General features: G+C 71.9%; 50 protein-coding genes and 2 pseudogenes (1 of these 52 running past the window's edge). 26 read left to right on the top strand and 26 right to left on the bottom strand.

Translation table 11 applies throughout. From position 1 onward, the window contains the following. The 4 genes in view from CcI49_RS36130 to CcI49_RS36115 are tightly spaced (at most 38 nt apart) and all read right to left on the bottom strand, a layout consistent with a single transcriptional unit that may run on beyond the window. Window positions 1–834 carry the 5' portion of an NAD-dependent epimerase/dehydratase family protein gene (locus CcI49_RS36130; protein ID WP_076834038.1) on the bottom strand. 216 nt of this gene lie to the left of the window's left edge, so only the first 834 of its 1,050 coding nucleotides appear in the window; its start codon is at window positions 832–834; its stop codon lies off the left edge, out of view. Between the two features lie 38 nt (window positions 835–872). Continuing rightward, window positions 873–1,589: a methyltransferase domain-containing protein gene (locus CcI49_RS36125; RefSeq protein WP_054569944.1), complete on the bottom strand. Its 717-nt coding sequence runs from the start codon at window positions 1,587–1,589 to the stop codon at window positions 873–875. Next, complete coding sequence (locus tag CcI49_RS36120) at window positions 1,586–2,251, bottom strand: DUF2064 domain-containing protein (protein WP_241840454.1); 666 nt, start codon at window positions 2,249–2,251, stop codon at window positions 1,586–1,588. The genes CcI49_RS36125 and CcI49_RS36120 overlap by 4 nt, the downstream gene beginning before the upstream one ends. Beyond that, complete coding sequence (locus CcI49_RS36115; RefSeq protein ID WP_076834036.1) at window positions 2,248–2,946, bottom strand: glycosyltransferase family 2 protein; 699 nt, start codon at window positions 2,944–2,946, stop codon at window positions 2,248–2,250. Before CcI49_RS36115 ends, CcI49_RS36120 begins: the two co-directional genes overlap by 4 nt. 141 nt (window positions 2,947–3,087) lie before the next feature. Here CcI49_RS36115 and CcI49_RS36110 point away from each other — a divergent pair, with 141 nt between their 5' ends. After that, window positions 3,088–3,852, top strand: coding sequence for a response regulator transcription factor (locus tag CcI49_RS36110; protein ID WP_054569946.1), 765 nt, complete (start codon window positions 3,088–3,090; stop codon window positions 3,850–3,852). Then, a complete protein-coding gene (locus tag CcI49_RS36105) occupies window positions 3,849–5,018 on the top strand; it encodes a HAMP domain-containing sensor histidine kinase (RefSeq protein ID WP_076834034.1) in 1,170 nt (389 codons plus the stop codon). The genes CcI49_RS36110 and CcI49_RS36105 overlap by 4 nt, the downstream gene beginning before the upstream one ends. Before the next feature lie 61 nt (window positions 5,019–5,079). Here CcI49_RS36105 and CcI49_RS36100 read toward each other — a convergent pair whose 3' ends face one another. Both CcI49_RS36100 and CcI49_RS36095 read right to left on the bottom strand, forming a co-directional pair. Then, window positions 5,080–5,532, bottom strand: a complete 453-nt coding sequence (locus tag CcI49_RS36100) for a hypothetical protein (protein WP_076834066.1) — start codon at window positions 5,530–5,532, stop codon at window positions 5,080–5,082. Beyond that, window positions 5,529–6,728 carry a molybdopterin-dependent oxidoreductase gene (locus CcI49_RS36095; protein WP_076834032.1) on the bottom strand — a complete coding sequence of 400 codons (1,200 nt, stop codon included), beginning with the start codon at window positions 6,726–6,728 and terminating at the stop codon, window positions 5,529–5,531. Before CcI49_RS36095 ends, CcI49_RS36100 begins: the two co-directional genes overlap by 4 nt. Window positions 6,729–6,843: 115 nt before the next feature. On the opposite strand from CcI49_RS36095, the gene CcI49_RS36090 reads away from it, so the two are divergent. Next, window positions 6,844–8,520 (top strand): glycosyltransferase 87 family protein, encoded by a 1,677-nt coding sequence (locus CcI49_RS36090; RefSeq protein WP_076834030.1) that lies wholly within the window; start codon window positions 6,844–6,846, stop codon window positions 8,518–8,520. Here CcI49_RS36090 and CcI49_RS36085 read toward each other — a convergent pair. The 3 genes from CcI49_RS36085 to CcI49_RS36075 form a co-directional block, all read right to left on the bottom strand. Beyond that, window positions 8,464–9,276, bottom strand: a complete 813-nt coding sequence (locus CcI49_RS36085; RefSeq protein WP_076834028.1) for an S-methyl-5'-thioadenosine phosphorylase — start codon at window positions 9,274–9,276, stop codon at window positions 8,464–8,466. The genes CcI49_RS36090 and CcI49_RS36085 overlap by 57 nt on opposite strands. A 193-nt stretch (window positions 9,277–9,469) precedes the next feature. Next, a complete protein-coding gene (locus CcI49_RS36080; RefSeq protein WP_054569951.1) occupies window positions 9,470–10,153 on the bottom strand; it encodes a TrkA family potassium uptake protein in 684 nt (227 codons plus the stop codon). Next, window positions 10,146–11,492: a potassium transporter TrkG gene (locus tag CcI49_RS36075; protein WP_054570020.1), complete on the bottom strand. Its 1,347-nt coding sequence runs from the start codon at window positions 11,490–11,492 to the stop codon at window positions 10,146–10,148. The genes CcI49_RS36080 and CcI49_RS36075 overlap by 8 nt, the downstream gene beginning before the upstream one ends. A gap of 325 nt (window positions 11,493–11,817) precedes the next feature. On the opposite strand from CcI49_RS36075, the gene CcI49_RS36070 reads away from it, so the two are divergent. Next, entirely contained in the window at window positions 11,818–13,062 is a 1,245-nt protein-coding gene (locus CcI49_RS36070) for a cytochrome P450 (RefSeq protein WP_076834025.1), read from the top strand. Between the two features lie 24 nt (window positions 13,063–13,086). Here the strand turns inward: CcI49_RS36070 and CcI49_RS36065 are convergent, their stop codons facing one another. The 4 genes from CcI49_RS36065 to CcI49_RS36050 all read right to left on the bottom strand — a co-directional run bounded on the left by CcI49_RS36065 (window position 13,087) and on the right by CcI49_RS36050 (window position 17,556). Then, complete coding sequence (locus CcI49_RS36065; RefSeq protein ID WP_347280169.1) at window positions 13,087–14,292, bottom strand: ABC transporter substrate-binding protein; 1,206 nt, start codon at window positions 14,290–14,292, stop codon at window positions 13,087–13,089. A gap of 191 nt (window positions 14,293–14,483) precedes the next feature. After that, window positions 14,484–15,053 carry an NAD(P)H-dependent oxidoreductase gene (locus CcI49_RS36060; protein WP_054569954.1) on the bottom strand — a complete coding sequence of 190 codons (570 nt, stop codon included), beginning with the start codon at window positions 15,051–15,053 and terminating at the stop codon, window positions 14,484–14,486. Next, window positions 15,050–16,300, bottom strand: coding sequence for an LLM class flavin-dependent oxidoreductase (locus CcI49_RS36055; protein ID WP_083749926.1), 1,251 nt, complete (start codon window positions 16,298–16,300; stop codon window positions 15,050–15,052). Before CcI49_RS36055 ends, CcI49_RS36060 begins: the two co-directional genes overlap by 4 nt. A gap of 107 nt (window positions 16,301–16,407) precedes the next feature. Further along, entirely contained in the window at window positions 16,408–17,556 is a 1,149-nt protein-coding gene (locus CcI49_RS36050; protein ID WP_076834023.1) for a helix-turn-helix domain-containing protein, read from the bottom strand. 56 nt (window positions 17,557–17,612) lie between these two features. Between CcI49_RS36050 and CcI49_RS36045 the strand changes: the two genes are divergently transcribed. From CcI49_RS36045 to CcI49_RS36010, 6 genes are all read left to right on the top strand, one after another. After that, the gene (locus CcI49_RS36045; protein ID WP_235498319.1) at window positions 17,613–18,485 is read left to right on the top strand and encodes an SDR family NAD(P)-dependent oxidoreductase; all 873 of its coding nucleotides are present in this window, start codon (window positions 17,613–17,615) and stop codon (window positions 18,483–18,485) included. Window positions 18,486–18,571: 86 nt separating this feature from the next. Further along, window positions 18,572–19,627, top strand: a complete 1,056-nt coding sequence (locus CcI49_RS36040) for an alcohol dehydrogenase catalytic domain-containing protein (RefSeq protein WP_076834021.1) — start codon at window positions 18,572–18,574, stop codon at window positions 19,625–19,627. A 741-nt stretch (window positions 19,628–20,368) separates the two neighbouring features. Continuing rightward, complete coding sequence (locus CcI49_RS36025; RefSeq protein WP_131831276.1) at window positions 20,369–20,593, top strand: hypothetical protein; 225 nt, start codon at window positions 20,369–20,371, stop codon at window positions 20,591–20,593. Then, window positions 20,590–22,086 (top strand): PrsW family glutamic-type intramembrane protease, encoded by a 1,497-nt coding sequence (locus CcI49_RS36020; RefSeq protein ID WP_054569958.1) that lies wholly within the window; start codon window positions 20,590–20,592, stop codon window positions 22,084–22,086. Before CcI49_RS36025 ends, CcI49_RS36020 begins: the two co-directional genes overlap by 4 nt. Beyond that, entirely contained in the window at window positions 22,083–22,436 is a 354-nt protein-coding gene (locus CcI49_RS36015; RefSeq protein ID WP_054569959.1) for a hypothetical protein, read from the top strand. Before CcI49_RS36020 ends, CcI49_RS36015 begins: the two co-directional genes overlap by 4 nt. Then, window positions 22,414–24,606 (top strand): hypothetical protein, encoded by a 2,193-nt coding sequence (locus tag CcI49_RS36010; RefSeq protein WP_076834019.1) that lies wholly within the window; start codon window positions 22,414–22,416, stop codon window positions 24,604–24,606. Before CcI49_RS36015 ends, CcI49_RS36010 begins: the two co-directional genes overlap by 23 nt. A 188-nt stretch (window positions 24,607–24,794) precedes the next feature. Here CcI49_RS36010 and CcI49_RS36005 read toward each other — a convergent pair whose 3' ends face one another. Continuing rightward, window positions 24,795–26,657 (bottom strand): alpha/beta hydrolase domain-containing protein, encoded by a 1,863-nt coding sequence (locus tag CcI49_RS36005; protein WP_076834017.1) that lies wholly within the window; start codon window positions 26,655–26,657, stop codon window positions 24,795–24,797. 164 nt (window positions 26,658–26,821) lie between these two features. On the opposite strand from CcI49_RS36005, the gene CcI49_RS36000 reads away from it, so the two are divergent. Then, window positions 26,822–27,454 carry a biliverdin-producing heme oxygenase gene (locus CcI49_RS36000; RefSeq protein ID WP_054570023.1) on the top strand — a complete coding sequence of 211 codons (633 nt, stop codon included), beginning with the start codon at window positions 26,822–26,824 and terminating at the stop codon, window positions 27,452–27,454. Between the two features lie 55 nt (window positions 27,455–27,509). Here the strand turns inward: CcI49_RS36000 and CcI49_RS35995 are convergent, their stop codons facing one another. The 3 genes from CcI49_RS35995 to CcI49_RS35985 form a co-directional block, all read right to left on the bottom strand. Next, the gene (locus CcI49_RS35995; protein WP_131831275.1) at window positions 27,510–28,406 is read right to left on the bottom strand and encodes a pyridoxamine 5'-phosphate oxidase family protein; all 897 of its coding nucleotides are present in this window, start codon (window positions 28,404–28,406) and stop codon (window positions 27,510–27,512) included. 9 nt (window positions 28,407–28,415) lie between these two features. Then, window positions 28,416–29,492: a type I glyceraldehyde-3-phosphate dehydrogenase gene (gene gap, locus CcI49_RS35990; protein WP_083749925.1), complete on the bottom strand. Its 1,077-nt coding sequence runs from the start codon at window positions 29,490–29,492 to the stop codon at window positions 28,416–28,418. Window positions 29,493–29,602: 110 nt separating this feature from the next. Next, a complete protein-coding gene (locus CcI49_RS35985) occupies window positions 29,603–30,580 on the bottom strand; it encodes a helix-turn-helix domain-containing protein (RefSeq protein WP_076834014.1) in 978 nt (325 codons plus the stop codon). A gap of 735 nt (window positions 30,581–31,315) precedes the next feature. On the opposite strand from CcI49_RS35985, the gene CcI49_RS35980 reads away from it, so the two are divergent. From CcI49_RS35980 to CcI49_RS35950, 7 genes are all read left to right on the top strand, one after another. Next, a complete protein-coding gene (locus CcI49_RS35980; protein ID WP_054570024.1) occupies window positions 31,316–32,827 on the top strand; it encodes a 4-hydroxyphenylacetate 3-hydroxylase family protein in 1,512 nt (503 codons plus the stop codon). Next, window positions 32,827–33,360: a flavin reductase family protein gene (locus CcI49_RS35975; protein ID WP_054570025.1), complete on the top strand. Its 534-nt coding sequence runs from the start codon at window positions 32,827–32,829 to the stop codon at window positions 33,358–33,360. Before CcI49_RS35980 ends, CcI49_RS35975 begins: the two co-directional genes overlap by 1 nt. Before the next feature lie 214 nt (window positions 33,361–33,574). Further along, on the top strand, window positions 33,575–35,314 hold the full coding sequence (locus CcI49_RS35970; protein WP_131831274.1) for an AMP-binding protein: 1,740 nt from the start codon (window positions 33,575–33,577) through the stop codon (window positions 35,312–35,314). Window positions 35,315–35,325: 11 nt separating this feature from the next. Further along, entirely contained in the window at window positions 35,326–36,894 is a 1,569-nt protein-coding gene (locus tag CcI49_RS35965) for an FAD/NAD(P)-binding protein (RefSeq protein WP_158230869.1), read from the top strand. A gap of 43 nt (window positions 36,895–36,937) precedes the next feature. Then, window positions 36,938–37,798, top strand: coding sequence for a class II aldolase/adducin family protein (locus tag CcI49_RS35960; RefSeq protein WP_083473755.1), 861 nt, complete (start codon window positions 36,938–36,940; stop codon window positions 37,796–37,798). 120 nt (window positions 37,799–37,918) lie between these two features. Continuing rightward, a complete protein-coding gene (locus tag CcI49_RS35955; RefSeq protein WP_054569966.1) occupies window positions 37,919–38,686 on the top strand; it encodes a class I SAM-dependent methyltransferase in 768 nt (255 codons plus the stop codon). A 245-nt stretch (window positions 38,687–38,931) separates the two neighbouring features. Then, entirely contained in the window at window positions 38,932–40,203 is a 1,272-nt protein-coding gene (locus CcI49_RS35950) for a prephenate dehydrogenase (RefSeq protein ID WP_083473756.1), read from the top strand. A 143-nt stretch (window positions 40,204–40,346) separates the two neighbouring features. On the opposite strand, the gene CcI49_RS35945 is transcribed toward CcI49_RS35950, so the two are convergent. The 3 genes from CcI49_RS35945 to CcI49_RS35935 form a co-directional block, all read right to left on the bottom strand. Further along, entirely contained in the window at window positions 40,347–40,763 is a 417-nt protein-coding gene (locus CcI49_RS35945) for a chorismate mutase (RefSeq protein WP_076834010.1), read from the bottom strand. Between the two features lie 101 nt (window positions 40,764–40,864). Further along, window positions 40,865–42,142, bottom strand: a complete 1,278-nt coding sequence (locus CcI49_RS35940; protein WP_063793266.1) for a multidrug effflux MFS transporter — start codon at window positions 42,140–42,142, stop codon at window positions 40,865–40,867. A 54-nt stretch (window positions 42,143–42,196) separates the two neighbouring features. Continuing rightward, on the bottom strand, window positions 42,197–42,841 hold the full coding sequence (locus tag CcI49_RS35935; protein WP_054569968.1) for an NAD(P)H-binding protein: 645 nt from the start codon (window positions 42,839–42,841) through the stop codon (window positions 42,197–42,199). 173 nt (window positions 42,842–43,014) lie between these two features. Between CcI49_RS35935 and CcI49_RS35930 the strand changes: the two genes are divergently transcribed. Next, window positions 43,015–43,650 carry a TetR/AcrR family transcriptional regulator gene (locus CcI49_RS35930; protein ID WP_054569969.1) on the top strand — a complete coding sequence of 212 codons (636 nt, stop codon included), beginning with the start codon at window positions 43,015–43,017 and terminating at the stop codon, window positions 43,648–43,650. Window positions 43,651–43,771: 121 nt separating this feature from the next. Here the strand turns inward: CcI49_RS35930 and CcI49_RS35925 are convergent, their stop codons facing one another. The 3 genes and pseudogenes from CcI49_RS35925 to CcI49_RS44630 all read right to left on the bottom strand — a co-directional run bounded on the left by CcI49_RS35925 (window position 43,772) and on the right by CcI49_RS44630 (window position 45,880). Beyond that, window positions 43,772–44,161: a PPOX class F420-dependent oxidoreductase gene (locus CcI49_RS35925; RefSeq protein ID WP_054569970.1), complete on the bottom strand. Its 390-nt coding sequence runs from the start codon at window positions 44,159–44,161 to the stop codon at window positions 43,772–43,774. A 269-nt stretch (window positions 44,162–44,430) separates the two neighbouring features. Then, window positions 44,431–45,171, bottom strand: coding sequence for an enoyl-CoA hydratase/isomerase family protein (locus tag CcI49_RS35920; protein ID WP_076834062.1), 741 nt, complete (start codon window positions 45,169–45,171; stop codon window positions 44,431–44,433). Window positions 45,172–45,329: 158 nt separating this feature from the next. Beyond that, window positions 45,330–45,880, bottom strand: a pseudogene (locus CcI49_RS44630) (acyl-CoA dehydrogenase family protein). A gap of 327 nt (window positions 45,881–46,207) precedes the next feature. Between CcI49_RS44630 and CcI49_RS35905 the strand changes: the two are divergent. From CcI49_RS35905 to CcI49_RS35885, 5 genes are all read left to right on the top strand, one after another. Continuing rightward, window positions 46,208–47,161 carry a TIGR03619 family F420-dependent LLM class oxidoreductase gene (locus CcI49_RS35905; RefSeq protein WP_076834061.1) on the top strand — a complete coding sequence of 318 codons (954 nt, stop codon included), beginning with the start codon at window positions 46,208–46,210 and terminating at the stop codon, window positions 47,159–47,161. A gap of 124 nt (window positions 47,162–47,285) precedes the next feature. Then, on the top strand, window positions 47,286–48,299 hold the full coding sequence (locus CcI49_RS35900; RefSeq protein ID WP_076834008.1) for an acyl-CoA dehydrogenase family protein: 1,014 nt from the start codon (window positions 47,286–47,288) through the stop codon (window positions 48,297–48,299). A gap of 91 nt (window positions 48,300–48,390) precedes the next feature. Next, on the top strand, window positions 48,391–49,884 hold the full coding sequence (locus tag CcI49_RS35895; protein WP_076834006.1) for a fatty acid--CoA ligase family protein: 1,494 nt from the start codon (window positions 48,391–48,393) through the stop codon (window positions 49,882–49,884). Between the two features lie 4 nt (window positions 49,885–49,888). Then, window positions 49,889–51,079: an acyl-CoA dehydrogenase family protein gene (locus CcI49_RS35890; RefSeq protein ID WP_076834004.1), complete on the top strand. Its 1,191-nt coding sequence runs from the start codon at window positions 49,889–49,891 to the stop codon at window positions 51,077–51,079. Window positions 51,080–51,196: 117 nt separating this feature from the next. Beyond that, a complete protein-coding gene (locus CcI49_RS35885) occupies window positions 51,197–51,988 on the top strand; it encodes an SDR family oxidoreductase (RefSeq protein WP_076834002.1) in 792 nt (263 codons plus the stop codon). Window positions 51,989–52,042: 54 nt separating this feature from the next. On the opposite strand, the gene CcI49_RS35880 is transcribed toward CcI49_RS35885, so the two are convergent. Further along, the gene (locus tag CcI49_RS35880) at window positions 52,043–52,849 is read right to left on the bottom strand and encodes an enoyl-CoA hydratase (protein ID WP_076834059.1); all 807 of its coding nucleotides are present in this window, start codon (window positions 52,847–52,849) and stop codon (window positions 52,043–52,045) included. Window positions 52,850–53,823: 974 nt separating this feature from the next. On the opposite strand from CcI49_RS35880, the gene CcI49_RS35870 reads away from it, so the two are divergent. Further along, on the top strand, window positions 53,824–55,224 hold the full coding sequence (locus CcI49_RS35870; protein ID WP_083749920.1) for an ABC transporter substrate-binding protein: 1,401 nt from the start codon (window positions 53,824–53,826) through the stop codon (window positions 55,222–55,224). A gap of 69 nt (window positions 55,225–55,293) precedes the next feature. Here the strand turns inward: CcI49_RS35870 and CcI49_RS35865 are convergent, their stop codons facing one another. Continuing rightward, window positions 55,294–56,331, bottom strand: a complete 1,038-nt coding sequence (locus CcI49_RS35865; protein ID WP_076833999.1) for a hypothetical protein — start codon at window positions 56,329–56,331, stop codon at window positions 55,294–55,296. A 347-nt stretch (window positions 56,332–56,678) separates the two neighbouring features. Further along, window positions 56,679–57,173, bottom strand: a complete 495-nt coding sequence (locus tag CcI49_RS35860; RefSeq protein WP_083749919.1) for a nuclear transport factor 2 family protein — start codon at window positions 57,171–57,173, stop codon at window positions 56,679–56,681. A gap of 405 nt (window positions 57,174–57,578) precedes the next feature. On the opposite strand from CcI49_RS35860, the pseudogene CcI49_RS44625 reads away from it, so the two are divergent. Then, window positions 57,579–57,671, top strand: a pseudogene (locus tag CcI49_RS44625) (enoyl-CoA hydratase/isomerase family protein); the annotation flags it as partial.

Below are 57,671 nucleotides of genomic sequence, written 5' to 3'. Positions count from 1 at the left end.
GATGTTGAGCGCCCGCAGCCGCCCGGGCTCGCCGGCCCGCGGGGCCAGCGCCAGGGCGGTGGCCCGGGCGACGTCCCGTACGTGGACGAAGTCGCGAAGCTGGGCTCCGTCCTCGTAGACCCGCGGGGCCTCTCCCCGTTCCAGGGCGCTGCGGAAGATCGAGGCGACCCCCGCGTAGGGGGTGTCCCTCGGCATCCGCGGGCCGTAGACGTTGTGGTAGCGCAGAGCGACCACCGATCCGCCGCTGGCGGCCGCCCAGACCGCGGCGAGATGTTCCTGCGCGACCTTGGTCGCGGCGTAGACGCTGCGCGGGTCCAGCGGCGCGTCCTCGTGCACAAGCGTCGGCTCCAGCGGCAGCCCGCAGCCGGGGCAGGCCGGCTCGTAGCGCCCGGCCCGCAGGTCGGCGTCGTCGCGGGGCTCCGGTCTGACCGGGCCATGGGCCTCACATCGGTACGCACCCTCGCCGTAGACGACCATCGAGCTCGCCAGCACCAGCCGGCGCACACCGCGGCGGGCCATCGCGGCGAGCAGCACGGCCGTGCCGAGATCGTTGTGACCGGTGTAGGCGGGCAGGTCATCGAGGTCGACACCGTGCCCGACCATCGCGGCGAGATGGCACACCGCGTCCACACCGTCGAGAGCGGACTCGACGGTGGCCGCGCTGCGGACATCCCCGACGACGAGGTCGGGCGGCAGGTCCTCCCGGCTGGGCCGGGCCCGGTGGACGGCGGGATCCAGCGCGTCCAGCACCCGGACCTGCTCCCCTGCCGCCACCAGCGCCTCGACGAGATGGGACCCGATGAAACCGGCACCGCCGGTGACGAGGATTCGCACGGTGGCGACGCTAGGCGCCCGTGAGGTGCCGCGGCACCTCACGGCTCCTTACAGGACGAGGAAAGACGAGTCGAGGAGAGGAGACGGGCGAAGTGCCGGCCAGCACTCTGCCAGGTCTCCGCCACCTCGAACCCGCTGACGGCGGCGAGGCCGGCGATCCCGTCGACTCCGACGCCGGCCCAGCGCAGCGGGGCGCTCACCAGGCCCGCCACCGCGAGGCGTGTCCAGTAGGAGCCGGTCGGCGCTCCGGGCGGGTCGAGTTCGACCAGCACGGTTCCGTCCGGGGCGAGCAGCAGGGCGATCCGGCGCAGCAGCCGGCCGGGATCGCCGCCGATCCCGATGTTGCCGTCGACGAGCAGCGTCTCGCGCCACCGCCCGGCACCCGGCAGCGGGCCGAAGACGTCGCGGCACAGAGCCGAGGCACCCGACTGCCGCGCCAGCACGACGGCGAAGGGGGCGATGTCGATGCCGAGGACGGTTATCCCGCGGGCGGCGAGGGCGGCCGCGAGGCGTCCGGGACCGCAGCCCACGTCGAGGGCCGGGCCGCGGCAGCGGGAGAGGAGAGACTCGTCGGCGTCCGAGGCCGGGCCCAGCCACCGGTCGACGCGAAGAGCCCGCCACTGCCCGTTCCGCCTTGCCAGCAGCGGGCTGCCCGGCGTGCGCAGCGCGGCGTCGTAGACGGCGCGCGGCGACGGGACGCCCACCGCCGCGGCCCGGGCGGCCCCGGTGCCCGGGCTGTCGGTGTCAGGCCTCATCGCGGCTGCGTCAGACGCGTCTCGCCCACGCCCCGGAAGGAGCGGGCCAGGGCGGCAAACCTTCCGCCCGGTGCCTGGTCCGCGACCGGCTCGACGTCGGCGGCCGTGTCGACGTCCCGCAGTATGGGCAGGTCCGCCACCCTCAGATCGGCCGCCTCGAGCCGGGCGTGCTGCACGGCGCCGGTGTCGGGGCGTGAGGTCTCGACCCCGCGAACCAGGGCGCCGTCGGCCGAGCGCAGGCCGAGCGCCCACCAGCCGCCGTCGAGCGCCGCGCCGAGAACCGCGTCCGTCCGTCGCAGCGCCCGGCAGGCCTCGACCAGGGTGTGGACGCCTACCTGGGGGGTGTCCATCCCGATCAGCAGGGCCGGTTCGCCGCGGACGGCGTCGAAGGCGGCGGCGAGCCGCTCGTCGAACGGCCCGCTCGCCTGGGCGACGACCGGCACACCCGCAGGCAGCCAGGTACCGGGTGCTCCGTCGAGCACCACCAGGGGCCGCACGGGCCAGGCGAGGTCGCGGCTCGCGCAGGCGGACACGACGGTGTCCAGGGTGTCGGCAAGCGCGGCCGCCGCCAATGCCGATGCCTGTTCGGGCCGGTACGGCGGCGTCAGCCGGGTCTTCACCCGGCCCGGCCGCGGCTGCTTGGCGATGACGATCAGTCTCACGGCATGCTCCGCAGCACGGCCGACATGTCCCGCACCGCGCGGGCGGTGCCCAGGGCGGTCCCGGTGACCTTCGACCGGCCCCGGCGGGGCAGGTAGGCGACGTCGACCTCCTCGATGCGCCAGTCGGCCGCCGCGGCGCGGGCGAGCAGTTCCAGTGGATAGCCGAAGCGGCGGTCGACCACGCCCAGCGCCAGCAGTGCCTCCCGGCGGGCGGCGCGCATCGGGCCGATGTCGCGGACCGGTACTCCGCCGCGCCGGCGGAGCTGGTGGGCGACGATCGCGTTGCCGGTTCGTGCGTGCAGCGGCCATACCTCGCGCCGCACCGCCCGGCGCCGGCCGACGACGAGATCCGCCTCGCCGGCGGCGACCGGCGCGACCAGCCGCGGTAGTTCTGTCGGGTCGAGCGAGGCGTCCGCGTCGCAGACGCAGACGACGGGGGCGCGGGCGGCGAGCAGGCCGGCGTGCACGGCCGCCCCGTAGCCCCGCACCGGCACGTCCACGACCTGCGCGCCCAACGCCCGCGCCAGCTCGGCGGAGCCGTCGGTGGAGCCGTTGTCCGCGACGATCGCCCGGTAGCCGACCGGGATCCGCTCCAGCACCCAGGGCAGGGCGGCGGCCTCGTCCAGGCATGGCAGCACGACGTCCACCGGGTGGACGGCGCCGGAAATCGTCGGCGACTGACGTTCAGTGACCATGCTCGGCAGGCTAGTAACGGAACGCGACGCTGATTCTTACAGAACGCAGAAGGCGCCGACGGCGACGCCTGGTTGTTACGAAGCACGGAAGACGCTCCGTCGGCACGCGGCAGAAGCCACCCGGCCGTCTACTGTTGGCCGATGGCCCGGGTGCTGCTCGTCGATGATGACCCGACCGTGGCGGACGTCGTCGACCGCTACCTCTCCCACGCCGGTTTCCAGGTGGACAGGGCCGGTGACGGCAACGCGGCGTTGGCGCTCGCCGCCGAGCGCCGTCCCGATCTCGTCGTCCTGGACCTGATGCTGCCTGGCGTGGGCGGGCTGCAGGTGTGCCGCCAGTTGCGGGAACGAAGCTCCGTGCCGATCGTGATGCTGACGGCCCTCGGTGAGGAGTCCGACCGGGTCACCGGGCTGGAGACGGGTGCCGACGACTACATCACCAAGCCCTTCTCCCCTCGTGAGCTGGTCCTGCGGGTCCAGTCGGTGCTGCGCCGGACGCTGGCGCCACCGCCGGCCGGCCGCGGCGTGCTGAGAGCCGGCTCCCTGGTCGTCGACGTCGCCGCCCGGGTGGCGACCCGCGACGGCGGGTCCCTCGCGCTGACCGTGCGCGAGTTCGACCTGCTCGCGTTCCTGATGGCGCATCCGGGTGAGGCGTTCTCCCGCGTGACGCTGCTGGAGCGGGTGTGGGGCTGGACCTACGGCGACGCCTCGACCGTGACCGTCCACATCCGCCGGCTGCGCGAGAAGGTCGAGGCCGACCCGACGAGCCCGGCGCTGCTGCTGACGGTCTGGGGCATCGGGTACCGGTTCGACGCCGGCGTCGAGACCGGGGCCGGTTTCGGGGCCGAGACCGGGGCTGGAGCCCGGGCTGGTCTCGGTCTCGGCACGGGCGTGGCCCCGTCATGACGGACCTGCTGCACATCGTCGGGATCGCGCTGGCCTGCTCGCTGATCGCCCCGCTGCTCGTCGCTCCGTTGCTGCGCTGGCTGCGGCGCGCCTCGATCCGCGTCTGGGGCGCGGTGCTCGTCCTCGCCGGGGTCGTCGCCATGGCGGCCGGCGTCGCCGGAACGGCCCAGGCGATGTTCCTGTCCGACCACGACCTCGATGTGGTTCTCGTCGTGCTGGCGGTGTCCGCCGTGGCCGCGACCGTGACGACGCTCTGGCTCGGCCGCCCGCTCGCCCGGGCGTCCATCATGGTCACCCAGGCGGCCGGGCACCTGGGCGAACCCACCTACGATCCGGTCCGCCGGCCGCCGCCGACAGCCGAGCTGGCGGCGATCACCCGGGCTCTCGACGAGTCGCACCGGCGGCTGGTGGCCGCCCGGGAACGGGAGCGGGCGCTGGAAGCGAGCCGCCGGGAACTGGTCTCCTGGGTCAGCCACGACCTGCGGACGCCGATCGCCGGCATCCGTGCGACCGCCGAGGCTCTCGACGACGGGGTGGTCACCGACGCCGCCACCGTCGCCCGCTACCACCGGGCCATGGTGCGCAGCTCGGAACGGCTGTCCAGCCTCGTCGACGACCTGTTCGAGCTGTCGAGGCTGCATGCCGGCTCGTTGGAGCTCACGTTGGAGACGGTGGCGCTGCGCGACGTCGTGTCGGACGCGGTGGCCGCGGCGGACCCGCTCGCCCGGGCGAAGGGCGTGCTCCTGCGCGGCGAGGCCGACGACACCGCGAAGGTCGACGTCGACGTCGCCGAGGTCGGCCGGGTGCTGGGCAACCTGCTGGCCAACGCGATCCGGCACACCCCCAGCGACGGAACGGTCGCGGTGACGGCGAACGTGTCGGCGGCACATGCCGTGGTGTCCGTCGCGGACACCTGCGGCGGTATTCCCGAGGCGGACATCGACCGGATCTTCGAGACCGGTTTCCGCGGCGAGCCCGCGCGCACACCCAGCACAGCTGGCTCGGGCGACGACAGCCCGCCCGCGGCCACCGCCCCCGAGGGAAGCCAGTCGGGACTCGGCCTGGCGATCGTGCGCGGCATCGTCGAGGCCCACGGTGGCGGTGTGACGGTCCACAACGTCGACGGTGGCTGCCGGTTCGTCGTCGAGCTCCCGCTCGCCGCCTGAGATCCGCACCGCGCGCCGGACGGCGACCACCAGCCGCCTCCCACCGACCGCCCGCTACCCGCTACCCGTCAACCTCCCGCTGCCTGCGCGGGGTGCGACGTCGCGCTGCCCGGGTGGCCATGATGACGACGGCGCCGGCCCACACCGCCCCGAGCACGAGGGCGAGGTTGCGCCGGTAGGGCAGCGGATTCGTGGTCGGGTTCCCGGGCGTGCCCCCGTAGCCGAGCCACAGCGGCAGGCACATCAGCGCCACCGAGGCCGAGATGATCAGAGCACCCTGCACCACGGCCCGGTACGGCGCCGGGACGAACCGGCTGAGGGCGAACCCGACAAGCGCGGTCGCCGGCACCAGCACGAGATCGTGCACGATGACCCCACCCGCCAGCCACGACAGCGAGTTCGGCGGGTTGGTCGGTCGCGGATGGGTGAACAGGCCGGCGAGCCCGTAGCCGAGCGCCGCGAGGCCGGCGGCGACGAGCACGGCCCGCACGACCCGCGGATGGTTGCCGGTCACACCATCACCACCCGGTGCACCCACTTGGTCTGCAGGACACCCGGCCGGTTCGGCGCGATCAGCCGGGCCGGGTAGCCGTGCTCGATGTCGAGGAGAGCCCCGTCCAGCCGGGTCGCGAGCAGGGTCAGCGGATCGCGGGCGTGCGGCGGGGCGACCTCGCTTGTGCGGTAACCGCCACGGGCCTCCAGCGACTCCGCCCGGACGGTCGCCTCGGCCGGGWTGCCGGCCCGGTCCAACAGATCGCGCAGCCGCACCCCGGTCCAGGTGGCGTCGGCCGACCAGCCCTCGACACAGGTGATCGGCAGCCGGGACGTCGCGCGGCCCAGGTCGTGCAGCTCGGTCAGGGTCAGGGTGAACGGGCGCGGGCCGACGACCTCGAGTCGGTAGCCGGCGTCCCGGGCCACCCGCAGGACCCCGGCCGCGGCGGCGGTGCGGTTCACCGGCAGTCCCTGCGGCCCGAGGTTCGGCTGGCGCGGCGTGAGCAGCGCGGTGTCGGCGAGTCCGGGCACGAACTGGCCCGCCGTCGACACCGTGATCACACCGGCGGCGGTGCCGACCGCGATGCCGAAGCCGCGCCGGGACAGTCCGCCGCCCGGCGGCTCGGGCACGCTGACCCGCTCGGTCAGCTGCGACCGGTCGGCCCTGCGACGTCCCACGTTCGCCCGGACGACGGCCAGCTTGGCGGCCACGTGCACCACCAGCGCGCCGATGGTGACCCAGGCGACCCAGTAGTGGGTGACCGTGAAGAAGAACCGGAACCGGTACCACTGGGCGATGTTGGCGATCCCGGTCGCGAGCTGGAACAGCGCCCCGGCGATCAGCGGGAGGATCGAGATCCGCTCCAGTGCGTGCCCGACCGTCCGCACCGGCGGCCACTCCCACAGCCGGGGGTAGACCGTCCACAGCTTCGCCAGCAGCAGCGGCACGCAGGCGAGCCCGGTCGCCACGTGAACGCCCTGGGTGAGCCGGTAGAACCACACCGGCCTGGACGGCCAGGCCCACCAGCCCGGCGGATGCTGCATGAAATGCGACACGAGTCCGGTCAGGAACGCCGTGGCGAAGGCGGCTCCCAGCCAGAGCCCCAGCAGCGACGCGACCCGTGGGTCGTGCAGGCGGCTGGAGAAGGCGTCAGCACGCAGCGGACCGCGCCGCAGCCGACCGGGTGGCGGCGCGACGATGCGGTCGAGCAGTTTCATGCCCGCAACGTAGGCAGCGCGGGGCCCGTGATGGCCGGCCCGGCGCATTACGGTCCGCGGAAGCGTCCGCCTGGCAGGGTGCCATTCCCGGCGGGCGCCGTCAGGCTGTCGCGTCATGGTGATCCGTCCGCCTTCCGGGGCGCCCACGCCGACGAGCCCCGCCCGACCGGCCGCCGATCGGCGGACCGCGTCGGGAGCCAGCGGTCGTCGACGGGCTCTCGCCGCCGCCGCCGGGGCCCTCGCCGGGGTCCTCGGTCTGGAGTTCGCGGTCATCGCGCAGCCGGGCCCGCTGCCCGGCCCGCCGGCGGTGCTCTACCTGGTGCTCGGCTGGTGGGCGGTGGCCGCGCTCGGGACGTGGCTGTTGATCCGCGCGGGCTCGCGGCGGGCCACGGTCTGGCTGCTGCTGACGGGAGCCGTCGCGGTGCACGTGCTCGCGATCGGCACGGGCCCCCGGATGAGCGACGACCTCTACCGCTACCTCTGGGATGGCCGCGTCCAGGCAGCCGGCATCGACCCGTACCGCTACCCGACCAGCTCCCCCGAGCTGGCACAGCTGCGCGACGGCTGGCTCTGGCCGGACGACGCCGGCTGCGCCGCACGTGACCGCGGCCCGGGCTGCACGAGGATCAACTATTCGCAGGCGCACACGATCTACCCGCCCGTCGCGCAGGCGTACTTCACCGCCGTGCACTTCCTGCCGGGGCCGCCGCGGGAGAACAAGGTCCAGCTCTACGCGGCGCTGACCTCGTTGGCGCTGACCGGCCTGCTGGCCTCGGTCCTCGCCGCGCGCGGGCAGCCGATCGGGTACGCCGCCGCCTACGCGTGGGCGCCCGCCGCCGGCCTCGACGCGGGCATGGACGCCCATGTCGACGTGCTGGCGGCGCTGTTCACCGTCGGGGCCTGCGCGTTGCTGACCCGACGTGAGCCCGCGCCAGGCCGCGACGAACCCGGACCCGACCGGCGCGGCCGGGGGTGCCGGTCGGGTCGGTGGGGCCGGTGGGACTGGTCGGGCCGGGGCGGCCGGCCAGCCGGGCCGGGCGGGCTGCGGTCGCGCCCGTCCACCAGGGTCGCGGTCGCGGCCGGTGCCCTGCTCGGGGCCGCCGTCGCGGTGAAGCTCTATCCGGCGTTGCTGCTGGTCGCCGCCGCCCGCCGCCGGGTCCTGGCGGTCGTGGGCACCGCCGCGGCCGTCGTCGCGCTGTCGTACCTGCCGCACGTGGCCGCCGTCGGCCCGGACGTGGTCGGCTTCCTGCCGAAGTATCTCTCCGTCGAGGGCTACCAGGACGGCCACCGGTTCCTGCTGCTCGGGCTGCTGGGCTTTTCCGGGACGTCCGCCAAGCTCGCCGCAGGTGTCGTCCTGGCCGGGGTCGCGGTGGCGGTCTGGCGCGCCGATCCGGCCAGGATCAGCACGGAGCTCGGCGCGCTCCGGCTGCTGGGGGCGGCATTCCTGCTCGCCACTCCGGCCCAGCCCTGGTACGGGATACCGCTGGTGGCGCTCGCCGTGCTCGCTCGGCGCCCCGAGTGGCTGGCCGTCGCCGCGGCGCCCTACGTCCTGTACATGGCGCTGTTCACCGAGCATCTCGCGTTCGATGATCGGATCACCCGCCCCGGCGGTTACGCCGTCGGTGCCGTCATCGTCATCGTCGCCGCCGTGGTCCGGGTCGCGGTTGGTTCCGGGAACGCGGCCAGGAGCAGCTCCGCCTGGGCCACGGAGGACCAGAGCGGGCAGGGGCGCGGATCAGGGAAGGTCGAAGGGGAGCGTCATCCCGTCCAGCGCGGCCGGGCAGGGGCATGACCGTGCGGACGGCACCGGCAGGGTCGGAACGACCCGGCACACCAGGTCACGCAGCGATTCGATGTTGCGCGCGAACACCTCGAAGACCTCGGCCTGGCTGACGGCCGAGGCCGCGTCCACGCCTGCGTCATAGTCCGTCACCAGCGCAAGCGCCGTGTAGCAGATCGCGAGCTCCCGGGCCAGGACAGCCTCCGGATGACCGGTCATGTTGACCAGCGACCAGCCCTGCCCGGCGAACCAGCGGGATTCGGCCCGGGTGGAGAAGCGCGGCCCCTGCACCACGACCATCGTCGCGCCGTCGACCGGTGCCTGGCCGGCCTCGGCCCCGGCCTTCAGCACCGCCGCACGCCCGGCCGGGCAGTACGGGTCGGCGAACTGAACATGCGCCGCACCGGAGTCGTAGTAGGTCTGCGCACGCCCCGACGTCCGGTCCACCAGCTGGTCCGGCACGACGACCGCGCCGGGCCCGAGCTCGGGGCGCAGGCTCCCCACCGCGACCGGGGCGATCACCTGCCGGACTCCGAGGCTGCGCAGCGCCCACATGTTCGCCCGGTAGTTGACCTCGTGCGCCGGCAGGCGATGACCCCGGCCGTGCCGGGGCAGGAACGCCACGGCCCGACCACCGATCTCACCGACCGCGACCGCGTCGCTGGGATCTCCGTACGGTGTGGTCACGGCGACGTCCGTCATCCCGTCGAGCAGCGAGTAGAAGCCGCTCCCGCCGATCACACCGATCTCCGCCCCGGTCACGCCCATCTCCCGTCGTCCGCAGACCGCGATCCGCAAACCGCGATCCGCAATCGGAACACCCGCTCCGGGCGGAAGCTACCGACGGAACGCGGCTCTCTCCCACGCGACGGGCCATCCGTCCCCGGTTCGTAATCGACGCCCGGACGCGGAGCCGGTAGCCGGAGCCGGAATCAGCGGCCGGATACCGTCACGTTCGGATTCACGGAGGGTTCGCGGTGCCGACCGCGGTCGCGAACTCCTCGACCCGGTCGGTGCCGCCGGCGATCATGATCAGGTCGCCGGGCCCGAGGACGGTGCCGGCCTCGGCGTGGGTGAACTGGCCGCCGGGATGCTTCACACCGACGATGGTGATCCCGAACCGGCTGCGCAGGGCGGTCTTCTCCAGCGCGCGGCCGCAGATCTCGCGGGGGGCGCGCAGCTTCGCGATCGCGTAGTTGTCGTCGAACTCCAGGAAGTCGATGAGCCGGCCGGTCATCAGGTGGGCGACCCGCTCACCGGCGTCGCGTTCGGGGTAGACGACATGGTTGGCGCCGATGCGCTCCAGGATGCGGCCGTGCTCGCGGGTGATCGCCTTCGACCACACCTCGGGGACGGCCAGGTCGAGCAGCACGCCGGTGGCGAGCACGCTGGCCTCGATCTCGGTGCCGATCGCGACGACGGCCCGGCGGAACTCGTGCGCGCCGAGCTGGCGCATCACCACCTCGCTGGTGGCATCCGCCTCGATCACATGGGTGATCTGGCCGGACCACTGCTGGACCAGGTCGTGGTTGCGGTCGACGGCGACCACCCGGTGGCCGAGCTCCTGGAGGGTCTGGGCCAGCGTCCCGCCGAACCTGCCGAGACCGATGACGAGGACGGCGTCCTCGCGGTTCCTGCTAGCCAACGATCGGCCTCTCCTCCGGTAGGCGGTACAGCTTGCGCCGTTCGCGCAGCGCCAGGGCGGAGGCCACGGCGATCGGCCCGGTCCGTCCGACGAACATCAGCACGATGAGTACACACTGCCCGAACGCGGGGAGCTCACCGGTGATCCCCGTCGACAGGCCGACCGCGCCGAAGGCGGACATGACCTCGAACAGGACCACGTCGAGGGTGTGCTCGGTCGCCAGGAGCAGGCACAGCGTGGCGGTGACGACCAGCGCGACGCCGAGCAGTGCGACCGCGAGTGCCTGGCGCAGCGCGGCCGAGGGGATCTGGCGGCCGAACGCGTCCGCCGTCTCGTCGCCGCGGGCCTCGGCCAGGATCGCGAACAGGAGAATCATGAAGGTTGTGATCTTGATGCCACCGGCGGTGCTCGCGCTGCCACCGCCGATGAACATCAGCACGTCGGTGATGAGCAGCGTGGCCGGATCCGCCTGGGCGTAGTCGATCGAGTTGAAGCCGGCGGTGCGGGCGGTGACGCTGGCGAAGAACGCCGTGAGCAGTCGGCCACCGACACCGTGCTCGCCGAGCGTCGCGCTGTTGCGCCATTCCACCGCCGCGATGGCSGCCAGTCCGACGACGGTCAGCATCGCGTAGCCGAGCAGCGTCACCCGGGTGTGCAGCGACCAGGCCCGCGGTCTGCGCAGCTCGTGCCGCAGCTCGAACAGCACCGGAAAGCCCAGCCCGCCCAGAATCGCTCCGCCGGCGATCGCCAGGATGATGACGGGGTCGCTCGCGAAGCCCATCAGGTTGTCGGAGTACAGCGAGAAACCGGCGTTGTTGAACGCGGTGACCGCGTGGAACACGCTCTCGTAGGCGGCCCGGGCCGGGGACCGGTCGTAGCTCAGCCACAGCCGTGGGAACAGCACCGCGGCGACCACGGCCTCGACCGTGAACGTCACCAGTGCCACCGCGCGCACCAGCCGGCGCACGTCACCGAGACCGAACGACCCGGTCTCGACCGCCGCCAGCAGCCGGATGCGCACGCCCAGCCGGCGCGACACGAGCAGCCCCAGCAGCGACGCCGAGGTCATGAACCCAAGCCCGCCCATCTGGACGGATCCCATCACCACCAGCTCGCCGAACGTCGACCAGTGGGTGCCGGTGTCGACGACCGAGAGCGCCCCGCTCGCGGCCCCGGTCGCCGTGAACAGCGCCGTCAGCACGGACGTCGTCCGGCCGGGTTCGGTGGCGGCCGGGACGAGCAGGAGCATCGTGGTCACCGCCACCGTGACGGAGAACCCCAGCACCACGAGCCGGACCGGATGGGCCGCGAGCGCCACCCAGGGGCCGCGCCTCCTCATCCGCCGGGCAAAGCGACCACTCTCCGGGCGCAGGATGCTCGAGAACCCGTCGTCACCAGCCGGCACGGCTCGCCGCAGCGCCACCACACCTCCCTGTGCCCGGATCTCTCGACGGCCATCATCCCGGCCCGGCCACCGCGGCCAGAGCTGGGCACGTGCCATGGATCTCGATCGGGCGATTCGACTTCGCCGCGTCAGGGCCGGTGCCTGCATGGTTCGCGTGCGCGGCCGGGCCGGGCGGGCTTTCCTGGATCGTGCCGCGGCGCCGGCCGGTCGCCGTGGGCGCTGCGGTTCTGCTGTGACGTCGTCCGGGAGGAGAAGGTCTGTGACCACGGTGGGCGTCGCGGGGACATCCGAGGAGGGCACCGCGGCGATCATGGAAGCGGTGACGGCGACACGGCTTCCCGACCCGTATCCGCGGTACCGGCAGATCCGGGAGCGCGGGGCCTTCATCACCGGGGAGATCGGTGGCCGCAGTGCCACGCTGGTGACCCGGCTCGCGGAGGCGTCCGCCGTGCTCAGCCATTCCGCCGCCGGGCACGGCTTCAGTGACGGCATCAACTACCGGGCCGGGATGCGCGACGGTCTGGGGTCGCTGCTGCGGGCCGACCCGCCCGATCACACCCGGCTGCGGCGGCTGGTGGGCCGGGCGTTCACCCCCGCGGTCATCGAGTCGCTGGCCGCGGAGGTCACCTCGCTGGCGAACGAGCTGCTCGACGAGGCGCTCGAGCGGGCCGAGATCGACGCGGTCACGGCGTTCGCCCGGCCGCTGCCGTTGCGGACGATCTGCCGGCTGCTCGGGGTGCCGGCGGCGGACGAGGAGGAGTTCGGTGGGTGGGCCGACGCGCTGACCCGCGGGCTGGACCCCTACTACCTCCTGACCGAGGAGGAACAGGCCACCTGCCATCGGGCGGGGAAGGCGTTCGACGCCTACTTCGTCGATCTGATCGCCCGCCGCCGCGCGGCGCCCCAGGATGATCTGCTCAGCCGGCTCGTCGCCCTGCACGACGACGGCGACGTGCTCTCCGAGCGGGAGCTGCTGGAGCTGTGCGCCCTGCTGCTGGTGGCGGGCTATGAGACGACCGCGAACCTCATCGCCAGCGGAGTTCTCGCCCTGGTGCGCAATCCCGACCAGCTCGCGGCTCTGCGTGCCGATCCCGGCCTGGTCGGTTCCGCGGTGGAGGAGATGATCCGGTACGAGGCGCCGGTGCAGTTCGTCGCGCGGACGTTCCTCACCGACGCCGAGATCGCCGGGCGGTCGTTCGCCCGTGGTGACGGCGCGATCCTGATGCTCGGCGCCGCCAACCGGGACCCGGAGGCCTTCGAAGATCCGGACCGGTTCCTCGCGGCGCGCTACACGGGGTCGGCCCGGACCCGGCGCCATCTCGGGCTCGGCGTGGGCATCCACTACTGTCTCGGCGCGCCGCTCGCCCGGATGGAGGCGGAGATCGCCTTCCGGGTGCTGCTGAGCCGCACCCGGTCGTTCGTGCTGGCCGCGGAGACTCTCGCCTACCGGCCCCAGATCGTCGTCCGCGGGCTGAGCGAGCTTCCGCTGCGTCTTTCGGCCTGAGCCGGCCACGGCCACCGGACCGGCTCAGGTGCCGGAGCCGTCCGCGCAGAGGCTTTCCCGGACCACCTGGAACGCGGTGCCGGCCGGGTTGATCTGGACGAAGGCATTGCAGGTGGTGGGTTTTCCGACGTTGTCGCGGAAACTGACCGGAGCGATGAGCCCACCCGCGTCGTAGCGGGTGACGTCACGTAGTGCGTCGATGAAGCCTTCGCGGGTGGGGCAGGGACCGGCGAGTTCCAGGCCGCGCAGGAACATGTCCGTGTAGAGGTAGGCGAACATCGCGAACTGCTGTTCCGGTTGACCCGCCGCGGGAGCGAAGGTGTTCATGGCCCGGCGATAGCGGTCCATGGCCGGGCCGCCGGCTTCGAAGGGGCGGAAGTACACGGGGAACGACACCCCGGCGAGGCGCGGTCCCATGGCAGTCAGCAGACGCTGGTCGTATCCGCTCAACGCGACGCTCGCGGTGATGTCGAGGTGGGCGGCCTGCACGGCCTGCATGATGGCGGCGAGGTCGTCCGGCGTCGAAAGCGCGAGAATCGCGTCGGCGTCCATGCCCGCGATCTGCTGCGCCGCCCAGGCGGCGCTCTCGGTGGCCGCGTTGAAGGGAACGGACCCGGCGACCGTGAGCCCGATCGATCGCATGGCGTTCACGTACTGGCCGGCGTTGTCCAGGGTGGCCTGTCCCGTGCCGGTGGTGAAGATCGCGACTCTGGTGCCGCCGACGGCCTGGATGTAACGGCTGACGGTCTGGGGGGAGGCTCCGTAGCTGTCGGAGAACATGTTCGGGTGTTCGGCCCAACCGGACTCGACTGCCAGCCCGATCACGGGCACCTGTTGCTTGTCCAGCTGGTCCATCGCGTCGTTGAGGGCGACCGTGACCGTGATGAGACCGAAGACGGCCTCATCCTGAACGAGAGCCTGGGTGACGCTGACACCCTGCGAGAGCGAGCCCCCGTCGTCGGCTAACTCGTAGGTGACCCGCCGGCCGTGGACGCCGCCCTCGTCGTTGGCCAGGCCGATCCGCGCGTCCACGCCGAAGCGAGCGGAGGCCAGCGCGTCGGCGCCGATACCCGAGTCGGACACGACGAAGCCGAGGTTCACCTGGTTCGCGGTGACCCCGGGGCTGTGACAGTCCGCCGACGCCTCGGACCTGGAATCCGCTGCCGAGCAGCCAGCCACACCGGCCACACCGACCGCCACAACCGCGGTGATGGCGGCCAACCGCCTCACCGAACCACCTGCACGCATGGCGCCCCCACGAACCGGCAGGCTGGGCGAACGGCCACCAGCGGGCAAAGCAGGCCGCTCCGACTCCTACCAAAATGGATAAAATATCTCACTTGGACCCGATGGGGAATATAACGTGCTCGGCGGTAGCACGGATAGCCCCTCCGGCCATCGGGTCGGCACGGTCGGCGGCTCTACCGGGGCCAGACCCGGGCGAAGGTGAGGAGCTGGTCGACCATCAGGTCCAGCCGCTCCCCCAGCGACGGCTCGCCGGGCGGGCCTGGGGCGTCGAGCTCCACCGGCACGGCCGAGTTGACCGTGAGACCCAGCGGGGTCGGCCAGCCCCGCAGCGCGTGGACGATCGAGCGCAGCGAGGTCAGGGTCGTCCCGCCGGCCTGTGCGCCGTGGGCGCACACGATGAGGCCGACGGCCCGGCCGTCCAGGTAGGAGCGGGTGTCGCCGCGCAGGTCCTCCAGGTAGTCCAGGGCGTTCTTGACCAGGCCGGACACCCCGCCGTGGTAGCCCGGCGAGGCCACCACGACGGCGTCGCACGCGGCGACCGCGGCGATCAGCCGCTGGGCCGCGGGTGCCCGCTCCGGCCGCTCCGGCGCGTAGATCGGCAGGTCGAGGTCGGCGGAGGCGAAAAGGGTCGTCTCCGCCCCGGCCGCAGCAGCCCGGTCGAGCGCGGCGGCGACCAGGCGTTCGGTCGTGGAGCCCGCCCGGCCGGTGCCACCGATGCCGACCACGCGCAACGGCCGGCTCACGGGCGCGGTTCCTGGGAGGTCTGGGAAGTCTGGGAAGTCTGGGAAGTCTGGGAGGTCTGGGAGGCGGCGTGGTCCTCGATGGCCTTGCCGATCGCGGTCGCGGTCTGGTCCTTCCAGGTCTGGGAGAGGCTGACCTGCCAGTCCTGGGAGCCGAGCGGCCCGGCGGACGCACCGGTGAAGTGCGGGACGACCTCGCGGGCGAACAGCTCGTAGCTGCGCCTGGTCGCCTCCTGGTCGGCGAGGTCGGCGGCCAGGATCAGGTAGGTGCCGAACCCGCCGGACTGCTGCCACAGCCGCTCGATCTGTTCGATCGCCATCTCCGGGGTGCCGCAGATGAACGAGCCGGTCTCGTTGCCCCGCCTGATCCGGTCGGCCAGCGGGGTGTTCGGGTCACCGGGGATCGGCAGCACCTTCGACTGGTAGGTCTGCACGTCGACGAGGCCGTACTCGACGTCCTTCGCGGCCTGTTCCACGGTCTCGGCGAGGTGCATCTGACCCATCAGCCGCCAGGATCGCCGGTCGACGGTCTGCCCGTGCTTCTCGGCGACCTCGTTCGCCACCGACCAGTGCGAGCCGAGCACGTCGAAGCCGCCGGCCTGGCTGGCGGCGATCGACAGCATGCCGGCGCCGAACCGCCCGGCGGTGCGCGGGCCCGCCGGGGAGAAGGTGGCCGCCACGGCGATCTCGGGCCGGGGCCGGGTGTAGGGCGCGAGCTGCAGCACCGCGTCCTGCAGGGTGAACCAGTCCGTCTTGCGGGTGACCGGTTCCCGGCCGTCGAACAGCGCGGTGATCGCCTCGAGCGACTCCTCCATCATGGCCCGCTGGCGGTTGGTGTCGATGCCGAGCATGTGCGCGTCGGAGGCGAGCTGCCCGGGGCCGACGCCGAACATGATCCGCCCGCGGGTCAGGTGGTCGAGCAGCACGATCCGGTCGGCCACGTTCAGCGGGTGGTGGTACGGAAGCGAGACCACGCCGGTACCGAGCCGCAGGTGGCGGGTGCGGGCGGCGGCGTGGGCGATGAACACCTCCGGCGAGGCGATGATCTCCCAGCCGCCGGAGTGGTGCTCGCCGATCCAGGCCTCGTCGAAACCGAGCCGGTCCAGGTGCTCGAGCAGCGAGACGTCCTGCTCGAGCAGGAGGGTGGGGTTGCGCCCGGCGCGGTGGAACGGCGCCATGAAGACACCGAACTTCAACGGCCACCGCTCGCCCGCGGCCACCTTGGAGGAGATCTCCCGAGCTAACGACATGTGGTCCTCCTGTGCTCGCTTCGACTGGCCGGCAGGCTCTCAGTTCGCAGGAAGTGAATCAAGAGTCGCATTATGCGAACGCTGGGCGGCGGCGCCGCCGGGACGCCTCACCCGTCCCGGCGGCGGCCGTGCGTGGCAGCGGTGACGGCGTCCGCCGCGGCTCTCACCTGTTCACCGAGCTCGATGACCCTGGCGCCGGACAGACGTCCGGTCGTCCCGTTCCCCCGCCCCTCCCTGCCGTCCCGACCTTCCCGGCCGGACCGCCCGATGATCAGGCACAGCACGACGGCGACCGACCCGCCCGCGTCGAAGACCGGGGCGTTGATGGACGTCGGCCGGTACTGCGCGTCCGGGTCGACGGTCGCGGGCAGCGTGTCGGCAAGGTCGAAGGCGCGCCCGACATCCGCCATCAGCCGCCGCAGCGCGGCGGTATGGCTGGGCGTGTGCGTGGTAGCCGGCGCGGTCGCAGTCGCCGACGTGGTCGCAGTCGCCGACGTGGTCGCAGTCGCCGACGTGGTCGCAGTCGCCGACGTGGTCGCAGTCGCCGACGCCGCGGCCGCCCCGGTGCGCGCGGCAGCGCCCGCCCGCTCCTCCCCGTCCAGGTCGGCGACCAGGGAACTGAGCCGTTCGTAGAGGTGGTCCTCGATCTCGACCGCCCAGCCGCGGGAGCGGATGCCGGCGAGCCCCGGTGCCAGCCGGGCCAGCGCGTCGGCGGGCCGGTCGGGCCCCAACCGGGCGAGCCACGCCTCGGCGGCCGCGTCGTCCGCCCATGCCACGCACACCGCGCCGAGCGGTGGACGCGGCTGGATCCGGTCACCGAGACGCAGCCAGTAGGCACCGTGCCGGACTCCGCCGGGCGCGGTGTCGCCGACGGGGGCATAGGGCAGGCCGATCTCGCCGACGAGCAGGTCGTCGTCCTCGCCGGGGATGCCGCCGGCCACCAGGGCGACGCAGGGAATGCCGGTCGCGGCGGCGAGGTCGCGGACAAAGGGGCGCGCGGCGTCGATCGCGGTGCCGCCCTGCGCGGCGGCCCGCCCGGCGGCGATCAGTGCCGGGCCGAGGCGGTAGGTGCGCAGCTCCGGGTGCCGCAACAACCAGCCACGCCGAGCCAGAGCGACGATCATGGGATGGACGGTGGCCTTGCTGACACCGGCCGCCCTGGCGATCTCGGCGAGGGTGAAACCGTCGGTGGGCCGGCTGGCCAGCAGGTCGAACAGGTCGAGAAGCCGCTCGGTCTGCGGCGATGGTCGGCTCATGGTGCCCGCGAATGTAACTCGTCGGGCGGCCAGGGCCGACCGGAAGCGTTCGCATAATGCGACTCTTGATTCGGCGTCTGCGTACCGTCAGGCTGTCCGACGTGGTGAACCGGATTGCGGGAAAAGTTGCCATCGTCACAGGAGCGGCGAGCGGGATCGGGCGCGCGGTGACCCGGCGGTTCGTCGCCGAGGGTGCGCGGGTGGTCGGCGGAGACGTCAACGAGGAGGGGCTGGCGGCGCTGGCCGCCGAGCTGGGCGAGTCCTTCGCCGGCGCCCGCTGCGACGTCACCGTCGAGGCCGACGTCGCAGCGCTGGTGGAGCTGGCCACCAGCCGCTTCGGCGGGCTCGACATCGCCGTCGCCAACGCCGGCGGCGGAACCAACGCGGAGATCGTCGACCACGACTTCGCGGAATGGCGCCGGGTCGTCGACCTGTGCCTGCACGGGGTCTTCCTCACCGTGAAGCACGCCGGGGCGGCGATGCGCGCGGCCGGAGCCGGCGGCAGCGGCGACAGCGGCTCCGGCGGCGGCTCGATCGTGACGATCGCCAGCCTCAACGCCGTGCAGCCCGGCCGCGGCATGGGGGCGTACTGCGCGGCCAAGGCCGGGGTCGTGGCGCTGACCGAGGTGGCGGCGATGGAGCTCGGCCCGGCCGGGGTACGCGTCAACTCCGTCGCCCCGGGCCTGGTGCGTACCTCGGCCACCGGCCCGATGTGGAGCCTGCCCGGGCTCGTCGACGAGTACATCGACAACACCCCGCTCGGCCGGTTCGCCGAACCCGACGAGGTGGCGAGCGTCGTGCTGTTCCTCGCCTCCGACGAGGCGGGCTTCGTCTCCGCGAGCCTCTACGGCGTGGACGGCGGCGCCCGGACCAGGCGCTACCCGGACGTGATCGGCACCGCCACCCGGCTGCTCGGCTCGGGAGCCTGACCAACACCGCAAAGCCTGCCCAACACCGCAGAGCCCGACCAGCACCGGAAAGCCGGACCAACCCCTGGAAGGACGTGCCACCCGCGATGCGAGCTGCCCGCCTGCACGGCCCCCGCGACCTGCGGGTCGACGACGTCCCAGCCCCGTCCGCCGGCCCCGGTGAGGTGCTGCTGCGGCCCCTGTTCACCGGGCTGTGCGGCTCCGACCTGCACATGTGGCACGGCGGCACCGGGATGTCCGCCGGCCCGCTGACACTCGGCCACGAGTTCTCCGCCGAGGTCGTCGAGGTCGGCCCGGACGTCGACGACCCCCGGGCCGCCGCCGGGCAGCTGCGCCCCGGGGCGCTGGTGTCCGTCGAGCCGATGTGGACGTGCGGCCACTGCGGCCCGTGCCGCGCCGGCTCGTACAACCTGTGCCGCAACATGGTCTGGCACGGGCTGTCCGACCGGGCCGGCGCGCTCGCCGAGCTGACCGTCGTGCGGCCCGGCATGGTGCACATGCTGCCCGAGGGCCTGGACGCCGTCCAGGGTGCGCTCATCGAGCCGCTCGCGGTGGCGCACCACGCGGTCAGCCGGTGCGGCGACATCGCCGGCGGCAGCGCCCTGGTGCTCGGTGCCGGGCCGGTGGGTATCGCCGCCGCGCTCGACCTGGTCGCCCGGGGTGTCGAGCGGCTGATCGTGTCGGAGCCGTCGAAAGTCCGCCGCGCCGCGGTCACCACCGTGCTGGCCGCCGTCGGCGCGGGCACCGCCAGCGTCGTCGACCCGGCCGAGACCGATCCGGCGGAGCTGGCCAAGGAACTGACCAAGGGCGAGGGCGTCGACTGTGTGGTGGACGCGGCCGGCGTCGAGCCAGCGTTCCAGGCCGGCCTGTCAGCACTTCGCCCCGGCGGAACCCTCGTGACCGTGGCCACCTACCTGAAGCCGGTAAGTCTCCACCCGCTGCTGACGATGCTCAGCGAGCTCGACGTACGGGCCTCCCTCGGCTACCGCGGCGACTTCCCACCGGTCGTCGACCTGATGGCCGCCGGCGCCTTCCCCGTCGACGGCTGGGTGCGTCAGGTGCCCCTGCCCGACGTCGCCGGAGCATTCGAACTGCTGGACGCCGGCGCCGACATCAAACTGCTCGTCGACGTCAGCGCATAACGCGCCCACCGCACGCCGGCCCCCCGGCCGCCTCGACACCGCGGACTCCGCGGACGCCGCGGACTCCGCGGACTCCGCGGACGCCGCGGACGCCCTCCGCGCGGGCATGCCGAACGCAATGATCGACGCCAGCGCTGTTGTCCCGCGTCAAGTTCTTGGAAACTGTTCGTCGGGGTGTAGGCGATCTCGACGTTGTTCGCCGCGGCCCAGTCCCCGACCCGGCTGTCGACGCGGGTCGTCAGGTGCGGCGCGTAGATGTCGCAGATGATCGCGATCCGGACGTCGGGCGGGTAGAGGCTGCGCAGCTAGCGGACGCCCCCACCGCAGCCGCGGCCTTCAACCACCACGGCCCGACCATCCCGTCGCGGATCTGGCCAAGGAACGGAGCAACGCAAGCCCGCCCTCGGCGGCCTGACCAACGAATACGAACGAGCCACCTAAAACCCCAGCTCAACACCGGTGGACGAGTTCTGACACCCCACAGGACCGGAACTGGGTGGGGAATTCGGTGAGCCGCTCCTGGAAAAATGTCCCACATTCGGCCGGAGTGTGTCACAGTACTGCCGGTGAGGGTTTAGGGTGCGTGCGTGCCCGGCCTCGATACGTCCTCCGACGTGGCGGGGGCTTCCCCCCTTTCTCCGAGTGGTGAGGGTGATAGACCAAAACGAGGCCGTTGACGTCGCTGACCCTTCGTTACCCGTGCAGCTTCGGCTTCTGTTCGGCGGCGGGGTGGCTGGGGCGTTGCTGTTCGTCGTGGCGCTCGTCGTCATCCTGACGGGCGCGACCTCTCCCCAGACCCCCGAACTGACCATTCCGACGGCTCCGGCTGTGCCAACCCTGCCGGGATTCACCGGCCTGTTCCCCACGGGCTTCCCTGAATTCCCGACGGACTTCCCGACGGACTTTGAACTGCCGACGCTGCCAACGCTGCCAACGCAGCCGGCGCTGCCGGGAGGTGCCGGATGACCGCGGGCGACGCCGGGGCGGTGGCACCGGCGGTGGGCGAGGCGGACGACGTCTACGCCCGCGCGGGCGCGCGGGCGCTGCTGGTCTGCAGGGCGGCGACTGGTCTGTACCTTCTCGAGGTACTGCTGAACCTGACGAGGCCGCGGCTCGGGCCGAACGAGGCGTCGCTGACGATCCTCGAAAAGCTGCCGGACGACTCCAGCTCATTCGGGCGGCTGCTCTCGATGCCCCGAGCCGTCTTCTGGCTGGTGCTCGTCGGGATCGTCGTCGGGGTGGTGCTCCAGGCGGTCGCCCTGTTCCGGCCGAGGACGGGCCGGGACGCGACGGAGCTGCTGTGGCTGACCGTGGCGGCGCTGGTCGGGCCGTTCGCGCTGATCCCGCTGACGGTCTACTTCACCTATCCGCTGGTGACACTGGCCTGCATTCCCAGCACTGCCCTCGTGCTCTGGCTGCTGCACAACAACTGCCAGCGTTTCGCCCGGCTGCCGGCGCGGGTGCTGCTCGCCGCCTTCGGCTGGGGCGCGCTGGTCGCGGCGGGATTCGTCCGGGCCTGCACCGGCCTGCTGTTCGGGCTTGTGTACGCGCACCAGGCGAAGGGCACCGAGGACGACCTCCAGGGGTTGCTCCGGTCCCAGATGCGCACGCTCGACTTCGTCACACTGCACTTCGGCGTGCTCTACCAACTCACCGCCGCCGCCGGCGTGCTGGTGCTGCTGATTCTGCTGCGCGGCCGGATCGTTGACCTGACGACAGGCCTCGTCCTCGGTGCGGCCGTCGGCCTGGGGATCGCGTTCAGCGACAGCGTCCTGTTCATCAAGCTGTTCGGGTCGCTGGGTTTCATCAACGGCTCGACCCCGGGATTCCAGTACTGGATCCACCAGTCGATCGGCCTGCTCGGCGGGCCGGTCACGTTCGGCGCGCTCGCCGGGGCGGCCCTCGGGGTCGCCTTCCAGCTGCGCGACCGGCGCCAGCAACTCCAGGTGGCCGGCACCGGGCTGCTGGCGGCGGTCGGTGGCTACGTGGGCACGGAGAACCTGGCGGCCCTGTTCTCGAAGCTGGCGCACCGGGACCTGGCGAACGGCACGGTCTTCGACACACTGATCGTCTCCCCGGGGCTGTGGCTGGTCACGCAGACACCGTTCATAGCCCTCGCCGCGGTGTTGCTGGTGATAGCCCGGCGGACCCGGGCCGCCGCCGGGGCCAGGGCCATGGAGGATGCGCGTGCGAGCGGGATCGTCGGCGACATCGAGGCGAAGATTCTGCTCGACCCCGGCCGGCGGCTATGGACGTTGGTCACCACGTGGCGAACCCGGGGCCGGCCGGCTGCGGTGGCGCTGGGCCGCCTGCAGGCGGCCCAGCTCGAGCTTGTTGGCAGCCGATGGCGGCCTCCCGGCGTGGAGCCGGGCCAGCGCGAGGCAGAACGCCTGAACGAGACGAAGGTGCCGCGCCTACGGCAGGCACTGGCCGACGCACTCGATCCTGGAGCGTCATGAGAACCGCGTTCCGACTGGCCGCGGCCGTCCTGGTGGCGTCGTTCCTGCTAGTCGCGGCGCCCCCCCGGCCGGCGGCGGCCTGCGATGTCAGCTACGGCTACCGGCCGACGCTGGACTTCGACGACCTGGCGAACCGACGAACGTGTTCGACTGCGTCGTCGGTGACCGCCAGCGTTGTCGTCGACCTGCTGGCGCTGGCCGCCCTCGCCTCGGCCAGCGTGCTCGTCTACCGTCGGGCCCGGGCCGGCGCCGGGCCCGACGCGGACGCCACCCTGGCCGCCTACCTTGTTCAGGCGCGAACCGAGCCTGACCGGGCCGAGGCTGTCGATGATCAGGGCACGCCGGCCTGACGGCGCGCGGTGGCGCGCGGCGGCGGCCCTGCTGGCGACTCTCGCCGTCCTGCTGGTCGGACTGGCGCCGCCGAGTTCGGCGACCAAGCCCCCGGGCGCGGCCGTCGGCACCCGGTTGGATACTTACTACGACGAGCCGATCTTCCGCCAGGCGTTGTTCCTGCGTCTGGCGGCCAACAGGGCCCAGACGTCGTTCCAGGCGCTCAGCGCCATCAAGAACGTCGCCGTCGAGATCTGGGATCCGCGTACGGTCGACGAAGGCTTTCTGAAGGGCATCTTCGGGCAGACCGTCGGCACAAAGATTGACAACAGCATCGGGGCGGCGCTGCGGGTCGACACGATGGATCTCGCCACGGCCCGGAAGTACATCGGCGACGCGCTTTACCGCGAGCTCGCGAAGGCCGGCTACTCCCGGGTGTATGTCGCCAGCGCGCTCAGCCGGACGAACGTCGACGAGCGATCGAGCACCCATTCGGAGGAGGCTCTCCAGCAGATCCGCGTGCGCATGGCGGGCGTGACCAAAAAGGCCGTGGCCGTGCTCCACGGGGGGTCGGAACGCCAGCAGTGCCCGCGGTGCGCGCCGATCTACCCGTCGAGCGTGCCGACGTCATACCTGGAGCCCTACGGTCTGACGATCGAGGAGACGGCCCAGCGGCAGGCCAAGCTCGCCAAAGTCGACCACGCGTCGGGCAGCGAGGAGACCAAGAAGGCGMAGAAGGCGGCGATCAACGCCGAGTACGACGCCATCGACGAGGCCCGCGCGGCGCAGGCGAGGGGGAACCTGCAGGTGCACCTGGACACCGCCCGGGACAACTACGAGCGTGACGTGCGCGCCGGCGGCGTGGCCGCCCAGGAGATCTTCCACACGACCCTTTCCGGCGACTGCCCGGGCAAGCCCCAAGGGCTCGGCCCGCTCGTCGTGCGCGCCGTCCTCGCGGCCGGATGCGGCGGGCAGGGCACGAAGTCGACCGGGCTGGCGGACGCGCTGGCCGGCGCGGACCTCGACCCGGGTGGCGTCGACTTCACCACTCTCGAACTGCGCTATCTCAGCGACTCCGGCAGCGGCCTCGAGTACGCGTTCAACGCCCGCCGGGACCCGCTGGCGGGCGACCCCCGGGCAAGCACCGGGCTCACGGTCGCCCAGGAGACCTCGGATGCGTTCTTTGTCTGGCTCGCGCTCGACCCATCGACGTTCTGGGTGAACCTCAGCCCGAACGAACCGGACCGTATCGTCGACGCCGAACTCGGCCGCACCGACGTCGGTCGGATCCTGCTCGAGGCGGACCTACGGATGAAGCAGACGAGCGCCGAACTGATCCACCCGGACACGGCGCTCGGCCAGGAGTACTGGGCCCGCTCCCAGGGTGGCTGCCTGACCGAACGGAACTGGATCGTCCCCGCGCCGGCGAGCGTCCGCGAGGACGGCGACAGCCTCTACATCCTCGACGCCCCGCTCGACGTCCAGACCGAGGCCACGCACACGCTGCCCGGTGGTACCGGGACGGCCGGGTCCTGCCCCGGGCAGGATCCGGCCGTCACCGCGGCCGAGGAGGAGCTCTACCGGACCCTCGTCCTGCCGAAGCTGAAGGAACAGATCAATACCGCGCCCGAGTACGCCGACCTGCGCCCCGTCTACCTGGCCCGGATCGCCGCCGAGTGGTACCGGGCACGCACCCTGCGTCATCACGCCACCTACGCGGACGTGATCGACAGCGGCGACGTCGACCGGTGGACGACTGAGTCCGGTTGGAAGCCGAGGGACACCTTCGACGCCTACGTCCGCTCCTACCGCGAGGGCGAGTTCGACCTCACCCGGCAGGTCGAGAGCGGCGGCGTCGTCACGACGTACAGGTATTTCTACGGCGGCGTCGACTTCTCCCACGTGCCGATGCGCGCTGTCGACGCGGCGGAGTCGGACCGGGTCGCCCCCGGCCTGCCCGAGGCCGCGCAGGCGTCGGTGACGCAGGCGGCGCCGGGCCAGGGCGACGAGATCTGGCTCGGCGGCGCGGTGCGGGGCAAGGGCCGGGGCGCGCTGGAGCGGGTCGGCGACGCGCTCAGCGGTCTCGCCTACAGCAGCGCCGGCCTGGCCCTCCTCGTCGTCGCCGGCCTGGTGCTGCTGTCGTTCGGCTTCTGGGGCCCACGGCTGGCGAGACGTCGCCGACCCCGCTGACCGGCCGGCAGTCCTGACCGCACCGTTGCATTGTGCGGAGGCAGGGCATGCCAGCGGGATGGCACCGCGGTTCCCGATACCCGTCACTCGGCCCGTGGAAGCCTGCACCCCCGTGTGCACGCCGCAGCGCGCCTCGCCGGCGATCGTGGGCCGGCAGATCCGCACCGCTCCCAGAGGACTCCGATCGATCAGGAATCAGCAGCCCGGTCGTAGGCGGCGAGTGCCTCGCCCACGGTGGCCTCCACGTCCTCTGCCAGCAGGAACCGGGCCGCGACGAGCCGCTCCGCCGCGGCCCGCACGGCTGACTCGTAGTCGTCGCGGCCCGCGAAGGCGGGCGGGCCGGTGAGCAGGGGCAGCCTGCTGCCGAGGAACTCGTACAGCGGGTTCGGGAGGCCGGGAACCGGCCGGCGAGGATTCCACCCGGTGTAGGCGGCCACCGGTACCGCGACGGCCGGCAACGCCACCCCGGCGATCTCGTTGCCGCCGGCGTCGATCGCCGGGACGATCGCGGGTCTCGCGGCGCCGAGCCGCAACGGCCAACGCCCGACGCCGGCCGCAGCCTGCGGGCCCAGGTCGACATCCCGGGTGATGTTGAGGGCGTCCAGGTCGGGCACCGCCGCGCCGGCAGCGGCGAAACGTTCGAGAACCTCTGCGCGGGTGGTGGCCGTTCCGTCGGTGTGGCGGGGCACCTCGCTCGGTGGGGGCTCGACGCCGTCGCAGGCCCACTGCACGAGCGCGACGAACAACGCGCGCAGGACCGGTCCGACGTCGTGGTCGTGGACCGGATTCGCCGCCGGCATCAGCTCCTTCAGCGCGGTCGGCATCGCGCCGAAGTGGTCGGTGCCGGCCAGCAGGTAGACCCGCGCGTCGGGGTCGTCGGGCAGGTCGTCGCCGGTGTCGGAGTCGACGTGCACCAGCGCGCCGTCGCCCCGCCAGTACTCCCACGAGCTGTTGGTCAGGAACAGTTTCGGGACGGCGCCGAGTGCGCGCTGCGGTTCGAGCAGGCCGGTGGTGTCGTACGGCGGCAGGTTCGGGAAACCGAGCGGATGGGTCAGCGACGGCTGGGCGTACCGGTGGTTGAACTCGCCCCGCCGGGCACCGGCGATGTGGGCGAGGACGCCGTCGAAGACCGCCGCGCCGCCCTCGTCGACGTTGCGGCCCTCGTGCAGGAACTGGCGCAGGAACCGGCCCGACTGCGAGACGCCGTACCCGAACGCGTGGGTGAACGAGCCGTCGCGGCGCAGCCACGACACGGCGTCGCGCACCGCGAGCAGCCCGGTGCCGACGACCGGGCACAGCGACGTCCGGTAGGTCAGCGTGTACCAGTGGAAGGCCTGGAATCCGCCGTCGAGCGCCACCGTCCGCTCGTCGACGAACCGCCAGCGTTCACGTTCGATGAGGCGCGGCGGCGCGTCCGGAGCCAGCTGCTCGGTGAGGAGCGCCTGCGGATCGTCGATGTCGGCGGTCGGGTATTCGGTGAAGGTGAAGAACAGCGACGAGTCGGACAGGGCGTGCGTGCCCTGGTCCGTGTCGGGCCGGAACTCCACCCGGATCCGTCCCGGCTCGACGCCGGCCGCGGTCGGTGCGCGCAGGCCGATGCCGGCGATACCGGCAACACCTGTGGTGCCCATGGTCCCGGCGTCGCCGCGGGTGATGTCCCACTGCCAGCCGCACCAGGCGATCGTCCAGCCCTCGGCGAGCAGGAAGCCGTCGCCCGGGTCGAGCCCGCCCAGGGCGGCGATCTGCATCAGCGGCGTTCCCGCGGAGAAGGGCACCCCGCCGAGCAGGCCGCGGTTGGCGACGACGAACAGCAGCCGGCCGTTGCCACCCCGCCCGCGCGGGCGGAGCAGGCGCAGGTCCGCGTCGAAGCGCACCAGGCCGTCGGGGCCGGCCGCCCGTTCGAGGTCGACGATCCCGTGGTTGGCCGCCGCGCGCGGGTCGACGGCGAAGTCGGCTACGGCGGACACGGCCTCGTAGGAGCCGTGTGGCCCCCAGAGCCGCCCTTCCGCGAACGGGCGGACGCTCTCGTCTCGAAGGCCGGTCAACCCCACACCGGGATCGTGACATACCGGGCAGCAATCGGGTGGGAGCCGCAGGGGCGAACCGGGCCCCGGGATGACGGCAGCCGCCGCACCAGCGTGGGCAAGAGTCCGAATCCGGCTGCGCGGGCCGCCCGCCTCGCTACGCTGACCAGGTGGACACTCAGGCGGTGCACGTGGACGCTTCGGCGGCGAACTCCGACTCCGTGATCGCGAGCGATCCCACCGGCTCACTCGGTGACGGCGACATCATGCTGCGCCTGCGCCGTGCCACGGCGATGGCGCACGCACGGGTCGAGGCCTGCGTCGGGCTGGACGATCCAGAAATCCCGCAGGCACGTTACCGCGAGGTGATGATCGCCTTCTACCGCCTCCACCTGGTGCTCGAACCGCGCCTTGACACGTTGTTCCACGAATTTGAAGATCCACTGCTGGACTGGCCGGGGCGCCACAAGCTCGGCAGCCTGATCCAGGACCTGCACGCCCTCGGCGTGGCACCAGACATGCTGACGGCACTCCCGGCGACGGCGGTCCCCGCCATGGACGACGTGGCCGCCGGGTTCGGCGCCCTTTACGTCACCGAGGGCGCGACCCTCGGCGGCCAGCTGATCGCGCGCTACCTGGGCGCCCGGGCCGACCTGGCCGGCGCCTACTCCTACTTCACCCCGTACGGGGACCAGGTCGGCCGCCGCTGGCGTGACCTGCGCATGGTCCTGCGCCAGTGGGTGGGCACGGACGAGACACGGGCGGAAGCGGTCGTCACGGCGGCGCTGGCCACGTTCCTCGCCTTCGAGGCCGCCCTCAACTGACCGGGCCGGTCGGCGACAGCGCTGGTCGGCGACAGCGCTGGTCGGCAGCCGGCCGTCAGTGGTCGAGCGCCTGCCACCGCAGCGGGGTCGCAGCGTCGACGCGGGTCACCTGGTCGATCTCGAAGTAGACCACGCGCAACGCACCGGGCCGGTCCGCCGCGTGCTCGGGGTCCCAGTCGATGCCGCAGTGGCCGGTCAGGTGCAGGGTGTCGCCGGTCTCCCAGCGGACGAACAGCAGCCCGGCGCGGTCGTCCAGCACGACGTTGCCGAGCGTCATGTAGAAGGAGTTACCGAGGTAGTCGGGCCAGCTCAGCCTGGTCGGGCTCTCCACCGTGACGAATCCGGGCGGGCCGCCCCGGTGTGACGCGTCGGCCCCGAGGTCATCCGTCCGGCTGGCGATGAAGAAGGTGTCGGCTTCCTGGATCCAGCGGCACTCGTCGACGGCGAGGGCCGTCCGGCGGGCGTTCTCCGGACGCGGTCGCACCTCCCCGGAGACGACGTCGACGACGACCCGCCGGTTGATGTACTTGGGGCAGTTGCCCAGCACCTGGTCGGTCCGCACCTCGAGGGTGTCTCCGGCTCGGCGCGCCCGACCGTTCAGCCGGATCCGGCGCCGCCGCGCGAAGTCGATGGAGAGCATGCCGATGCTGGTCTCGCTCTCGAACGCACCGCGCAGCGGGTCACCCGGTGGCGGGAGGGCATGCAGCACCACCGACTGGGCGCTGGTGGCCTCGGCGAAGCCCACCCCGCCGGCGATCATGGTCGACCAGACCGCGCCGTCGGGGTCACCGGCGCCGATGAAGACCATCGGCTGCCGGTGGAGGAAGTCCGCGAAGGCCCAGGAGATCGTGCCGTCGAACATGGGCGAGCCCCAGGCCTCATGGCCCTCGCCGGCGCGGCGCTGGACCATCTGCTCGCCGCGATGGGCCTGGCCAGGTCGTGAAGCTTCCACTGGACGTCCTCAGCTGGCGGCGCTGACCGCCGAGCCGGCGGTAGCGCGGGCGGTGGCGTCGGCAGCAGCGCCGACAGCGGTGCCTGCGGCGGTGCCGACGAGCGAGACGGTGTCGACCAGCCGGTTGGAGAAGCCCCACTCGTTGTCGTACCAGCCGACGACCTTGAGCGTGCCGCCGACCAGTGTGGTGAGCCCGCCGTCGATGATGCAGGACGCCGGATTGGTGACGATGTCACTCGAGACGATCGGCGCCTCGGTGTACTCGAGGATTCCGGCGAGCGGGCCCTTGGCCGCGGCGCGCAGGGCGCTGTTGACCTCCTCGACCGACGTCGGGCGGCTGACCGTGACCGTGAGATCGGTCGCCGAGCCGGTGACGACCGGCACCCGCAGCGCGAACCCGGTGAGGCGCCCGTCCAGCTCGGGGAGCACCCGGCCGATCGCGGTCGCCGCGCCGCTGCTGGTCGGCACGATGTTCTGGGTGGCCGCGCGGGCCCGGCGCAGGTCACGGTGCGGGCCGTCCTGCAGGTTCTGGTCCTGGGTGAAGGCGTGCACGGTGGTCATGGCCCCGTGGTCGATGCCCACCGCCTCGTTTATCACCTTTGCCATCGGCGCCAGGCAGTTCGTGGTGCAGGAGGCGTTGGAGATGATGTCGTGCCGGTCCGGGTCGTACTGGTGGTGGTTGACGCCGTAGACGAGGGTGATGTCCTCACCGGTGGCCGGGGCCGAAATGATCACCTTCCGTGCACCCGCCTCGAGGTGGCCGCGGGCAGCGCTCGCCTTGGTGAACGCACCGGTCGACTCGACGACGATTTCGACTCCGAGATCGCCCCAGGGCAGTGCGCGTGGGTCGCGTTCGGCCAGGACCAGGATCTTCCTGCCGTCGACGACGAGGCTGTCGCCGAGGGCCTCGATCTCCCCCCGGAACCGACCCAGCACAGTGTCGTAGCGCAGGAGGTGGGCCAGGGTCTCGGGGTCGGTCAGGTCGTTGACCGCGACGACCTCGAGGTCGGCCTGCCGGTCCAGGACCGCCCGAAAGAAGCTCCGGCCGATCCGCCCGAAGCCGTTGATCGCAATCTTTGTCGTCATTCGATCCCATTTCTCGCCGGTCTGGCCCCCGCGCGGGTGCGTCCGAGGGTCGTGGTCGGGACAACGCCTGGAAGGCCGTGCGGTCGCGGCACTGGGCGACCGGTTGCATACTAACAAGTTGGTTGGGAACATGTCGCGGCGTTGTGGCGGCACTGCCTGGGGGTGATTCCGTAGTGATCCCGGAAGGCGCGGCTGAAATGCGAGCTTCCCCGCAGACCGTGCCGTTCGCCGATCCGGGCGACGGAGACCGCGGCCAGCCGGGGGTCCTCCAGATCCGCGCGGGCACGGGCCAGCCGCTCGCGCCGGATCCAGGTGGACGGGCCGACGCCCTCGTCCGCGAAGAGCTTCTGGAGGTACCGCACCGAGATCCGGTGCCGCTGGGCGAGTGCGGCGGGTGAGAGCGACTCCTCGGCCAGATGCTCACGGGCGTAAAGCTGTATGCGCTCCAGCAGGTCGTGGCGCACGCTCCGCTCGACCTGCCCGACCGTCAGCTCCAGGACGAACCGCTCGATGAGGGCGGCCAGACCGTCGACGAGCGGCTGCGCACCGGCGACCACCACCCCGGCCATGTGATAGCCGAGGATGGTGAGCAGCCGCGACAGCGTCGCGACCGTGCCCGGCGTCGCGGCCATGCCCGGCGCGCTGCCCCAGTGCCGCGCGGCAAGCAGGGCCGCGGTCGCCGGGTGCAGACCGAGCCGGTCCCGGCTGACCACGATCGCGGTCAGGCTGAACCGCTCCGGCATGATCAGGCTGTACGGGTTCGCCCCGTCGAACGCCACCAGGTCGCCGGCACCCACGACGGCGACCCGCCCATACTGATGCACCTCGACGAGCCCGGAACCCACCTGACAGAAGTAGAAGCCACGGTCCCGGGTCGTCGCCGGCGGGGGCGCGTAGGTGATCTCAAGCGGGTCGGCGGACATCGTCACGGCACCCAACGCACCGAAACTGCCACTCGCTATCCGGCCCACGTACCGGCCCGACGTCCGGTTCGTCACGGCCACCGGCCCGCAGACGGCACGGACGTGATGACGCCAGTTCTCAAACGCGTCGTCGCCCCACCCCTCCCAGGTTCTCAGCAGGTCCACTGTGATTCCCGAAGATTCATCACGTTCGCCGATCTCGGTCGAAACCCAAATGTTCTGCACCTGGAGAGGAACGGAGAAGCCCGTCCGAAGAAAGCCGGCCAGAAGCTGCTTTCCGGTTGACCGCGCGCGAGCCCGGCGGCCCGGAGATGGCGGCAATGCTGCCATGGGACACGAACGGCCATCGATCGAAACGGCCGCCCCGAAAACGCACGCCAGGCGCTACGGCAGGTCCTGGGCACCTGTCGCCGGGTACGTAAGCTCAGCAGAATTCTTGTGGCGCGGCGTCGGGCGAGTCAACCCCGCGAGCCCCAGGCCGCGGTGTCGCGCGGCGGACATGGCACGATTCCGATGAACAGCGCCCGAGCAAGCGGCCGAGGCCACCAGGAAGAACCAGACGGTGGCCGGTGATCGGAGCCGGAACGGTAGTTCGGACAACCATCGCAAGAAGTGACTCACATAACAGATCAACATTCGTTTACCGCTACCATCGGCCCAGTTCGTGAATCGACAAAATCCGGTGCGCATTATCGGCGGACGAGGCCTCGGCACGCCACTACATTGATCACACCAACCGCCCGGTTGGCCGCGTGAGATCTGCTGTGGATTCGCCGAGGAACAGGAAAGAGGTCAACCTCGATGACCACCGAGGTAAAAATCGACGGGCCCGCCGTCACGCCGACCGAAACCGCCGGTACCGCCGGTAACGCCGCCACCGCCGGCCATGCCGGAACCGCACTGCCCACCAACCCGCCGAACGACCTGCTCACCGGGGATGCCTACCTGGAAAGCCTGCGCGACGGCCGGGAGGTCTACCTCTACGGCGAGAAGGTCGCCGACGTCACCGCGCATCCCGCTTTCCGGGAGGCCGCCCGGTCCACCGCGCATCTGTACGACGCCCTGCATGACCCGAGCAGCCAGGACCTGATGACGACGGTCGACCGGTACACCGGCGCGCGGGTCCACCGGTTCTTCACCCCGAGCCACTCGGCCGAGGAACTGCTGGCCGCGCGCGACGCCATCGAGCACTGGGCCCGGCTCAGCTACGGATTCATGAACCGCACGCCGGACTACAAGGCGTCGTTCATGGCCGGCCTGGCCGTCACCCAGGACTTCTATGAGCCCTTCAGCTCCAGCGCGCGCGGCTGGTACGAGCGATACGCCCGCCGGGGCCTGTCCATCAGCCATGTCATCGTGAACCCGCCCGTCGACCGCAACCGGCCGGCGCACGACATCCGCGACGTCTACCTGCGGGTCGTCGAGGAACGCGACGGCGGCATCGTGGTCAGCGGCGCGAAGCTGATGGGCACCGCCGCGGCCCTGACCCACGCCTCGTTCGTCGGCCAGATCCATCTGGCGAACCTGGAGGCGGGCAAGGCCGACGACATGGCCCTCGCCTTCATCGCGCCGCTGAACACCCCGGGGATGAAGGTCATCTGCCGCCCGTCCTACGAGCGGAAGGCGAACAGCCCCTACGACAACCCGCTGTCGGCACGCTTCGACGAGAACGACTCGGTGCTCGTCTTCGACCGTGCGTTCATCCCCTGGGAGAACATCCTCATCTACCGGGACACGGAGAAGATCCACCAGTATTTCCCCCGGTCGGGACTGCTCAGCCGCGGCTTCTTCCAGGGCGCCATCAGGATGGCCGTCAAGCTGGAGTTCATGGCCGGCCTGCTGGACCGGGGCACCCGCCTGAACGGAACGCACGAGTTCCGGGGAGTGCGGGCCGGGCTCGGCGAACTGCTCGCCTGGCGCCATCTCACCTGGGCCGTCACCACCGCCATGGCGACGGATCCCGAGCCCGGCCCGGGCGGGACGGTCCTGCCCCGGATGGACTACTCGGCCGGTTACCGCGCGCTGGCACCGCTGAGCTGGGACCGCACCCACGCCTTCTTCGAGGAGCACCTGGCCGCGGCGCTGCTGATGACGCCGGCCAGCGCCGACGACATGCGCAACGAGGAGCTGCGGCCGCTCATCGACCGCTACTACCGCGGGTCCGCCGGCACAGCCGAGGAGCGGGTCAAGCTCTTCAAGCTCGCCTGGGACGCGATCGGCTCCGAGTTCGGCGGCCGGCACGAGCTGTACGAGCGCAACTACGCCGGCGGTCCGGACCAGGTGCGCCTGGACACCCTCGACTGGTCACGGGGGAAGGGCCTGCTCGACGAGTACGGCGCCTTCGTCCAGCAGTGCATGGACGACTACGACCTGGACGGATGGCGGCGCGGCCGCTGGTCCGGCGAGCACTGATGAACGGAAACGACCTGCGCCAGGTGATGCGCTCGTTCGCGACCGGTGTCTGCGTCATCACCACCTGTCGCAACGGCCCGGACGGCCGCCGTCACGACGCCATGACGGCGAACTCGCTGCAGTCGCTTTCCCTGGACCCGCCGCTGGTCTCGCTGTCCTTCGCCAGAGACTCCCGGTTCCTCGCCGATCTGCTGGCCTCCCACGTGTGGGCGGTGTCGATTCTCGGCGAAGGGCAGGAGGAGCTGGCACGGCAGTTCGCCCGCGGGCGCGCCGCCAGGGAGGGCGACGTCACGACGCTGGTCACCGGTACGGGGCCGCGGACCGGGGCGGCGGTTGTCGGTTCCGCCAGCTGGCTCGAATGCGTGTACACCAGCCACCTCGATGTCGGCGATCACGTTCTGGTCATCGGGGAGGTAGTCGCGGTTGACGCGACCGCGAACACCGAACCGCTCATCTTCGTCCACGGCACCTACCACAGCCTCGGGAAGGCGACTCGCCAGGAGAAGGGCACACCGGCGGCCGCCTTCCGATAAGCCGGCCGGCGGCCTGGCCGCAGCCCGGCCGAGAACCCCACATACACCGCGTGAGATATCGCGCGAACCGCGATGACCTCACGGTCTGGCTGGAGTGCTTCCGCCGTTGCCGACCGAGAGGTCCACCCAGCTCCAGACGTGGTCGCGGATGGGTGGCCGGTTACCGACCGGCCACCCATCCGCCCCTAAACCAAGGAAAGTCGCAGACCGCCCGATGAGTATGCAACCCGGCGTCGACACTGTTTCCCCCTCTCCTCCAGTCACTGTTCTTCCGGCCGTCCTCGACGGCGGGCGGGCCGTGGAACCGACCCTGTGGAACATCGGCGCGGCGCTCGCCAGGGCCGCACGCACCCCCGGGCCAGGCCGGATCGAGTACCTGCGCGCCGACGGCACCCGACTGCGCCAGGACTACCCTGCGCTGCTCGAGCAGGCCGGCCGCCTGCTCGGCGGCCTGCGGCAGGCGGCCGAGCAGGCGGCCCGCGGCGAGGGCTCGGGTGCCGGGCTCGTGCCAGGCGCCACCGTGGTCCTGCAGATCAGCAACGAGCCGGACCTCCTCGCCGCGTTCTGGGCCTGTGTCCTGGGCGGCTACGTGCCGGTCCCGGTCCGTTCGGTGGGCGGCGAGCGGGACCGGCCCGAGACCGAGCAGGTCCTGCTCGCCGTCTGCGACCTGCTCGACGATCCCTGGGTCGTCACGGGCCGGACCGGCGGGCGCACGGGCAGACCGCCGGCGGGCCGCTGGCTCGGCGACGTCGAGGACCTCGCCGTGCTGCTGCTGACCTCGGGCAGCACCGGCCGACCCAAGGCGGTCATGCTCACCCACCGCAACATCCTCAGCAGGTGCGCGGCGACCGCCGCCGTGAACGGCCTGACCCCCGGCGAGCGGTCGTTCAACTGGATGCCCCTGGACCACGTCGGCGGCCTGGTGATGTTCCATGTGCGGGACGTCTACCTTCGCTGTACCCAGGTGCACGCGCCGATGCGGTGGATCCTCGCCGATCCCACCCGGTGGCTGGACGGCATGCACACCCACCGCAGCACCGTCACCTGGGCTCCCAACTTCGCCTTCGGCCTGGTGGTCGACCACGCCGCACAGCTGCGTGACCGCCGGTGGGATCTGAGCTCGCTGCGCTACATCATGAACGGCGGGGAGCCGGTGAAGCCGCGCACCGCGGCCCGGTTCCTGTCCCTGCTGGCGCGGCACGGCCTGCCCTCGAGCGCCATGTACCCCGGCTGGGGCATGTCCGAGACCTCCTCCGGAGTCGTCGACCGGATCTTCGACCCGCTCGCCGACGAGCGGTTCGTCAGCGTCGGCAGGCCGCATCCCGGGGTGCGGCTGCGCGTCGTCGACGAGGGCCAGCAGATCGTCGAGCAGGGACGGATCGGGCGCCTGCAGGTCGACGGCGAACCGATCACCGCCGGGTACTTCAACAACCCGGCGCAGAACCGGCAGTCGTTCACCGACGACGGCTGGTTCCGGACCGGCGACCTCGCCTACATCGTCGACGGCCTGCTGACCGTGACCGGACGGCTCGACGACCTCGTGGAGGTCGGCGACGTCACGTATCACGGGCATGAGATCGAGTCCGCCGTCGAGGAGCTCGGTCTCGCCGAGCCGTCCTACGTCGTGGCCTGCTCCGTGCCGGCTCCGCACACCTCCGGGCGTGACCGGCTCACCGTGGCGGTTCGGCTGCGCGACGGCGTCCAGGCCGACACCGCGACCAGGGCGATCCGCGAGCTGATCCACCGCCGCTTCGGCGGGCTCGAGGCGGACGTGCTCCCGGTCGAGCGCGAGGCCATCCCGAAGACCGGCATCGGCAAGCCGCGGCGCGCGGAGCTGCGTGACCGTCTGGTGGCCGCCCGCCTGACGGCGTCGGACCGACCACCCGGATCAGACCAGCCACGCAGCTCGAACCAGCCACGCAGCTCGGACCAGCCACGCGGACGGGAGGCGTGATGGATACCGTCATGTCGCGCAGCGCCGGCGGGACGGTCGCCACCAGGCGCCGTGCCCGGCTGCTGCGCACCATGGACATCGGGATCGTGGGTGCCGGCGCCGCCGCCGTGTGCCTGCTCGACGCGCTGTCCCAGGCGGACAGCCCCGTGGGCCGCGTCACCGTGTTCGACCCGGTGGCCCGGCCGTGGCGCGGCCGCCCGTACGCCGCCGACGTGCCCGCCGCCCGTGTCAACGCGGTCCCGCGGGAGATGTCGATCCGGCACGGCGACCCGGATCACTTCGCGCGCTGGCTGCGGCAGTCCGGCCACCTGGTGGCGCCCGACCCACGGACCGGCACACCGTTCGTGGCCCGGGCCGTCTACGGGGACTACCTCGCCGACAGCGCCGCGGCCGCCATCGCACTGCTACGGGAACGCGGCTGGCAGGTGGCCCTGGAGCGGACCGTCGTCACGGCCGCGGTGCTGGCCGACGAGCGGGTGGTGCTGCGGACGGCGAAAGGCCGCCATCACGCGGCGGACTACACCGTGCTGTGCGTCGGGGTCGGGCGCCCGCACGACTCCTACGCCCTGCGGGGCCGCCCGGGATTCGTGGCCGACCCGTACCCGCTCGCGCGCAGCCTCCCCGCCATCCACCCGGAGGCGCACGTCGCCGTCCTGGGCAGCGGCCTCACCGCGGTGGACACCGTCCTCGGGCTGACCGCGCAGGGCCATCAGGGGCCGATCAGCCTGGTGTCCCGGCACGGGGTCCTGCCCGCGGTCCGGCAGCGGCCGGTGGACGTCGAGCTACGGCACTTCACCCCGGAGCGGCTGCGGGCCTGGGCACGGCGTGGCGATCCCGTCCCGCTGGCCCGTCTCGTCGATCTCATGCGGCGCGAGCTCGCCGACGGCGGGCACGACGAGCCGAGGCTGGCCGAGGAGATCTTCGGCCTCGGCCGCCAGGGTCCGGTGGACCGGCTGCGGCGCCAGCTCACCGAGGTCGACGACCCCGACCTCGGCCTGCGCGTCCTGCAGCGCGCGGTACCCGAGACCGGCCCGGACGTCTGGCCGCTGCTGTCACCTGCCGACCGGACGCACATTCTCACTCATCACTACCGGGCGCTGATGAGCCTGTGCTGCCCGATGCCGCCGAGCACCGCCGTCACCCTGCTCGCCCTCGCGGACGCCGGGCAGCTGCGGATCCGGTCCGGGCTGCACGGCGTGCGGCAGCGTGCCGGTGGCGGTTTCACCCTTGCCACCGCCCACGAGGACCTTTCCTGCGACACGCTGGTCAACGCGGTCAGCCCGCCGGCCCACCGCATCCCGGTGCAGGCACGCGCGCTGGTCGCCTCGCTCGTCGCGGCCGGTGCCGCCGCGGCCCACCCGCACGGCGGGCTGGCCGTCGAACGCGCGACCAGCCGGCTCACCGTCGAGGGCCGGCCCAGCACCCGCCTGCACGCGCTGGGCGACCTCGCGGCCGGGTCGCTGTTCTTCACCTTCGGCATCCCGTCGCTGGTCGACCGCGGCGCCGACATCACCCAGGCCATGATCACCCACGCCGAGCTCGCCGACCGTACCTCGCCGCGTGTCCTCGCCCTGCGCTGACCGCGGCCGCCCAGGACAGACCACACATCCACGGAGGATCCACATGACCACCGCCGAGATCGACCGCGGCCCCGACGCCGGCACCGCCGCCGACCCCGCTGCCGCTGTTGCCTCCCGCCCCGGCTACCTCGCCGACACCGCCACCGGGCTGCCGATGCCCTCCGAACCGAGCTTCGCCTCCGTCGACGACGCCCGCCGACACCACCGGCAGCGGCTGGCGGCCGCGCTGCGGCTGTTCGGTCGGTACGGCTTCGGAGAGGGAGTCTCCGGCCACATCTCGGTACGCGATCCGGGTGATCACGACCTGTTCTGGGTCAATCCGTTCGGGGTCTCGTTCAGCCAGGTCCGGGTGCGCGACCTGATCTGCGTCGACCTGACCGGCCGGGTCGTGCGCGGCGACCACCCGGTCAACCCGAGCGCGTTCGCCATCCACTCCCGCATCCACCGGCTGCGGCCGGACGCGGTCGCGGCCGCGCACGCCCACACCACCCACACCCGCGCGCTCGGGGCCATCGGTGAGCTGCTCGAACCGATCAACCAGGAGGCCGCGGCCTTCTATCAGGACCAGGTGTACTTCGACGGCTACGACGGCCCGTCCGTCGCGGTCGAGCAGGGCCAGCGGATCGCGGACGAGCTCGGGCCGCGCCGGGCGATCCTGCTTCGCCACCACGGACTGATCACCGTCGGGGGCTCGGTGGACGAGGCCGTCCACTGGTTCCTCACCTATGACGCCTGCGCGCGGGTCCAGCTGCTGGCCCGCGCCGCCGGCCGGACCCGACCGATGGACCACGAGCAGGCCACAGCCGCGCGCGCCGGCTTCGGTGACACCCAGCTCGGCTGGTTCAGTTTCCAGCTGCTCTGGGACGAGATCACCGCCGAACAGCCCGACCTGCTCGACGAATAGCGGCCAGGAACGGGTGGCGGCCCGGCCCGGCCGCCCACCGCCGCCATCCCACTGCCGTCCGGCCCTGCCCCTTCATCACTGCCATCCATCACCCAGGACCACGCGGAAAGGTGACAGGGAGTGTCAACCTTCGAGTTCCCCGGCCGCTATTACGAAGTCATGCGGCGAAGCTTTCGGGATCTGGACGCTGAGACCACATTTCTCGGTGGGCTGCTTCCCGCGCGCGGCCGTATCTTGGATCTGGGCTGCGGCACCGGTACCAACCTACGGGCCTTGGCCGCTCTCGGCCATACCGGGGTCGGCGTCGATCGCAGCACGACCTTCATCCATCACGCCAAAAACGCCGGTGGTCCCGGCATCAGCTATATCTGTGAAGACCTGGCCCGCTTCGACACCGAGGAAAGCTTCGATCTCGTCTACTGCGTCTTCGCCACGCTGAACCTCCTGCCGCGTGAGAATCTGGGCCACCTTCTCACCGCGGCGGCACGCTGGCTGCGCCCGGGCGGGCGCCTCGTCCTCGACGTGGCGCACCTGCTCAACTTCGTCGACACCTTCCAGCCGGCGATGATCCAGCATCACCACCGCGACGACATCCTCATCACCCAACTGGCCCGGCAGTCCGTCTCACCACATCGAGCCGTCTGGCGGCACGAGGAAACGCTGCTCGTGCAGGACCGGGACGGCCGGGTGTCCCTGCACGAGAACTTCTTCGACCAGTCGGTGCTCACGCTGCCCGAGCTGGAGGGTCTGATCGGCGCCGCCGGCCTGACCGTGGTGGACCGCCTCGGCGGCTTCCGCGGCGAGCCCGCTCCCCGACACGGCCGCGGCCCCCTTGTCCTCGTGGCCGCCCATGCCGCCGGGCCCGCCGCGCCGCCGAGGTCCGGCTGAGGATTTCCGGCCCCGCCGAGGGTTCCGGACCTGCTGCGCCATCCGGATCTGCTGCGCCGTCCAGACCCGCTGCGCCATCCGGACCTGCTGTGCCATCCAGGCCTGCGTGCCGTTCAGTCCCACGGCGGCCGGCCAACCGACAACCAACCGTCCGCCGCGGCCACCCATCCGGGGCCGCGGCGGACTCGCGCCACGGACCCATCAGGAACGCGCGACGGAGCACGTCGCGGATGCAAGGAGCTGCCATGACGCTGACCAATGCCGAGAAGCCGCTGGCCCGAGGGCAGGCATCGACCCCCATCACCGCGGGGCTGGGAACCGTCCGCGTGGTCGGGACCGGGCTGCTCGGGACCAGTATCGGCCTCGGCCTGCGCACGGCCGGAATCCGGGTGCTGCTGGACGACGCCTCGCCGACCGCGCTGGCACTCGCCGCCGACCTCGGCGCCGGTGAGCCCGCCGCCACCCCGGCAGCGGGCGCCGTCGGCCTCGTCATCGTCGCCACCCCGCCGGATGTGACCTCCGAGGTCATCAGTGCCGAGCTGCGAAGACATCCGACGGCCACAGTGACCGACGTCGCCAGCGTCAAATCCCGGGTGATGGCCGAGCTACGCGCCCGATCCGTCGACCTGACCCGCTACGTCGGGGGCCATCCGATGGCGGGCCGGGAGCGCTCCGGGTCGATCGGGGCCAGGGGCGACCTCTTCATCGGCCGGCCCTGGATCATCTGCCCGTTCCCCGAAAGCGACCCGGGCCGGGTCGAGACCGTGCGGTGGCTGGCATACATCCTGGGAGCACATTCCCTGCTCATGGCCGCGCAGGAGCACGACGACGCGGTCGCGCTGGTCTCGCACATGCCGCAGGTCATGGCGAGCCTGGTGGCGGCCCGGCTGAGCCACGCACCCGAGCAGGCGCTGTCGGTCGCCGGCCAGGGCCTGGCCGACGTGACCCGCCTCGCCGGCAGCGATCCCGCGCTGTGGTCGCAGATCTTCTCCGCGAACGCCGCACCGCTCGTCGAGGTGCTCGAACCGCTGCGCCGAGACCTCGACAACGTGATCGCGGCGCTGCGTTCCCTGGCCACCGAGGGCGCGCCGGTGCCTGCGCAGGCGCAGCCGCCGGGCGCGGATCGCGACGACACCGCGGTTCGCGACGACCCGGACGGCAGCGCGAACACCGGGAACGGCGGGCGTCAGAAGGAACGGGGCGGGCCCAGCCAGGGCGCCCGGGTCGCGGTGGCTCGGCTGGTGTCCGACGGCAACACCGGCCGGGGGCGACTGCCCGGGAAGCACGGTGGCGCCAAGGCCGTGTACGCGTCCATCGCGGTTCTCGTGCCGGACTCGCCGGGCGCCCTCGGCGACATGCTGACCGACATCGGCAAGGCGGGGATCAACGTCGAGGAGCTGCTCCTGGAGCACTCGCCCGGCCGTGCCTGTGGGCTGCTGGAGGTTTCCGTGGTCCCGGGGGCACGCGACCGGCTCGAGGACGTCCTGACCACCCATGGTTGGCGCATCGTCGCCTGAGGAGAACCCGGGCGGGACGTCCTCGCCGCCGTTTCGCCCCGCCAACTGACCTGGCGCTTCTCGTCCAGCACGAGAAGCGCCATGTTGTCTGTTCTGGCCGGTGGCCGGTGGCTGGCGCGGTTTCGTCCGGCTGACCGGACGTGTCAGCCGGACCCGGCCGAGGCCGCGTCGCCCGGGCCCCGGCAGAGCGTGAGCAGCGCGAAGGCGAGCTGGCTGCCAGGCTGGCCGAACGCCTCGTGCCAGGACCTGATGATCTCGCTCTCCCGGGAGTACTCCACCCGCGGCCGGCCGCTCGACAGGCGGATCTCCTGGATCCGCCGCGAGATCTCGAGCCGCCGGGCGATGAGCGCGCGCAGCTCCACATCGAGGACGTCGATCACCGTCCTGCCCTCGGCGATCGAGCCCACCGTCGACACCTCGGATCTGGTGGCCGGCACGGAGACGGCACCAGGCGCCGAGGGCGCGGCGGACGCGGAGCGTGCGGACGGAGTCGCGGGGGTGGAGGGGATGGCAGGAGCGGAAGGTGTGGAGGGGATGGGGCCGGCCGCGGGCGTCGTCATCGGATGTCGTCCTCCTGTGTCCTCGTGGGCACTCTGCTGCTCTCGCGTGTGCTGCTGCTCTCGCGTGTGCTGCGGTGCCGCGGTGTTCCGATGAGCGGCCCTCAGCGCCTGGCGGTTCCGGTCGGCGCCGACGGCAGGGCCGGCTCGGTGGTCGGCGGCCCGACGGCACGATCGCGCGACCCGGTCAGGCCGAGGAAGACGGCCAGCGCGGTCGTGCCCAGCGCGGCGATCACGATCGCCATGGGCACCGCGCTGTCGTTGCCGGCGACACCGACCAGCGGCGCGATGCAGCCGCCGACCAGGAACTGGGCGCAGCCCAACACCGCGGACGCCGTACCGGCCACAGCGCCATGGTCCTCCAACGCCAGCGCCGCCGCGTTCGGCATCACCAGGCCGACGCTGGCGACGACGACGAACAGCGCGACCAGCAGGGCGGCGACACCCGCCTCGGCGAGCACCGCCGCGCCCACACCGAGCCCGCCCACCATCGACCCCAGCAGCCCCAGCCGGAGCAGGAATCGGCCACCGACGCGGTGCACGACCCGGCCACTGACCTGCGCGGCGATCACCAGCCCGAGTGCGTTGACGGCGAACACCAGGCTGTACTCCTGCGGGTTCAGACCATGGATGTCCTGCAGCACGAACGGCGAGCCGGAGATGTAGGCGAACATGGCGGCGAACGCGAGGCTGTTGGCGAGGCAGTAGCCGACGAACACCCGGTCGGCCAGCAGCCGGCGGAAGACCGGCCCCATCTGGCGCAGGCCGCCGCTGTGCCGGTTCTGCGGCGCCAGCGTCTCCGGCAGGCCGACGCCGGCGGCGAGCAGCAGCAGACCGCTCAGCGCCGCGAGCGCGACGAAGATGCCCTCCCAGGAGGTGACCCGCAGCAACTGCCCGCCAGCCAGCGGGGACAGCACCGGAGCAAGCCCGGTGACCAGCAGCAGCATGGCGAAGTACCGCGCGGCCGCCACGCCGGAGAACTGGTCGCGAACCGCCGCGTAGGCGATGACGATGCCGAACGCTCCGCCGACACCCTGGATGCCGCGCAGGGCGACCAGCAGCCAGATGGAGGGTGCCACCGCGCAGAGCAGACCCGCCACCGTGTAGAGCGTGAGCCCGAGGAGCAACGGCCGCCGACGACCGTAGGCGTCGCTGAGCGGCCCGGCGAGGATCTGCCCGACCGCGAGACCGACCAGGCAGGTGGTGATGCTCAGCTGCGCGCTGGAGGCACTGGTGCCGAGGTCCGGAGCAAGATCGGGCAGTGCGGGGACGTAGGCGTCGGTGGAGAGCGGGCCGAGGGCGACGAGCGCACCCAGAATCGCGAGGACACGTGTTCGCGTGGCCCGCCCACCTGCTGCCGCCGCTGTGGCTGTGCCAGCCATCGTGATGTTCCCTTCGACAGGACGGACACCTGGTGAGGCGCCCGTGCGGGTCGCTCAGTAGGCGACGCTGATCCGTCTGCGCAGCGCGGTCGGCTGCTCGATCTCGTCCACGAATGCCGCGGCGTAGTCCGCGATGCTGATGCGGCTGCGGCCCTCCTCGTCCTTCAGGAGGTCGTCACCGCCGACCCGGAAGGTCCCCGTGCGCTCACCGGGCTGGATCTCGGCGGGCGGCGAGACGAAGGTCCAGTCCAGGTCCTCCGCCGCCCGGTAGAGGGCGAGCGCGTCCTTCTGCGCGGTCGCGTTCGCCCGCCACATCTCGGGAAAGTGCGGTGTGTCCAGCAGGATCGTGCCCGGCGCGACGCGCAGGCTGCCGGCCCCGCCGAGGACGACCAGCCGCCGGACGTCCGTCTTGCGCAGCCCGTCGATCAGGCCGCCCGTGGCACCGATCAGGATGTCGCGGTCGTCGTCCCGGCCGTGCCGGGGGCCGACCGCGGAGGCCACGGCGTCGTGGCCCGGCGCCAGCGCGGCGACGGTGCCCGCGTCCCGGACGTCGCCGGCGCGCGCGACGAGGTCGGGGTGGGTGATTCCGTCGATGTGACCGCCGCGGGTGACACCCGTGACCTGGTGCCCGCGGGCGAGGAGCTCGCCGGCGATCGCGCTGCCGATCTGGCCACTGGCGCCGAAAAGCAGGACCTTCATGTGATCTCCCTGGTTGATCCGAGCAACGGCGGGGCTGGCCGCACACGCCAGCACGAACGCTGTGCGCACGGGCCGGCACCCGACGGAAGCGGGTCACGTGACCAAGGGGAAGGTAGCACACCAACTGGTTGGTTGTAATGGCGTGCGACGCTGCGAGGCCTACCCTTGAGCCCATGCCACGCGACGGTGACGCCACCCGCAGATCGATCCTGCAGTCCGCCCGCACCGAGTTCGCGGCGTTCGGGCTGGCAGGAGCACGGGTCGACCGGATCGCCGCGCGCGCCGGCTGCAACAAGGAGCGGATCTACGCGAGCTTCGGCGACAAGCAGCAACTCCACCGCCGGGTCCTGGCCGAGATGCTGGAGGAGATGCGCACCGCCACGATCGTCGAGGTCGACGAGGACGTCGCCAGCTACATCCACAAGTCCTACGAGTTCCAGCGACGCAATCCCGCGCTGCTGCGCATGCTGCTCTGGGAGGCGCTGGAGTGCACCGCCGAGAGCCCACTGCCCGACGAGCAGGGCCGCCGTGACTGCTACGCGCTCAGCACCCGGGCGCTCAAGCCCCACACCGAGGGCTCGGATGAGGAGAACGCACGCTGGCTGCTGCTCACCCTGATCGGCCTCAGCGCCTGGCCGCACGCGGTCCCGACACTCGCCCGGCTCGTCACCGACGACGCGTCGGCCACCGACGAGGGGCAGGAGAAGCTACGGGAGTTCCTGGCGACGTTCGCCGCCGGCGGCGCGGCCGCCACGGCGGCGATGCCGCCCGGTCACACCTCGGGAGGCCGTCAGGACGACGGCGCGTAGGCCCGGAGGAAGGTGTCCACCGCGGCTGGGCTCACGAGTATGAAACAGACTTTCGAGCGGCCGATCGTCGCGCCGATCATGGATCGCCGGGCGACCACGACCCGCGTTGATCACGCCGACGTCAGACCGCGAAGCCGATGACCTTGCGCGGCACCACCCGCACAACCAGCCGCACCGTGCCCTCCGGGTCCGACGGCGGGTCCCCCACCAGGTACTTGTCGTTGATGATCCGTTGGAACCCGCGGTCGGTGTCCTCACTCAGCTCCGCGGTGCCCCGGATCTCGAAATAGCGGAGCGGGTTCGCGGGATCGACCACGCAGATACTCACCCGCGGGTCGCGGGCCAGGTTTCGGGCCTTGACCCGCCCGGCCGTGGTGGAGAACAACACGTCGTCGCCGTCGCGATGAACACAGACCACCGAGGAGTGTGGACCGCCGTCGGCATTCAGCGTCGACACGGTCACGAACACTCGGCTGTCCAGCAGGGCACGCAGCCCGTCCGCAAGACTCATGCCCTTTTCCTAGTGAGCGCGGCGTGGGGCCGGCAAGAAGGAACATTCCTGGTACAGCGGCACATCGGTGTTACCGTCGATCCGGGTCACCCGAATTCCCGGCCGTACGAACGGCTCGTTTCGCCACCGGTAGGAACTGCTTCCCCGGGCGGGTAGGTCGCCGAGCTCGGCGTGGTCGTGTTCCCCTTCGTGTCGCTGCACCCGTTGTGCGGGGGAAATACCGATCGATCTGGCCTGGTCCAGCCTGCGGCCGTTCGAGCGCGAGGGTGCTACCAGCGTTCGAGTGAGGGGCGGGCCGGCTCGTGGCCGCCATGACCAGTGGCCGTGGCCCGCGGCCCGCACAGCGCTTCAAGCGCGTCGGCGAAGAGGTGCCGCTTGAGTGCCTCGATCACACCCGCGTTCTTGTAGGCCAGCGGCCGGGCGAACTCGGCCGCGGCCGTCAGCACGGGTTCGTCCCGGACAGCCAGGTCGACGAGACCGCGCTCCGCCGCGGCGTCCGCGTCGTAGGTCCGGCTGGTCGTGGTCATCTCCAGCGCCGTGAACGGGGGAAGTTTCGCCCGCAGCAGACTGATCTCACCCCAGGTGTAGAAAAAGCCGGCATCGGCGTAGGGGAGGCCCATGCGRCCGCGACCACACTGCATGAGGCGGTAGTCGTGCGCCAGTGCGAGCATGACCCCGTTGGCGAAGGCGTGCCCCTGAAGGGCCGCGACGGAGATCATGGGGAGAGCGACGAATCTGGCGTACAGCCGGAGGACGTCGGCCGCGAAGGACTCGAGCCCGCTTTCCCCGATCCCGAAGATCCATCCGAGGTCAGCGCCGTTGCACCAGTGCTTCCCGGAGGCGGTGGTGATGAGGGCGCGCGGCGTCGGGGCCTGTTCCACCTCGTCCAGGAGACTGTTGATCCAGGCGACGCGGTTCCCGTCGAAGAGGTTCTGGTCAGGGCCGAGATCGAGTATCAGCAGCTCGCCGTCCTGGCGCAGCTCTGGGCCGGGTGATCCACGTTCGCCCAACGCTCGTTCCTCCCCCAGGTGCGGCAGTACAGTCCTCCACTGTCTGTGATCGTGACGCCACTCCCGCAGGCGCGCAATTCGGCGGCCACCCGGCGGACGTCGGCACATCCGCCGGTCGGGCGCCGGGCCGGCCCGGCGCCCGGGGCACCGGCGAGCCGTCAGCCCACGCCGGCCAGCAGTTGCCGGGCGATGACGATCTGCTGGATCTGGCTGGTGCCCTCGTAGATCCGGAACAGCCGGGCGTCGCGGTAGAAGCGCTCGACCGGCACGCCCCGCATGTATCCGCTGCCGCCGTGGATCTGGCGGCCCGGTCGGCGATGCGCCCCACCGCCTCCGAGGCGAAGTACTTCGCGCAGGACGGTCCCGTCCGGGTGGCAGGTAGGCCTTCTCCTGCTCCTCCGTCGCGCCCTCCAGCAGGACGTGGCCGGCGATGCCGTTGTTCGTCCCGAACATCGAGCGGAACGCGGGGGTGGTGTAGCCAAGCTCGAAGACGAGCCGGACCTCCTCGCTCATCGACAGGCCCAGGCCTCCGTACAGCTCCGGAATCGCGAAGCCGAACAGCCCCACATGTCCGCCGCCTCGGTGCGGATGCCCGCCGGGATGGCATCCGTTCGCTCGATCTCGGCTTCCGCCGGCACGACACGCTCGCGCACGAACCGGCGAACCGGCGAACCGAGGCCAGCGCCTCACTGAAATCGCTTTCCTGCACCGTCACCCACCCACAGCGAGGTCGCCAACTCAAAACATCTATATATTAAGCGTCACGTCAAGTGGCGGGCGATCCGTGGCGGGCGATCCACCGCAGGCCACACCCAGCCTCCGCGCGCGACCGCGCCGCAGGGGTTGCACCGCACCGCCACCCGACCGTAGGGTGAATATCTAGATATTTTGAGAGCTTCGGCGGGCCGGTCGGCGCGTGCCGCAACCTGACTGCCCCAGGCCGGTGTACATCCACCATCGCACGGCCCCGGGTGTCCGCGCGGACCGGGCCCGCCGTCAGTCAACCGCTCCGCCAGGCAAGGAGAACACCGCCAAGATGGCTTCCGCCCTGTCGTCGCCGGCCGAGCAGAACGTCCAGCCCCCCGTGCGTTTCTCCTTCGAGCTGCCCACCCATCGGGCGCACCGACCGCAGGAGTTCGTCACCGGCGAGGCRATCGCCGAGCTCACCCGGGCCGCGGCCGCCGCCGGCTTCGACGCGGTGAACGTCACCGATCATCCGGCCCCCGACGCCCGCTGGCTCGACAACGGAGGGCACCACGCGCTGGACCCCTTCGTCGCCCTGTCGTTCGCCGCCGCGGCCGACCCCGGCCTGAGGCTGCTGACCAACATCTACGTCCCCGCGTACCGCAACCCGCTCCTGGGCGCGAAGCTCGTCCACAGTCTCGACCTGCTCGCCGGAGGGCGGCTGATCCTGGGCGTGGCCGCCGGCTACCTCCGGCCGGAGTTCCGGGCTCTCGGCATCGACTTCGACCGGCGCGGCGAGATCCTGGACGAGGCCCTGGCCGTCCTCGACGCGGTGTTCACCGGTGACGATCTCGCCTGGCAGGGATCGGACTTCTCCGCTCGCGGCGTCCGGTTCCGGCCGGTGCCTCCGTCCGGCCGCCGGCCGCCGGTGTGGGTGGGTGGCAACAGCAGGCCGGCCATCCGCCGGGCCGCCCGCTTCGACGGCTGGGCGCCGTTCCACACCGGCGGCTTCGCCGCGGCGTCCCGCACCGCCACGATCGAGTCCGTCGACGATCTCGCGGCTGCCATCCGGTACGTCCATTCCCAGCGCGCCGGCGCCACCGGGCCCTTCGACATCTGCTGGTCCGAGCCGACCCTCGCCAACCGGGCGACATCCGTCGACGAGCGGCTCGACCGCGTCACCGCACTGACCACCGCCGGCGTCAGCTGGCTCACCGTCAGCGTGCCCGGTGACACCCGCGCCGAGGTCCTCGACGGGGTCGCCGCGTTCGGTACCGAGATCATCGGCCGGACCGTGGCCGCCTGACGGCGCCTCCCGGGGCGATCGCCGCGCGTCCGGCCCGAAAAGCGGGGACAGTGTCGTGCGGGGCACAGGGGTATCGGATTAATATCTAGATATATGCCCGACTAGCGATAGGTGACGACGTCCCATGCAGTTCCGCCTCGACGACGACCAGCTGGCAATGCGCGACGCCGTCCGGGCGTTCTGCGCTGACCACTTCGCCCTCGACGACCTCGCGGCCCGCGAGGGCAAGCCCACGGACGCCGCGCTGTGGTCGGCACTGGCCGAGCTCGGCGTGCTCGGCCTGCTCCTCGACGACGCCGCGCCCGGTTCCGAGGCCGGTTCGGGGCTGGGCCTCATCGAGGCCGCGATCGCGTTCGAGCAGCTCGGCGCGCACCTCGCCGGCGGACCGGTGCTCTGGTCCACCCTCGCCGCGCCCTTCGTCGACGGGGCGACCGAGGGAACCGTCCGGGTCGCCGGCGTCACGATCGACGGCTCGGTGGCCGGCTCGACGACCGGCCCGCTGGTCGTCGAGCACGGTGACGAGTGCGACGTGCTGCTCGTGGCGTACGACGACCGGCTGGAGATCTGCCCGCGTGCGGAGGTGGCGGCGTCCGTCACCGGGGCGCCGCTGGACCCGCTGACCCCCGTCGCCGTCCTCCCGGACGTCCCCGCGGGCCGGGTGGTCGGTGGTGCGCCCAAGGCGGGCCGGCTGCGGCTGCACGGCGAGATCCTCAGCGCCGCGGCGCTGGTCGGTGTCGCGCAGGGCGCGCTCGACGTGGCCCGCGACTACGCGCTCGAACGCGAGCAGTTCGGCGTCGCGATCGGCTCCTTCCAGGCGATCAAGCACATGCTGGCCGACATGTACGTCCGGGTGGAGCTGGCGCGGGCCGCCGCGTACGCCGCCGCCGCGGTCGCGACCGACCCCCGCGCCGGTGACCCGCAGCGTGCCGCGAGCGCGGCGAAGCTGCTCGCCGGCGAGGCCGGGATCGCGAACGGGCGCGCCGCCGTGCAGGTGCTCGGCGGCATGGGCTTCACCTGGGACATGCTCCCGCACTACTTCCTGAAGCGGGCCTGGGTCCTGGAGAACCAGTTCGGCACGGCGTCGTCCCACGCCGCGCGGCTCGGCACCGCAGTCGGAAGCGAGGTCGCGGCGTCATGACCAGGTCGCATCCGACGGCGCCCTCCGTATGTGGACAGGCGCCCGTCAGCGCGCACTGGCAGGTCAGGCCTCGACCGGAACGGCGGTACCGATGACAGCCCCTGGCACAGCCGAGCTTCCGACGCTCAGCGAGCGGCTCGGGAAGGTGCTGGCGCTCGACCCGTCCGCCCCCGCGGTCGAGTTCGAGYAGCGCTGGCACACCTGGGGCGAGCTGGCGGCGACCGCCGACGCGCTCGCACCGCAGGTGCGGCCGGGTGAGCGGGTCGCGGTGCTGCTGCGCAACCGCCCCCCGCAGCTCGGCCTGCTACTGGGACTGCTGCGTCACGGCGCCTGCGTGGTCGCGGTCAATCCGGGCCGTGGGGTGGAACGGGTACGCGCCGACCTGGAGTCGCTCGCGGTCGGGACCGTCGCCGGCTCCTCCGCGGACCTCGCGGCCTTCGCGCCCCAGGCGCTGGTGCGCCGGTTCGTCAGCGACGACCTCGGGGTCGTGCGCGTCACCGGCGAAGGGCCGCCGGTGGGTGACGGCGACCTGTGCCCGCAGACCGCGGTCGAGATGCTCACCAGTGGGACGACCGGCCCGCCGAAGCGGGTGCCGCTGACCTACGAGACCTTCTCCCTGGTGCTCGCCGGGGCGAAGCACTACGAGCGCAACCCGGACGCCGGCCTGCGGCTGCGCCGCGGCGTCGTCGTCGTCAACGCGCCGCTGGTCCACCTCGGCGGGCTGTTCCGCGTCCTGCAGTGCGTCAACGACGGCCGCGCGTTCTGCCTGCTGGAGAAGTTCCGGGTCGACCAGTGGGCGGACGCGGTACGCCGCCACCGGCCCTCGACCGTCAGCCTGGTCCCCGCGGCGCTGCGGATGGTGCTGGACGCCGATCTCGACCGCGACGACCTGTCGAGCGTGCGGTCGGTGATCTCGGGCACCGCGCCGCTGTCGCCCGAGGACGCCGACGCCTTCCAGCTCAGGTACGGCGTGCCGGTGCTGACGTCCTACGCCGCGACCGAGTTCGGCGGCGGGGTGGCCGGCTGGAACCTCGCCGACCACGAGCGGTACTGGACGGCCAAACGCGGCAGCGTCGGGCGCGCCCACGCCGGCTGCGAGCTGCGGGTCGTCGACCCCGAGACCGGGGCCCCGCTCGGTCCCGACGAGCCGGGGCTGCTGGAGGTGCGGGCCCGCCAGCTCGGCGAGCAGGCCGGGTGGACCCGCACCACCGACCTGGCCCGGCTCGACACCGACGGCTTCCTGTGGATCCTCGGCCGCGCCGACCAGGCCATCATCCGCGGCGGGTTCAAGATCCTCCCCGACGATGTGCGGGCCGCCCTCGAACGTGACCCGCGGGTGCGGGGCGCGTCCGTCGTCGGGCTCGACGACCCCCGCCTCGGCGCCGTCCCGGTGGCCGCCGTCGAGCCCCGACCCGGGATCACCGTCACCGCCGAGGAGCTCCTCGCCGACGCGGCCGGCGTGCTGGCCCGCTACGAGCTGCCGGCACGGCTGCTCGTCGTCGAGTCCCTGCCGCGCACGCCGTCGGGCAAGGTCGACCTCACCGCGGTACGCGCGCTGTTCGCCCAGACCCCTGATCAGGAGTAGTGGCATGGACCTGACCTACAACGAGGAGGACGAGGCGTTCCGCGCCGAGCTCCGCACCTGGCTGGAAGCCGAGGTGCCCGCGCACGGACCGCCGCCGCCTCCCGGCGACTGGCCGGCGCGGCGCGCCTACGACACCGCCTGGCAGCGCAAGCTCCACGACGCCGGCTACGCCGGCCTGCACTGGCCGGCCACGTTCGGCGGCCGCGGCGCACCGGTCACCCAGCAGCTCGTCTACCTGGAGGAGTACGCCCGCGCCGGCGCCCCGTACATCAGCGTGAACTTCGTCGGCATGATGCACGCCGGCCCCACCCTCATCGCCGAGGGCACCGACGCCCAGCGCGCCTACCACCTCCCCCGCATCCTCAGCGGCGAGGACATCTGGTGCCAGGGCTTCTCCGAGCCCTCCGCCGGCTCCGACCTCGCCTCCCTGCGCACCAGCGCCGTCCGGGCCGGCGACGAGTACGTCGTCAACGGGCAGAAGATCTGGAGCACCCGCGCGCACGTCGCCGACTACTGCGAACTGCTCGTCCGCACCGACCCGGACGCCCGCAAGCACCGCGGCATCAGCTGGCTCATCCTCGACATGCGCTCCCCCGGCGTCGAGGTCCGCCCCATGCGCACGATCGACGGTGAGAGCCACTTCTGCGAGGTGTTCCTCACCGACGTCCGGGTACCCGTGGCCAACCTCGTCGGCGCCGAGAACGACGGCTGGCGGGTCACCAACGTGACACTGCGCTTCGAACGCGGCACCGCCTTCGCCCAGCACATCATCACCCTGCGCACCCAGCTGCGCGACCTCGTCCGGGCCGCCCGTCTCGTCCCCGCCACCGGCGGCGGCACCGCCTGGGACGACCCGGCGCTACGCACACACGTCGGCCGGCTGGAGGCGAACGCCGACGGCCTGTGGCGGATGACCCAGAAGGGCATCGCCGAGGCGGAGGCCACCGGACTGCCCGCACCCACCGGCTCCGCCGTCAAGCTGCGCTTCAGCGAGCTCAGCCAGGAACTCAGCGAACTCGCGGTACGGGTCCTCGGCCGCGCCGCCATCGGCGGTGTACAGGGCGCCGGCATCGACGGCGTCGAGACCGCCCGCGCCTACCTCTGGTCGCTGCAGTACAGCATCGCCGCCGGCACCTCCCAGATCCAACGCAACCTCATCGCCGAACGGATCCTGGGGATGCCGCGCGCGGCCTGAACCGCAGCGCATCATCACACCATCACGCGGCGGACGCGGCGGCCCGCCCGGGCCGCCGCGTCCGCCGTCCCACCGGCCGCCCCTCACCTGCCGCCGCTCACAGAATCGGAGCCGAGGATGGATCTCGGAGTACGCGACCGTGCGTACGTCGTCGTCGGCGGAACGGCCGGCATGGGGCTGGCCACCGCGCAGCTGCTGGTCGCCGAGGGCGCCCGGGTCGCGGTCGTCGGCCGCAGCCGCGAGCGGGCACAGGCCGCGGCCCGCCAGCTCGGCCCAGGCGCGACGGCGCTGGTCGCCGACGTCAACACCGCAGGCGAGGCCGACCGGATCCTCACCGAAGCGGCCGACGCCCTCGGCGAGCTGGCCGGCATCGCCGTGACGACCGGCACCGGCCAGGGCTCACACCGCGGGCTCGCCGACGCCACCGACGAGGTGTGGGCCGAGGCGTTCGACGACATCCTCATGGGCACGGTCCGCGCGGTCCGCGCCGCGGTCCCCCACCTCGTCGCGGCCGGCGGCGGCACCATCGTCACCACCGCCGCCTACGGAATGCGCGCCTACCACCCCGACCGCCTGCCCTACATCACCCTGAAAAGCGGCATCGCCACCTTCACCAAAACCATCGCCCGGGCGTACGGCGCCGCCGGCGTGCGAGCCAACTGCGTCTGCCCCGGCGCGATCGAGACGGACTCCCTCGCCGGCCTGCGCCAGCACCTGGCGCAGGAACGCGGCGTGCCACCGGAGGGCCTGCTGGAGCAGGTCATGGTCGACGAGTGGCACATGGACGTCGCCCTGCGCCGCCCCGGCACACCGACCGAGGTCGGCGAGCTCTTCGCCTTCCTGCTGTCCCCCCGCGCCGGCTACCTGACCGGCGCGGTCATCAACATCGACGGCGGCACCCAGTTCTGACGGGCCCGGCCCGGCGCCGACGGGCGGGCCCGGCCGTCGGAACCGGGCGACCGGCTACCTGCCGATCTGGGACTTCATGTCGTCCAGCAGCATGAGGATCGGCAGGCCCGACTCGCTGAGCGCATGACCATGGCCGGTCTGGTGGATGTCGAACACGGACTGCACGGCCGCGTAGAAACCCTGCACGTCCAGCGTCTGGTTGACCGCGCGCTTCGCCTGCCGCAGCGCGAACGGGTGCATCTGGGCGATCTGCGCGGCCAGCTCGTGGGTCGCCGTGCGCAGCTCGTCGAGCGGCACGACCCGGTTGACCATGCCGACCCGCTCGGCCTCGTGGGCGTCCATCCCGCGGCCGGTGAACAGCATCTCCTTCGCCCTGCGGGCACCCCATTCCCAGGTGTGGCCGTGGTACTCCACGCCACCGATCCCCATGTTGACCACCGGGTCCGAGAACTTCGCGTTGTCGGCCGCGATGATCAGGTCGCACGGCCAGCACAGCAGCAGGCCGCCGGAGATGCAGACACCCTGCACCGCGGCGATCGACGGCTTCGGCACGTTGCGCCAGCGCAGCGAGTACTCGAGGAACCGCTTCGCCTCCACGGCGTAGATCCCACCGAGGGTCATGGCCGGCCGCTGGCCGTTCCCGGCTCCGCCGACGCCCTTGATGTCGTGCCCGGCGGAGAAGTGCCTCCCGTTGGCGCGCAGAACGATGACCCGGACCTCCGGATCATCGGCCGCGCGCCGCCACGCCTCGTCAAGCTGGTCAAGCAGCTCCGGTGTCTGCGCGTTCGCCGCCTGCGGCCGGTTGAGCGTGATCGTCGCGACCCGCTCCGCCGCCTCGTACTCGATGAAACTCTCGCTCACGAACGATCCCCTCGAGCCCTGCCAGGGGTAGGACGTCAGGCCCGCCCCCTCGGCCCACACGCCGCAGACCGACCAATACATCTATACATTAGCGCGGCCCGCCGTTCGCTCAGCTCCGCATCCACGTGGACAGAGCGACAAACCATCCGTATACACGGCGTTGAAGTACCCATTTTGGACGCAGACTGTTCGACGACGCCGACCTCACCCGGGCGATTCCCGGCGCCGGCATGGGCATGCTCGCGGGCTCCGGGCAGAACTGCTCCTGCACCTCGCGCATGTACGTCCAGCGCGCCATCCGCCCGCGATCGGGCGGCCGACACGGCAGATATTGAACTGCTGGAGAATCTCACCGCCGCCATAGGCGAGGACACGACCCGGGTCGGAACAGATTCCGCCGGTGTGGTCGATCCTGACGTCGGGCCCGGTCTCCTCCGCCGTATCCCGGACACCACAGTCGGCGAACGGCTCACCAATGTCCATCTGCCCGCCGACATCGGCCCTTTTCCCGTGTTCGCACACGCCATCGCATGAGCGCTCCGGCGATGCCGTACGGAGTGACGCAGGCGCGTCAGCGCCAGACCGGGCCACTACCGGGCCACGCCCGGCGGCCGCCGGGCGTGGCCCACCGCGACCGGGTCGCCGGCCACGAGGGAGCCGAGCGGCCGGCAGAGCCACTCGGACAGGCAGCTACCTCTTGACGGTGCGGTTAATCTCTATATATTTTGCCTCGACACCTCGTGGCGGACGTCACACATCCTCCCGCAAACCGACGAGCACCGAAACGAGGGAGGTGCGCCACGTCCCGCCTCCCTGCACACCGCATGCTCCTGTGCCACCGGCCACGGCAACCTGCGCCACCGGCCACGGCAAAGGGTGCCTGCGAACACGGCACGCAGAGGGCACGGTCTCACCGCGGAGCCGCGAACACCTGCACGAGCCTCGAACGAGCACGCCCTCCGGGAGGAGTACCCGTGAAAAGGTCTGACAACTGGTTACTCAACACGCCCAGAGAACGCCGTCGCAGGAACCCGCCGGCGCGTCGACTGCGCGGCCTGGCGGTCCTGACGGCTGGGCTCCTCCTGGCCGTGACGGCGTGCTCGAACTCGTCGGGCAAGGTCGCGGACACGTCCGACGCCGGGGTGTCCGGCGGGGCTCAGGGAACGGCGGCGGGGCCCGGCGTGACCGACAGCGAGATCCGGTTCGCGATGCTCGGCACGAAGAGCAACAATCCGCTGGGCACCTGCATCCTGGACTGTTTCGCCAGCGGCGTGAACGCGTACTTCGCCTATCGCAACAGCGAGGGCGGGGTCCACGGCCGCAAACTGGTGGTCGCCGAGACGGTGGACGACCAGCTGGGCAAGAACCAGCAGGAAGCACTGAAGATCGTCTCCGCGAACAACACCTTCGGCACGTTCTCGGCGCCGCTTCTCGCCACCGGCTTCGGTGCCTTCGCGGAGGCAGGGGTCCCGCTCTACGCCCTGCCGGCGAACGCCAGTGACATGGTCGGCAAGGATTCGGCCTTCTCCAGCACCGGTTCCTTCTGCATCGAGTGCACCCAGACCTACTGGTCCTATATCGCGAAGCTCGCCGGCGCCACCAGAATCGCGGCGCTCGGAATCGGCGTCGCGGCGCCGTCGAAGAACTGCGCGAACGGGGTCGTCCGGTCGATCGAGACGTTCGGCGGGAAGTTCGGCCAGAAGGTCGTCTACATGAACGACACCCTGGCGTACGGCCTGCCCAACGGCGCCGGCCCCGAGGTTACGGCGATGAAGAACGCCGGCGTCCAGCTGGTCATCGGATGCATCGACCTGAACTCCATGAAGACCTTCTCCCAGGAGATGGAACGCCAGGGCGTCGGCGATGTCCCGATGGTGCACCAGAACACCTACGACCAGAAGTTCGTGGCCGCGGGCGGCGACCTGTTCGAGGGCGACTACGTGCTGCCGCGCTTCCGCCCGTTCGAGGCCGACGCCGGCTCCTCAGGCCTGAAGACCTTCTCGACCTGGATGAAGAAGGCCGGGTCCGAGCTCACCGAGTACGCCATGCTCGGCTGGATCGACGCCGACCTCGCCTACCAGGGCATCAAGGCCGCCGGCCCGTCGTTCACCCGGGCGTCGGTCATCGCCGCCACCAACAGGATGACGAACTACAGCGCGGACGGGCTGATCGACCCGATCGACTGGAGCCGCCAGCACGAGCCACCCACCGAGGCGGACCCGGTGACCCATGGCTACAAGCAGGAATGCATCACCCTGGTCAAGGTCCACAACGGCCGGTTCGAGCCCGTGGGCGATCCGAAAAAGCCCTTCATCTGCTGGCCGGTGACAAAGGAACGGACCTGGTCCGAACCCACCTTCACCAACTTCACCTAGTACGGATGGCCATGCTGCTCGGGGCCGGTCTCCCGGCCCCGAGCAGCATCCGCACCGGTTCGGAGTTCGCTATGAGACCCGGCGCACCACGTTGCGCCCTGCGATCACCGGCAGATCGAGGGCGCTGAGCAGCCCGCTGGGTGCCGCGCACACCGCCGGGATGGCGTTGACGGCGCGCATCGCCGTGGCGATGAGGCCGTGGTCGGATCCGACCACCTGGTCGAAGGTCAGCTCGCAGCGCATGGCCGGGCGGCCCTCGATCTCGACCCGGTAGACGAGGGTGTCCGTCGCGCTCCCGTGCGGCCAGTCCGGGGCGACCTCGGCTCCCATCCGGTTCACATGCTCCAGGATGATCACCGGACGGCCGTCCAGCAGTCCGCGCACCTCGAAGCGCACGCCGGACACCTCACCGGCGTGGAGGGTGCCGATCGCCGTGGAAAGGTCCGTGTCCACCGTGGCGACCTCGTGCACGGTGTCCATACCGTCGAGACGCAGGCCGAGAGCGTCGGCGAGCTGGCTGATCACCGCTCCCCACTCGTTGACGAGCAGGTCGCCGGTGAACAGGATGCCGGGCTGGTCGGGCGGATTGCCGAAGCCGAACGCGAACCGCATGGCCTCCTCGACACCGTAGGTGCTGTAGTCGGCGATCTCCTGGATCCGGACCGACTCGACGTCGTCGCAGGCCGACAGCAGGCTCAGCGGCAGCAGGTCGCTGCCGAGGCCCGGTTCGATCCCGGTGGCGAAGAAGGAGGTCTGGCCGCTGGTCGCCGCGGCTGCCAGCGGCTCGCGGCTTCTGGCATCCGCGGCAGGCGGGTAGACCATCCCGGCCAGGGACGTCGTCACCACGTTCGCGCCGGCAGACAGGAAGGGAACGAGATCGGCGACCACCGCCTTCTCCCGGCCCGGGCCGGGCCCGAAGTAGGACAGGCAGTCCGGCTGCAACGCCAGCAGAGCGGTGCTGTCGCGGGTGGCGACGACCCCGGTCGGGTCGGCCAGCCCACACAGCTCCGCCGCGTCCCGCCCCTCCTTGTCCGCGGCGTTCACGCACACGCCCACCAGCTCCAGCGCCGGGTGGTTGATGATCCCCCGCAGCGCCTCCCGCCCCACGGCGCCTGTTCCCCATTGAACGACCCTGATACTGATCCGTCTGCCCTCCACGCGGCCGCCCAGGTGCCCCGAGTGACCGAGGCCGGACCTCCGCCGAAAATAGCCAGATAATTCCGGGTCGGCTGGACGTTACCCGAACTCGGCGGCCACGTCTGCAACGTCAGCCCGCGGCGCCCCCACCTCGATGACGACCGCCGCGTCCCTGCTCATCGGGCACACACTCCCGTTCCATCGGGCACGGCGGTGGCCACGATGCGCACGTTCCTGAGGATCTTTCCCCGGGTCGGGCTGTGCCGACGACCGCGTGGGACGGCCGCGGGAGCACGCGGCCATCCCACGGCGAACAGCTAGGCTTCCTGGCCGTCCGCCGGGCCGAGAGCCCCGATGCCGATGAGGCCGGCACGGCGCGCGAAGCACCAGCGCCCGTCCTCACGCACCAGCACGTCGACATGCCGGCCGACGAGGACCCTGGGCGCGCCGTCCGGCGCACTCGAGATCGCCGCCCACACGCATTCGCCGGACGCCGTGTCACTGCCGGCGGTGAGCTCGATGCGAGGTGACGCGAGCAGGTGGACGGAGCTCCTCGAACCGTCCGGGGCGAGCCGGACCACCTTGGCCGCCGCCTTCTCGATCTCCTCCCGGCCGTCCGCGCGCATGACCGGGCCGAGCCGAAGCCTGGCGTCGCGCGCGAACAGCGACGCGTATGCGGCCGGGTCCCCCGCGTCGAGGTGGCGCCCGTAGTCGATGTACAACTGGCGGATCTCCTCAAGGTCCTCGAACCGGCGCAGTCGTGCGCCCAACGAGCGGAGCTCGTCGCCCGGGTCCACAGCTGGAACACTCACGGTCTGCCCTCCTCCTCACAGTGCCGCCCACAGGCAGCGGATCGCCGCTGTGCCGGCAGGAGCTGTGCCGTCTCGCGGAGCACCCGCCCCAGCCGTCCTTCGCGCCGCCCCGACCTGGCCGACGCCCACGAGAGACGCCAGCAGCCCACAAGCTAGCAAAACATATATATAATTTCCATCAACCTCGGCAGGTGCGGCGCAGCGGGATCCGGGCGCCGACACCCCGCGACAGCACCCTCGGCACACCAGGCGCGACCCGACGATCTCCGAACGGGGCCGCCAGTCCGCCGCGAGGGTGATGACGCTCACCGACGTCGTGAAATATATAAAGATTTCACCTAGGATCGCCTACGACCCAGGGCGCAACGGGAGAGGGAAGAGCCGTTGACTGACGAACGCGTGCTGATGGAGCGGGAGCCGGAGTCCGGCATCGCCCGCATCACGATCAACAATGCGCAGCGGCGCAACTCCTACGACCCGCCGATGCGCGACCAACTC

It is taken from the genome of Frankia sp. CcI49, from assembly GCF_001983215.1.
GTDB lineage: Bacteria > Actinomycetota > Actinomycetes > Frankiales > Frankiaceae > Parafrankia > Parafrankia irregularis.
This window is presented reverse-complemented; position numbering and strand designations above follow the sequence as displayed.

Coding starts and splice junctions, on each gene's coding strand:
- CcI49_RS36110 (WP_054569946.1), top strand. CDS start 3,088: ATGGCCCGGGTGCTGCTCGTCGATGATGACCCGACCGTGGCGGACGTC.
- CcI49_RS35950 (WP_083473756.1), top strand. CDS start 38,932: ATGACGCTGACCAATGCCGAGAAGCCGCTGGCCCGAGGGCAGGCATCG.
- CcI49_RS36090 (WP_076834030.1), top strand. CDS start 6,844: ATGGTGATCCGTCCGCCTTCCGGGGCGCCCACGCCGACGAGCCCCGCC.
- CcI49_RS35945 (WP_076834010.1), bottom strand. CDS start 40,763: ATGACGACGCCCGCGGCCGGCCCCATCCCCTCCACACCTTCCGCTCCT.
- CcI49_RS35930 (WP_054569969.1), top strand. CDS start 43,015: ATGCCACGCGACGGTGACGCCACCCGCAGATCGATCCTGCAGTCCGCC.
- CcI49_RS36055 (WP_083749926.1), bottom strand. CDS start 16,300: ATGTCGTTAGCTCGGGAGATCTCCTCCAAGGTGGCCGCGGGCGAGCGG.
- CcI49_RS36105 (WP_076834034.1), top strand. CDS start 3,849: ATGACGGACCTGCTGCACATCGTCGGGATCGCGCTGGCCTGCTCGCTG.
- CcI49_RS36015 (WP_054569959.1), top strand. CDS start 22,083: ATGAGAACCGCGTTCCGACTGGCCGCGGCCGTCCTGGTGGCGTCGTTC.
- CcI49_RS35965 (WP_158230869.1), top strand. CDS start 35,326: ATGTCGCGCAGCGCCGGCGGGACGGTCGCCACCAGGCGCCGTGCCCGG.
- gap (WP_083749925.1), bottom strand. CDS start 29,492: ATGACGACAAAGATTGCGATCAACGGCTTCGGGCGGATCGGCCGGAGC.
- CcI49_RS35970 (WP_131831274.1), top strand. CDS start 33,575: ATGAGTATGCAACCCGGCGTCGACACTGTTTCCCCCTCTCCTCCAGTC.
- CcI49_RS35925 (WP_054569970.1), bottom strand. CDS start 44,161: ATGAGTCTTGCGGACGGGCTGCGTGCCCTGCTGGACAGCCGAGTGTTC.
- CcI49_RS36040 (WP_076834021.1), top strand. CDS start 18,572: ATGCGAGCTGCCCGCCTGCACGGCCCCCGCGACCTGCGGGTCGACGAC.
- CcI49_RS36115 (WP_076834036.1), bottom strand. CDS start 2,946: ATGGTCACTGAACGTCAGTCGCCGACGATTTCCGGCGCCGTCCACCCG.
- CcI49_RS35885 (WP_076834002.1), top strand. CDS start 51,197: ATGGATCTCGGAGTACGCGACCGTGCGTACGTCGTCGTCGGCGGAACG.
- CcI49_RS36045 (WP_235498319.1), top strand. CDS start 17,613: ATGCGACTCTTGATTCGGCGTCTGCGTACCGTCAGGCTGTCCGACGTG.
- CcI49_RS35890 (WP_076834004.1), top strand. CDS start 49,889: ATGGACCTGACCTACAACGAGGAGGACGAGGCGTTCCGCGCCGAGCTC.
- CcI49_RS36020 (WP_054569958.1), top strand. CDS start 20,590: ATGACCGCGGGCGACGCCGGGGCGGTGGCACCGGCGGTGGGCGAGGCG.
- CcI49_RS35935 (WP_054569968.1), bottom strand. CDS start 42,841: ATGAAGGTCCTGCTTTTCGGCGCCAGTGGCCAGATCGGCAGCGCGATC.
- CcI49_RS35975 (WP_054570025.1), top strand. CDS start 32,827: ATGAACGGAAACGACCTGCGCCAGGTGATGCGCTCGTTCGCGACCGGT.
- CcI49_RS35940 (WP_063793266.1), bottom strand. CDS start 42,142: ATGGCTGGCACAGCCACAGCGGCGGCAGCAGGTGGGCGGGCCACGCGA.
- CcI49_RS36050 (WP_076834023.1), bottom strand. CDS start 17,556: ATGAGCCGACCATCGCCGCAGACCGAGCGGCTTCTCGACCTGTTCGAC.
- CcI49_RS36125 (WP_054569944.1), bottom strand. CDS start 1,589: ATGAGGCCTGACACCGACAGCCCGGGCACCGGGGCCGCCCGGGCCGCG.
- CcI49_RS35960 (WP_083473755.1), top strand. CDS start 36,938: ATGACCACCGCCGAGATCGACCGCGGCCCCGACGCCGGCACCGCCGCC.
- CcI49_RS36085 (WP_076834028.1), bottom strand. CDS start 9,276: ATGGGCGTGACCGGGGCGGAGATCGGTGTGATCGGCGGGAGCGGCTTC.
- CcI49_RS35900 (WP_076834008.1), top strand. CDS start 47,286: ATGCAGTTCCGCCTCGACGACGACCAGCTGGCAATGCGCGACGCCGTC.